The organism is Brucella oryzae, assembly GCF_041929965.1.
Lineage (GTDB): Bacteria > Pseudomonadota > Alphaproteobacteria > Rhizobiales > Rhizobiaceae > Brucella > Brucella oryzae.
The window spans coordinates 169,546-225,261 of sequence record NZ_JBHEEO010000007.1; the positions used below are offsets into that span (position 1 = coordinate 169,546).

Sequence of the window (55,716 nt, forward strand, 5' to 3'; positions counted from 1 at the left end):
TCGAGCGCCTGCTGGTTCATCGGGAACAGCGAGATTTCGCGCAGGTTCTTCGCACCGACCAGAAGCATGATGACGCGGTCGATACCGGCGGCCATACCGCCATGCGGAGGCGCACCGTACTGGAACGCACGGTAGAGGCCGCCGAAACGCTCTTCCACATCCTGTTGGCTCAGGCCAACCTTTTCAAACGCCTTGACCATGACGTCCGGCAATTGGTTACGAATCGAACCGGAAGCGATTTCAAAACCGTTGCAGACGAGATCGTACTGGTAGGCCTTGATTTCCAGCGGGTCCTGGTTTTCCAGCGCGTCCATACCGCCCTGCGGCATGGAGAACGGATTGTGCGCGAAGTCGAGCTTCTTGTTGTCCTCGTCCCATTCGTAGAACGGGAAGTCGATGATCCAGGCGAGTTCAAAACGGTCGCGATCAACGAGGTTCAGTTCTTCACCAGCACGCGTGCGGGCATCGCCTGCGAACTTGTAGAACTTGGACGGCAGGCCGGCCACGAAGAAGCAGGCATCGCCGTCTTCCAGACCCATCTGCGTGCGGATCGCTTCAGTGCGCTCTTCGCCGATGTTCTTGGCAATCGGGCCAGCGCCTTCGAGCTTGTCGCCTTCCTTTCGCCAGAAGATATAGCCGAGGCCCGGCTGGCCTTCGCTCTGCGCCCAGGAATTCATACGGTCGCAGAATGCGCGCGAACCGCCGGTCTTGGCCGGGATTGCCCAGACCTCGACCTTTGGATCGTTGGCGATCATGTTTGCGAAGACCTTGAAGCCGGAACCCGCAAAATGGTCGGTCACGGCCTGCATCTCGATCGGGTTACGCAGGTCCGGCTTGTCCGAACCATAGGTGCGGATCGCGTCGTCATAGGCGATGCGACGGAAGGTCTGCGTTACCGGCTTGCCTTCGGCAAACTCTTCAAAGATGCCGCGCATAACCGGTTCCATCGTTTCCCAGACTTCTTCCTGGGTCACGAAGCTCATTTCAAGGTCGAGCTGGTAGAACTCGCCCGGCAGGCGGTCGGCACGCGGGTCTTCGTCGCGGAAGCAAGGCGCGATCTGGAAGTAGCGGTCGAAACCGGCAACCATCAGAAGCTGCTTGTATTGCTGCGGCGCCTGCGGCAGCGCGTAAAACTTGCCTTCATGAATACGGCTCGGTACGAGGAAGTCGCGCGCGCCTTCGGGCGAGGAAGCCGTCAGGATTGGCGTGGTGAACTCGTTGAAGCCGATTTCGGTCATGCGGCGACGCATCGCGGCGATGATCTTCGTGCGGCTCATGATGTTCTTGTGCAGCGTTTCGCGGCGCAGATCGAGGAAGCGATACTTCAGGCGGATATCTTCCGGATAATCCGGCTCGCCGAAGACAGGCAGCGGCAATTCCTTGGCAGCGGCCAGCACTTCGATTTCGGTTGCGAAGATTTCCACCTCGCCAGTCGGCAGATTCGTATTGACCGCATCGTCTGCGCGGGCCTTCACTTCACCATCGACACGGATAACCCATTCGCCGCGAACGGTTTCGGCAACCTTGAAGGCGAGCGAATCGGGATCGGCCACGATCTGGGTAATGCCGTAATGATCGCGAAGATCGATGAAGAGAATGCCGCCATGGTCACGGACGCGGTGAACCCATCCGGAAAGGCGAACGTTCGAACCAACGTCCGTCTTGCGAAGGGCTGCGCAGGTATGGCTGCGGTAACGGTGCATGATTTCTGCCTTTGGAATAATAAGTCAGTACTAACTGACGGAAACGCTTTAAATTCTCGCGGAAAAGCGCATTTTGACCGGGTTTTGTCAAGTCTGCACTCCCTACGGGTTTTGGTGTTAAACCACCTTGACGTAACGTGTCGACAAAAAACACTATGAGCACGCTCTGCGGAACGCTACTTACTGATTATTTAGCGACAAGCGGCAAAGCTTTGTCTCTTTGTTTTGTCGCATTATCCGACGCAAAACCGCTTCGCACTTTTGCTGGAAATGCTCTAAAAGGTTGACATGCATCTGATTACGACCACTGAGGCCCTTGAAGAGGCCGTATCCGCCCTCGCCAAATCCGACTTCGTTACGGTTGATACGGAATTCATCCGTGAAACGACGTTCTGGCCGGAATTGTGCCTTATCCAAATGGCTTCGCCGGACCATACGGCGCTTGTGGACGCGCTTGCGCCGGGTCTCGACCTTGCGCCCTTCTTCCGCCTGATGGCGGACGAGAAGATCGTCAAGGTTTTCCACGCCGCACGGCAGGATATCGAAATCGTCTTCCATCTCGGCAATCTTATCCCCTCGCCAGTCTTCGACAGTCAGGTCGCGGCGATGGTCTGCGGTTTCGGTGATGCGATTTCCTACGACCAGCTTGTCCAGAAGGTCACCGGCAAGCACATCGACAAGTCGTCGCGATTCACCGACTGGCGTCGGCGGCCGCTTTCGGAAAAGCAGCTCGACTATGCTCTCGCGGACGTTACCTATCTGCGCGATATCTACCTCTATCTGAAGGAAGAACTTCGCAAAGAAGGCCGCAGCGAGTGGGTAAACGAGGAAATGGCGGTGTTGACTTCCCGCGAAACCTACGACCTGCATCCGGATGATGCGTGGCGGCGCGTGAAAGCCCGCGTGCGAAAGCCGCTTGAACTTGCCATCGTGCAGGCTGTGGCCGCCTGGCGTGAACGCGAAGCACGCGAGCGCAATGTGCCGCGCGGACGCATCATCAAGGACGACACCATAGCTGAAATCGCACTGCAGCAGCCGCGTGACTCGGAAGCGCTGGGCCGTTTGCGCTCGATTCCCAAAGGATGGGAGCGGTCGGCGCAGGCTGCAGGTCTTGTTACCGCGATCCAGTCCGCGCTTGAAATCCCCAAGGAAGATTTGCCGAAATTGCCGAAGCCGTCGCATTCGCCGGAAGGCAGCGCCGCTGCTGCAGATATTCTCAAGGTGTTGCTCAAGCTTGTAACGGAAGAATACGGCGTTGCAGCAAAGATCGTGGCCAGTTCGGACGACATCGACAAGATTGCCACAGAAGGCGGCAAGGCCAATGTGCCTGCCCTGCACGGCTGGCGTCGCGAGGTGTTCGGTCAGAAGGCGCTCGATCTCATCGAGGGGAAGATCGGCATCAAGTTCGAGAACCGGCGGATCACGGCGGTTGAGTTAGGGCAGTAGGGCAATAGGGCAGTAAGGCAGTAAGGCAGTAAGGCAGTATGTTTAACACAGACGTTCACATACTGCCTTACTGCCCTACTCACTTACTGCCTTATTCCCGTGTCCCCTCAATGGCCGCATCGCCAACCGCGAAATAGATGTTCTTTCCGGTCAGTTTGGAAAGCTGCTGCAAGCGGCCTTCGGGGCGATCCGAAATCAGATCTGCAAGATCGCCGGGAACAACCAGTGCAATGCCGGTTTCCTCCTCGCGCCAGACAAGACGCGGGATAACGCCCGGCATCGACGCCGACAGAAGATACACCACGCGCAGCAAGGCTCCGAGCAGCTTCGCTCTTTCACGCAGACGCGGCGTGGCAAGCTGCATGATTTCCGGTGCAATCTCGTCCTCGATCAGCCCTTCGTGGCGATAATAGTTGGCAAGCGCCATGAAGGAGCGTCCGGCATGGTCGATACCGCCGAACGAGCCATGGGCAATGATGTTCAGCGCCTGCGAGCCGCGATAGTCGGGGTGCGCGCGCCAGCTTATATCGGCCACAAGGCATGCAGCTTGCCTGTAGCGCGCCTCGTCCTCGGTTTCATCAAAACCGAGAACAGGCAAGGATAAGGTCGTCCAGCTTGCCAGTTCGCGGGCATGGCGCGGTGAGCGTGAGCGCAGGATGGACAGTTCATCTGCCGACGCCAGCAGCGGATCGAGCCGCTGTTCGTTCTTGGGCAGAAGGGAATAAAGATAACCTTCACGCACGCCGAGGGCGGAGAAAACGATCTTCGAAGGCTTCATCAGGCGGATCGTTTCGAGCAGCACCGTAGCACCGTAAGACAAAAGCTGGCGGCGGTTTTTCGAAACCGCCTCGATGCCGCGCATCGTATCCAGATTGCCCTTGGCAACACGCTTGAGGAAGCTTTGCGCTTCCACCGGGTTTATCTCATAGCCGTGCATGACATGCAGCGGATAGTTCTTCGCCGTCATATGCAGCTTGGCAAGGTTACGCCAGGTACCGCCGACCGCATAGAAAACCTGGCCCTGATGGGCTTGCAGCAGCTTTGCCTTTGCCAGTTCCGTACGTGCAATCTTGACCGCTTCCGGCAATCGCCCGTCAGACATATCCTGCAGACGCAGGCCACCCAGCGGCAGGGTGATCCCCTCGCCCACCTCATGGTCGTCCACGGCTATCAGTTCCAGACTGCCGCCGCCAAGGTCGCCCGTTATGCCCTTCGGCTTGTAGAAACCGGAGATGATGCCAAATGCTGAATAATAGGCTTCTTCCTTGCCGGACAGGACTTCGATATGGCGGCCGAGAATGGCCTCCGCCTGTGCGATGAAGTCTGGCCCGTTTTTCGCCTCTCGTGCCGCCGCGGTTGCCAGCGCGTGGATGGAAACCGCTCCGGCCTGTTCGGCCAGAGCGCGAAACCGTTTCAGCGCACGAAGCGCCGCCTCGACGGATTTCTCGTTGAGCTTGCCGGTCTTCGCGAGGCCTTTTCCGAGGCCGCAGAGAATCTTTTCATTGAAAAGCACCGTCGGCGAACGGACGATGCCTTCATAGATGACGACACGGATCGAGTTCGAGCCAATGTCGATGACCGCGACGGGCTTGAGCCCTTTAAGGCGGCCTTGTGCTACAGCTGGACTCATGCAGTCGTTTTTCTTTCCGCCTGCGCGCGCTTGCGATGCGCGATAAGGCGGGGGGCCGAAGACTTCAGCGACTTTCCGCGACCCGACAGGCTAGGATTGGTCATGAAATATTCCTGCGCGTTGAAAGCTTCCTCTCCTTCTTCTTTTTCTATCCGGCGAGAGGTGCCGTCCGCAAGTAGCTGATAGCTCTGCTGGTTATCAATTATGTTGGCAAACATGATTTGCGACAGGATTTGCTGGTGCACTGTGGCATTTGTGATCGGAACGAGGGTCTCCACACGGCGATCGAGATTGCGCGGCATCATGTCGGCGGAACCGATATAGACGATCGCCTTGTCGGAAGGCAGGTCATTACCGTTTCCGAAGCAGAAAATACGGCTATGCTCCAGAAAACGCCCGACAATCGACTTGGCGCGAATATTGTCCGATAGCCCCGGAACGCCCGGACGCAGGCAGCAGATGCCACGCACGACGAGATCGATCTGCACGCCCGCCTGGCTTGCCATATAGAGCGCGTCAATAATCTGTGGATCGACCAGCGCATTCATCTTCATCCAGATCGCTGCCGGTTTTCCGGCCTTCGCATGGGCGATCTCATCCTCGATGTGCTTGAGGATGCGCGCGCGCAGCGTAAAGGGTGAAATCGCGATCTTCATCTCCTCGGCGGGCTGCGCATAGCCGGTGATGAAATTGAAGATATGCGCTACGTCGCGGGCAATATCCGCATCCGACGTGAAGAAGGACAGATCGGTATAGATGCGCGCGGTAATCGGGTGATAATTGCCGGTGCCAAGATGCACATAGGAACGCAGCTTCTGGTCTTCACGGCGCACCACCAGCGACATTTTTGCGTGCGTTTTCAACTCGATAAAGCCAAACACCACCTGAACGCCCGCGCGTTCCAGATCGCGAGCCCAGCGAATGTTCGCTTCCTCGTCGAAACGCGCCTTGAGTTCGACCAGAGCCGTCACGGATTTTCCGGCTTCGGCGGCATCGACCAGCGCGCGCACGATCGGGCTGTCATTGGAGGTGCGGTAGAGGGTCTGCTTGATTGCCAGCACGTCCGGATCGGCTGCTGCCTGCCGCAGGAACTGCACCACCACATCGAAGGATTCGTACGGATGATGGACCACGATGTCCTTTTCGCGAATCGCTGCAAAGCAATCGCCGCCATGCTCGCGAATACGTTCCGGGAAACGCGGATTGTAGGATACGAATTTCAGGTCATCGCGCGGGATTGAAACGATCTCCGAAATCATGTTGAGCGCCAGAAGGCCCTCATGCACGCTGATACGGTTTTCCGAAACGCCAAGTTCCGTCGCCACGAAGACGCGCAGCGCTTCCGGCATTTCTCCGTCAAACTCGATGCGGATCACCTGACCGCGGCGGCGTCGTTTCAGCGCCGTCTCAAACAGGCGAACGAGGTCTTCCGCCTCTTCTTCCACTTCGATATCGCTGTCGCGGATGATGCGGAACGTTCCGGCGCCGCGCACTTCATAACCGGGGAACAGCCGTCCGATGAACAGGCTCACTGCGTCCTCGATGGTGATGAAGCGGTAAACGTTCTGCTGGTCCGTCGGCAGTTGGATAAAGCGCTTCAACGCAACCGGAATGCGCAGCAGCGCCGTCATCGGATGATTATCGGCACGCCGCGCAAGCTGCAAGGCAATGGAGAATCCGAGGTTCGGAATGAACGGGAACGGATGCGCCGGATCGATGGAGAGTGGCGTCAGAACCGGGAAAATCGTTTCGAGAAAATGGTTTTCAAGCCATTCCTTTTCCGGTTTTGAAAGCGCGGACGGACGAACAATCTCGATGCTTTCCTGTTCCAGTTCCTCGCGCAGTGCACGCAGGCGCTGCTGCTGTTCTTCCTGCAGGCGCCCTACTTCATCGAGAACGAAATCCAGCTGTTCCTGCGGTGTGCGTCCATCGGCACTGCGCAGTGCCACACCGGCGCGCACCTGGGCGGCGAGACCGGCAATGCGGACCATAAAGAATTCATCGAGATTGGCGGCGGAGATGGACAGGAAACGCAGGCGTTCGAGCAAGGGCTGGCGCATATTCGCGGCCTCCTCGAGAACGCGCCGGTTGAATTGCAGCCAGGAAAATTCGCGATTGACGAAGCGGCCGGCGCTTTGCATCAGCTCGCCGTTCAAAGCTTTGTGAACGTCAGGGGCTATGTCCATGTCGGGAACGACGGTTGGGTTAGGGGCTAGTCCGGCTGTCATCTCGTGTGTTCCGCCTTGGAGTGCGCTGGGGGTTTCGCTCGCCATAACGCTGTTTTCGCTCATTTTTCCTGTCCCGACTTCCGCCGGAACATTCCGGCTCCATCTATTTCTTTTCCGCGCATCTGATTCCGAAAACCGCTTCGCACTTTTCGGGATACGCTATAAGCCTATGGCTGCCATATGACAGTTTGATAGCAATTAGCTTGAAATGTCCTCAGAATTGATGAAAACGCTTCCGGAAACAAGACTTTCGCGGTACAGGCATGCCAATGTCTATGCATGATCTTGCCCGGCATACGGTTCAGGATCATGCTCATACCGCCATCGACCAGAACCGGAGCATGTTATGTCCGATCACATCATTCCTCACTTTCAGAACGACGCCGGCCATGCTGCCATCGAAATCGGCGTGAAGGAATTCATGTGCGTTGGTGCAAACCCGCCCTTCGATCATCCGCATGTGTTTCTCGACATGGGCGATGAAAATGAAGTCGTTTGCCCGTATTGCTCGACCCTCTATCGCTACAACGCCAAGCTTCATGCCGACGAAACCGTTCCGGCTGGCTGCGTTTACGAAGCACCTGCTGATAAGGCCGCTTAATCCGGGCAGTCTCACGACGGGGCTGAATGCCGGATGATCTCATCGACATGAGCAAAGGGCGCATATTGATTGCCGGGGCCGGAGTTGCCGGCCTGTCGGCAGCACTGGAGCTGGCAGCACGCGGCTGGAATGTCCGGCTTGTCGAAAAGGCCGAGACCCTTTCGGAAGTCGGCGCAGGGTTGCAACTTGCTCCCAATGCAATGCGCCATCTGGAACGGCTCGGCGTTGCCGACCGTCTTTCTTCCCAAGCCGTAACACCGGAAGCGCTCTACCTCATGGATGGGCGTAAAGCGCGTCCGCTGATGGAAATGAAGCTCGGTGACAAGGCTCGTCAGCGCTGGCACCATGCTTACGTCGTTTGCCATCGCGCCGACCTGCAATCCGCCCTGCTTGATGCCTGCCGTGAAGAGCCCGGCATCGACATCAGCCTCGGCGCTGAAATCACAAATCATCGCGTCGAAAACGGGACCGTTGCGGCCACTATCCGCCACGGCAATTTTGAAGAATCTGTCGAAGGAGCCTATCTGATCGCCTGCGATGGCGTCTGGTCGGCGGAACGGTCAAAGGCAGGCATCAGCAACGCCCGGTTCAGCGGCCATATTGCCTGGCGGACAACCCTTGGCGCCGATGCCCTGCCCTCCTCTTTCCTGAACGCGATGCCGGAGCGCAAAGCTGTCTCCGCCTGGCTCGGCAACAAGGCGCATTTCATCGCCTATCCGGTCAAGGGCGGCAATTTCTTCAATTTCGTCGCCATCACGACGGGCGAGAATCCCGGCGAAGTATGGTCCAGAACCGGCGATCCGGCACATTTGCGCTCCATCTATGCGGATTGGGGCGCTCCGGTTCGTGATCTTCTGGCAGCGACCGATGCATGGACCTATTGGCCGCTTTTCGAAATGGCAGACGCCCAATTCGCAGGGCCGGATCGGATGATCTTTCTGGGCGACGCATCGCACGCGGTCACACCTTTTGCGGCGCAGGGCGCTGCCATGGCAATCGAGGACGCGGCGGCCCTTGCCGAAGCGTTGGACAACAACGACCCCGAAGCAGGGTTGAGGCGCTTCGATACCGTCCGCAAGGCGCGGCTCGCGGCGGTCGCCAAGCGCGGTCAGTTGAACAGGTTCGCCTATCATGCCACCGGCATTTTCGCGCTTGGCCGCAACACGCTCTTCGCCATACGCAGCCCGGAAAGTTTCCTGAAGGATCTGGACTGGCTTTACGGCTATGACGCCATTGCGGCCATGCAGGATTAAGCTGCGTCACGCGCTGCTTCGAGCGTCGCCACGTCGAGCTTGACCATCTTCATAACGGCATCGGCTACGCGCTGGCGCTGTTCGGCGGAGCCGTTCTGCAGGATATCCAGCACCATTTGCGGGACCACCTGCCACGAAAAGCCATATTTGTCCGTCAGCCAGCCGCATTCCATCGGCGCACCGCCCTCCATCAGCTTTTCCCAGAACATATCCAGTTCCGCCTGATCCCTGCATTGGACGAAGAGCGAGACCGCCGGGGAAAACTTGAAGGTCGGTCCGCCATTCAGACCGGATATCGCCTGCCCATCGAGCGTGAAGTTCACGACGACCGGCTGATCCTCGTTCTGCCCGTGGCCGTGCTTGAAACGGATAGCGCCGTCAATTGAAGCCGGTCTTCCGCAGGCGCGGAAGATCGAGACATAGTGGTTCGCGGCTTCTTCAGCCTGTCCGTCGAACCAGAGACAGATTGTCAGTCCTGACATTTTCTTCTCCTTTGTCTTACCTCGCCACTAGCCCATGACCTTTTTGGCTTCTTCCATATCCATCCACATAATCTCCCAAATATGGCCGTCGAGATCTTCAAAGCTGCGTCCATACATGAAGCCGTAATCCTGTTTCGGACCTGGATCGGCCTTGCCGCCAGCGTTTACCGCCTTCTCCACAGTGGTATCGACTTCAGCCTTGCTTTCCGCAGACAGACAGATCAGCACTTCGCTGACCGTGTTGGCATCGGCAATCTTCTTTGGCGTGAACTGGCTGAACTTGTCGTGGTCAAGGATCATCACGTGGATCGTATCCGAAATGACCATGCCGGAAGCCGTTTCATCCGAGAACATGGGGTTTTTGGTCGCGCCGATGGCTTCATAGAAGCTGGTCGACTTCTCAACATTCTTCACTGGCAGGTTCACGAAAATCATTTTCGGCATAGGATTTCCTCCGTTGGCGGGCCAAGTGACCCGATCTTACTTTACGATTATCCATCGCCTGCCCGGCTCCCCCGGCGATAAGGTCGAGCCATGTGTCTCAGGCCCGTCATGTGTTCGATGATCGAGCCTTCCGACGCGAAACAATTCACGCAATTGGCATCGGAAGAACTCAAAGTTCGCTTGTACATAATGGCATATAAGTTATAATTAGCAACTATGACGTTAGAAAAAATAACCAAACCGGGAAAATCGGCTGCCAAACGCAGTTATGACGACGCCTGCGCTGCGGCTCATGCCCTTGATTTGATTGGGGAACGCTGGTCTCTTCTGGTCATGCGCGAATTGATGTTCGGCCCCAAACGCTTCAGCGATCTGCGGGCTGATCTGCCGGGTGTGAGTGCAAATGTTCTCACACAGAGGCTCGAAGGACTGGAAGAAGCTGGCATTCTTCGCAAGACAAAACTTCCCCCTCCGGCATCGGTGCAGGTCTATGAACTGACCGAATGGGGCTATGAGAGCGAACCCATCCTTCAGGCGCTCGGCCGCTGGGCGGCACGTTCGCCAAAACACGATCCCAACCTGCCGATTTCAACCACTTCCTTCCTGCTTTCACTGCGAACCATGATGGATCATGACAGGGCTCTCGGTATGCAGGCCGTGATCGGTCTCCGTCTGGACGGAGAAGATTTCACCGCGCGGCTGGACGATGACGGGATCCAGATAGAACGCGGCACAGCGCAGCAATACGATCTCCATTTTGAAAGTTCGCCGCGCATGCTGGCCGCAGCCATCTATGGTGGGCAACCCCTTTCAGTGCTGGAAAACGCCAATGTTCTCAAGGTCATAGGCGACCGTGCCCTGGCGGAAAAATTCGTGACATTGTTCCCGCTTCCCGACAAGGCTCCGCTGCCCGAGTAAATTATGCAACTTTTTAGTTGCGTATTTTTGCAGCTGCTCTATATTGGCAACCATTAAGTTGCCAATTACGGAGGATGCATATCATGACCGTTGCAAGCAATACTGACCGCATCGTGAAGACGGTCGACATTCGTGCAGGGATTGACCGCGTATGGCGCGCCCTTACCGATCATGAAGAATTTGGAAGCTGGTTTCAGGTGAAGCTCGACGGACCATTCATTGTTGGCACCCGTTCGACCGGCCACATCACCTATCCCGGTTTCGAGCACGAGCCGTGGGAATCCTTCATCAAGGAAATGAAGGCGCCGAGCTATTTTGCCTTTACATGGCATCCCTATGCCATAGACCGAAGCATCGACTATTCCAAGGAACCGCCGACACTGGTGGAATTCAAACTGGAAACGGTCGAGACCGGAACGCGGCTGACGGTGATCGAAAGCGGTTTCGATGCCTTGCCTGCCGAACGCCGCCCGCTGGCGTTGCGAATGAATGACGGCGGCTGGGAGGAGCAGGTCGGCAACATCAAAAGACACGTCGAAAATGAACGATAGGCCAGCGATGACCGGCACGGATATGTCCATGGTTTTTGCAGCGCTGGCCGACCCGACCCGACTGGCGCTCATCGAAACCTTGAGCGATGGCGAAAGCCGTTCGATTGTGGTGCTGTCGCAAAATGGCAGCATCACCCGGCAGGCAGTCACCAAGCATCTGTCCGTGCTGGAACAGGCAAAACTGGTCGAACGCGAAAAGGTCGGACGGGAGAGCAGGTTTCGCCTGCACCCTGCCCCCCTTGTCGATGCCCGCGCCTATCTCACAACTGTTTCCAGCCAGTGGGAGGATGCTCTCCAGCGCCTGCGCCGGTTTGTGGAAGATTAAGGCTGGTTGAAAAGCAGCGAGGATGTGCCCTTCACGAAGCCCAGCTTTTCGTAGAAGGGCACAAGCCGTTCCGGGCAATAAAGCTCGAAGCTTTTCACGCGCTTCAGCTTTTCATGACTGAGAATGCGTTCGACAAGGGCTTGCCCCAGCCCCTGCCCCCGATGCTGTTCCGATACAATCACATCGAAAATCAGCGCCTTGAAGGTGAAGTCGCTCAGGACACGAGCGAAGCCTGCAATCTGGCCTTTTGCGTCGAGGCAGAAGAGAAGCAAATCGCAATGGCCGAGCATATGCGTAACGTCATCAAGCGTACGTTCTTTCGTCCACCATTCGTTGCAATAGAACGCATGGAATTCGCGATACCGTTCGGCTGGAAGCTCTTCGATCCATTGAAAATTCGTCACAATGCCCCTCGCCTCACAAAAACACCCGCCGGAAAATACCGAGCGGGTGTTTTGATTTCAGGTTTAAAGCGGATCAGTGGAGAATCTGGCTGAGGAACAGCTTGGTGCGCTCGTGCTGCGGATTGTCGAAGAACTGATCCGGCGAGTTCTGCTCTACAATCTGGCCCTGATCCATGAAGATCACACGATTGGCAACCTGACGGGCAAAGCCCATTTCGTGCGTCACGCAGATCATGGTCATGCCTTCGGCAGCAAGGCTCACCATCGTGTCCAGAACTTCCTTCACCATTTCCGGATCGAGAGCCGAGGTCGGCTCGTCGAACAGCATGACCTTCGGGTTCATGCACAGTGCACGGGCAATCGCCACACGCTGCTGCTGACCACCCGAAAGCTGGCCCGGATATTTGTTGGCCTGTTCCGGAATCTTCACGCGGTCCAGATAATGCATGGCGATTTCTTCTGCCTTCTTCTTCGGCATCTTGCGAACCCATATCGGCGCAAGTGTGCAGTTTTCCAGAATGGTCAGATGCGGGAAAAGGTTGAAGTGCTGGAACACCATGCCGACTTCACGGCGCACTTCGTCAATCTTCTTGAGGTCATTGGTCAGTTCGATGTTGTCGACAACAATCTTGCCCTTCTGGTGTTCTTCCAGACGGTTGATGCAGCGGATCATGGTCGATTTGCCCGAGCCCGACGGCCCGGCCACAACGATGCGCTCGCCGCGCATAACCTTCAGATTAATGTCCCGCAGGACGTGAAACTCACCATACCACTTATGCATATTGGTGATTTCGATGGCGACATCGGTTTTGGAAACCTGCATCTTCGAACGGTCGACATCCACTCCGAGCTCGGATTGCGGGAGGGCGCTTTGTGCACTCATTTCCATTATTCCCTTTATTCTTATCGTTTATGACCCGTGTCGAGCCGTCGTTCCATGAATATAGAGTATCGCGACATAGCGAAACAGAAAATCCAGAAAACGAAGCCAGCAAAGATCAGACCGGTGGCAGGCGTCTGTGGAGAAGCCCAATTGGCATCGGAAAAGTTCTGACGGACGATGCCCAGCAGATCGAACATGCCGATGATGTAGACAAGGCTCGTATCCTTGAAGAGCCCGATGAAAGTATTGACTATACCCGGGATGACGAGCTTCAGCGCTTGCGGCAGAATGATGAGGCCCGTCTTCTGCCAGTAGCTGAGGCCGAGTGCATCCGCACCCTCATATTGCCCGCGAGGAATGGCCTGAAGACCGCCGCGCACCACTTCCGCCATATAGGCCGAAGCAAAAAGCGCCACGCCGATGAGCGCACGCAACAGCTTGTCGAATGTTACGCCCGGCGGCAGGAACAGCGGCAGCATCACGCTGGCCATGAACAGCACCGTCACCAGCGGAACCCCACGCACCATCTCGATGAAGATGATCGAGAAGGTCTTGATGACAGGCAGCTTCGAACGGCGCCCGAGTGCCAGCACGATACCAAGCGGCAGCGACACGGCGATACCGACAAAGGACAGAACAAGCGTGACCAGCAGCCCACCCCAGAGCGGCGTTTCCACAAAGGGAAGACCGAACCAGCCGCCGACCAGCAGGAAGAAGGCGACAATCGGGAACACGAAGAAGAACAGGATCGCATTGAGAGCCTTGTTCGGAACCTTCGGGATCATAAGCGGCACGAGCAGGACGACGAAGATAAGCGCCGTCAGATTGACACGCCAGCGTTCGGAAATCGGATAGCGGCCATAGAGGAACTGCTCATATTTCGCGTTCACGAATGCCCAGCAGGCACCCGACCAGCCTTCCGGTTGCGCACCGCCCTGTGCGACGGTCAGGCAGGCCGTGCGATCCGCACCGGTCCACACGGCCTTGAAGAACAGCCACTCGATGATCGGCGGAAGGAACCATGCCACGGCCAACAGGCCGAGAATGGTCAGTGCCGCGTCAACAGGCGTTGCGAACAGGTTGACGCGCAGCCAGTGCGAAATGCCCTGCACGGAGCGCGGTGGCGCTTCGCCTTCCACCATCTGCGCGCGGACATATTGGAGCTCTGCGTTTTCCATTGTCACCTCTCCACCAGCGCCATCTTGGCGTTGAACCAGTTCATCAGGCCGGAAACGATCAGGCTGATACCCAGGTAGATCACCATCCAGATCGCCACGACTTCGACCGATTGACCGGTCTGGTTGAGGATCGTGCCGCCGACGGCGACAAGATCAGGATAGCCGATGGCAATGGCGAGCGACGAGTTCTTGATAAGGTTGAGATACTGGCTCGAGAGCGGCGGAATGATGATGCGCAGCGCCTGCGGCACGATGATGAGACGCATCGTCTGGCCGGGACGCAGACCAACCGCATAAGCCGCTTCGGTCTGCCCTTTGTTGACACCGAGAACACCGGCGCGAACCGTTTCGGCGATGAAGGAAGCCGTATAGAAAGACAGTGCCAGAAACAGCGCCAGAAATTCCGGCTTGATCTGTGTCCCGCCCGCCAGATTGAAGGTTCCGAGCTTCGGCGAGTCAAACGAAATCGGAAAGCCGGTCGCGATCAGCGCCAGTATCGGCAGGCCGATAATCAGGGCGGCGGACACGCGTATCGTGTGAAAAGACTGGCCGGTTGCCATCTGGCGGCGTTTTGCCCAGCGCGCGACAACGACGGAGGCCACGATGCCGACGAGAAGCGCCACCGGCAGAAGCCAAGCCCCCTCGCCCCAGATAGGGGATGGCATGAAGAAGCCGCGATTGTTGAGATAGGTGCCAAGCGGAAGGGCGAAACTGTCGCGTGCCTGCGGCAGGACCGACAGAACGCCGAAATACCAGAAGAAGATGACGAGCAGCGGCGGAATGTTGCGAAAGATTTCCACATAGACCGTGCAGATCTTGCGGATCAGCCAGTTGCGCGAAAGACGCCCGATACCGACAAGAAATCCGATGATTGAAGCCGTCACGACACCGAGTGCAGCCACGTAAAGCGTATTCACCAGGCCGACCAGAAAGGCCCGGCCATAGTTCGAATCGCTGTTGTACTGAATAAGCGTCTGGCTGATATCAAACCCGGCGCGCCCGTTGAGGAAACCGAAGCCGGACGCAATATTTGCGCGTTGCAGATTGGTGATCGTGTTGCCGACGACCCAGTAGATTGCTCCAATGACCACGCCAAAGACAAGGACCTGATAGAAGATGCCGCGAATCCGCGGATCGTACAGGAGCGAAGTTCCGCCGCTGTCCTGGCGACGTTCAGTTGCAGAATAGGAAGCCATATGTTTCCTGTGCCTCTCGGCTGGCTGCATCGATGTCGATCGGGAAAGGCCGACCCGCGCTTGCGGAGCAATTCCTGAAATCGAGGCATCGAATGCCGAACCGTTCGGTCCTGCAGTCCTCTGTTCAGGCTCATATCGAGCTTGCGGGCCTGCACGACGCGGTTGAATTCCAAAAACAGCTTGTCAGCATTCAAATACCCGCACGATGCGGGACCAACAGCAAACGGACAAACTGCAGAGCCGACAAATCCGGCGGGTGCTGTGCTGCACCCGCCTGACGATCAGTCTCGAGAGTAAGGCCCGTTAGCGCACAGGGATGCCATATTGCAGGCCGCCCTTGTTCCACTGGGCATTGATGCCACGTGCAATCTTGAGTGGGCTGCCGGCGCCGATATTGCGCTCGAAGATTTCACCGTAATTGCCGACACCCTTGATGATCTTCACCACCCAGTCATTGTCGAGTCCGAGATCAGTGCCGATCTTGGTGTCTGCTTCCACACCGAGGAGGCGCTTGATGTCCGGGTTGTCGGACTTCTTCATCTCTTCGACATTGGCCTGCGTAATGCCGTATTCCTCGGCGTTGAGCAGCGCATTATGCGTCCAGCGAACGACGTCTGTCCACTTGGAGTCGCCCTGACGGACGGTCAGGCCGAACGGCTCCTTGGAGATGATTTCCGGCAGGATGACGTGATCGTCCGGATTGGCAAGCGCCAGACGAACCCCGTAGAGGCTGGACTGGTCGGTCGTATAGGCGTCGCAACGGCCGGAATCGTAAGCGGCATTCGCCTCTTCGATCTTCTCGAAGACAACCGGATTATATTCCATCTTATTGGCGCGGAAATAGTCGGCCATGTTCAGCTCGGTCGTCGTACCGGCCTGAACGCAGATAGAAGCGCCGGAAAGCTGCAATGCGGAATTGATGCCCGACAGCTTCTTCGAATTGATCATGAAGCCCTGGCCGTCATAATAATTGACGCCGGCAAAATCGAGACCGAGCGCAGTGTCGCGGCTGATGGTCCAGGTCGTGTTACGGATCAGGACGTCCACCTCACCCGACTGAAGGGCCGTGAAACGCTCCTTGGCGTTCAGCGGCGTGAACTTCACCTTGGTCGGATCGCCGAAAATGGCAGAAGCCACTGCGCGGCAATAATCAACGTCGAAACCGGACCATTCACCCTTGTCGTTGGGCGAAGAAAAGCCCAGCAGGCCCGTGTTAACACCGCATTGGAGAAAACCTTTCGCTTTCACATCGGAAAGCGTGTCCGCGGATGCTCCCGAAGCGACGCCAAACAGCGCCGCCGCACCCAATACACCCGTCATAAGAGTTTTTTTCATCTGGCCTGCAACCTTTTTGTTCCCTGGAGAACGCTGGACCGTCGGCTCGCAGCGCCTCTTGTTGCTTTATTTTTGCATAAACCCGTTGGAAAATCCGCGTGACCTCCCAAGCCCATGCCCTACAACAGATTGTCCCCGCCCGAGACCGATTCCGGTCTTCGATTTTTATTTTTGAGCACAGTGACAAACCTGTCGCCTTCACGGATCTTATCGAAGGCGAAAATTTGCCGTTGGTCAAGGCAATAACGCAGTCTGGTGAACAGGCTTTCAAAAAAGATGAGGGAGAAATATTTGAAAATTTACACGGTTTCCCGATTTCTGGGTAGCGACTATCCTATGCGACTCCAGTGAAGCTACTGAACAAAAAATATGAATATAACCCAATAAATACAATTATCTATAGATTATAGCCATTCCAGATGCGCATGCCTGAAGACAACCTGTGATGGAAATCAGATATGCGGCATCGTGCTTTCTTCATCCAAAGAAAAAATAATATTTCGCGTCGCCATGTAGCGGGCAACCCACCAGGTCGCGACGAAACCGATCGTCAGCCCCGCGACAACGTCGGTCGGATAATGCGCGCCGGCGGCAAGCCTGCTGATCCCGAAGAGAATGCAGATGAGGACTGTCAGGATGCGCCAGCGCGGCAGGAATATCCAAAGCGACACCATCATGATGCCAGCCATCATGGAATGGCCGGATGGGAAGCTTTCATAGAGGAATTGCCCCTTGAAAGGCGAGAAATAAGCCGCTCCCACGTCATCGAGAAGAAACGGGCGCGCGCGGCCTATGGCGAGTTTGCCGATTTCGACCGGAATGCTTGCGACAACGATCGAGGCCAGCACGAGCGTTGCCCAGCTGTGAAGCTTCACGAGCCATGACGCGGCGCTGCCACGCAATTTTGGAGAGAGCAATATCGCTGTGACGAGCCACACGACAATGCCGATTGCCAGCCAGACGACAGTGCGAATCGCGTCCGTGACCGCACGCAGAAATTCCATGATGAAACTGGTGCTCGGCACGGTGATGCGGATAATGTCGGCATCCCACAGATGCAGCACGAGAATGATGAAAGGCATAAGCACGACGATTGCGGTCATTTCTAGCGTCCATGAGGACGGCGCGCCCTTATAAGCCGGTCGTATAAGAGCTTGAAGAAGTTCCAGCGCAGCGCGAATGGGATAAAGAAAAATGCTACCCGTATCTGGCGCCGTCATAACAGAGATATCCTTTCAAACGCATCTTACACAATGAATTGCACGCGAGGTTGCATCCGAAACGCGCACATCCTATCCAAGTATTCAAAGTTTCCGCCGCAAACGGAATCGCAGATCTTTTTGCCGCAGCCGATCTTGATGCGACCCGGCAGAATCCTCTCTTTCGAGAAGCGGCGGGCGAGAATCGGCGGACGAGAATCAGTGGGATAGCATGCAACATGGTCTGGAGGCATTTTCGTGACTAAGCAGCAGGGCAAGACGCAGCAGGACAAGGCGGGGAAGCTGGGCATAAACACACGGCTCGCTCACGACGGTTATCAGCCGCGCGATTATCATGGTTTCGTCAATCCGCCGGTTGTCCGCGCCTCGACCGTGCTTTTCCCCGATGCGGAAACGATGGCGACCGGCAACCAGAAATACACCTATGGCACGCGCGGCACGCCAACCAGCGATGCGCTGTGCGCAGCCATCGATGCGCTGGAAGGTTCGGCGGGCACGGTTTGCGTGCCGTCAGGACTAGCAGCGGTTACTGTTCCGCTTCTCGCCTTCCTGTCGCCCGGCGATCATGTGCTGTTTGTTGATTCGATCTACAATCCGACCCGGCATTTTGCCGATACGATCCTCAAGCGCATGGGCGTGGAGGTCGAGTATTATGATCCCGAAATCGGTGCCGGCATCGCGACGCTGATGCGCCCGAATACCAAGGTCGTGTTCACGGAATCACCGGCGTCAAATACATTCGAGATGCAGGACATTCCGGCCATCGTTGAAGAAGCGCATAAGGGCGGCGCCATCGTCATGATGGACAATACCTGGGCGACGCCGCTTTACTTCAAGGCGCTCGATTTCGGCGTGGACATCAGCATCCATGCCTCCACCAAATATCCGTCCGGCCATTCGGATATCCTGTTCGGCACGGTTTCGGCCAATGAGAAATGCTGGCCGCAGCTTCTGGAAACGCATGGAACGCTCGGCCTGTGCACCTCGGCTGACGACACCTACCAGATCCTGCGCGGCATGCGCACCATGGGCGTGCGGCTGGAACATCACCGCAAAAGTGCGCTGGAAATCGCCCGCTGGCTTGAAAGCCATCCGGCTGTTGACCGCGTTCTGCATCCCGCACTGGAAAGCCATCCCGGCCATGAAATCTGGAAGCGGGATTTTTCCGGCTCGTCGGGCATTTTCTCCATCGTGCTTGCAGGCGGCGGGCAAAAGGAAGCCCATGCCTTCCTCGATGCGCTGGAGATTTTCGGCCTTGGCTATTCCTGGGGCGGCTATGAAAGCCTCGCGGTTCATGTCCGCCTCAATGACCGGACCGTTGCCAAGGGCGACTATCCGGGGCCGGTGATCCGGCTCCAGATTGGTCTGGAAGACGTGGCGGACCTGATTGCCGATCTCGAAAAAGGCTTCGCAGCGATCTAAGCCGGTTTTGCAGCGGTCATCTTGCGTGACCGCGCTCGAACCGTCTTTTTTGCCGTTTTCAGGGGTTTCGGTTCTCTTTCGGAAAGTCCTTCCACAACGGCCTCTATCATGGTGCAGGCGACGAAATCCGCCTGCATTTCTTCCCGCAGCGCTTCCCGGTCGACAGATCTCGCTTCGTTCGGATCATGCCATAGCACCACCCCGATGCGCAGGGAGGACCTTAGCCGCCGTAGCCGACGCACGGCAAACCGGGCGTGACGCGCTGCCTGCTGGTCCAGAAAGCAGATCATCAGCGTATCCCTGCCGGAAAGATCCAGCGTCCTGAGATTGGCAGGATTGAGCGCATCATGCGCGACAGCTTCTGCTGAAGCTCCCTGCACGGCCAGCACCTGTGCCAGCATATTGGCCGCCGTGTCATCAAGCCCTTTTCGGCCACCAAACGTCAGAAGCGACCGGCCTTCTCCAGATGGAAGTTCCAGATCGGACGCATCCTCATCGCCGTCCGGATTTTCAATCGCTATATCTTCACCATCGCCCTCTTCCTCGCTCGCAATCTGCTCCAGATTGGCCACCAGCGTCTTCGTGCTTTCTGCAACGATCTGCAATTGCGGCTGGGTCAGCACGCCACGGAGGCGATCCTGCTCCGCCATCAAAAGCGCCGGAATGGCGACCGAACCATAGAATTCGACCAGATATTTTTGTTCCAGCATTTCCTCGGCATTGTCGGTGGCTTCGTCCGGGTCGCCAGCCAGCAGACGCTGATAAAGGCGTTCCTTGGGATCAAGCACAGGCTCGTTGCCGAACAGAATTTCCAGAAATTCGAACTGCGGCACATGACGCCCCAGCACCACGAGGCAGACCGTCAAGGGCGTCGACAGAACAAGGCCCACCGGTCCCCAGAGCCATGTCCAGAAAATAGCCGAGACGATGATCGCAAGCGGTGAAAGCCCGGTACGTGATCCATAAAGCCATGGCTCGATCACATTGTTTATAAGAAGCTCGATGATGATGAAGAGCCCGATCGTCCATAGGAGCAGATCCCAGCCGGGAGCAACCGCAAAGGCGAGAAACAGCGGCAGGATCGCCGCGATGACCGGGCCGATATAGGGGACGAACCGCAGGACAATCGCCAGCATTCCCCATAGGGCCGCATTGGGAATACCCAAAATCCAGAGTCCCAGGGCGAGAGGCACGCCATAGGTGATATTCACCACAAGCTGCGTCAGCAGATATTGGCCAACCCGTTTTCCTGCGTCCTGCAGGGCTTCGGTCGTGCGGTGAAGATCGCCATAGCCGACAAGCCTTATGAAGCGATCCCGCAACTCCTCCCGTTCAAGCAGCATGAAAATCACGACGACGACCACAAGCCCCGTCGTCGCCAGCGGACCGATGAGTGGCTCGATGATGCTCCTGAGCGTTTCAACCGGATGGCGCGGCGAGAATATCTGAACGAGAAGCGGTTTTTCTTCCGGTTGCTCCGAGGGTAAGGCCTGCGTCTTCTGTTCCGGCCGGTTTATTTCGGTGCCGATGCGCTCGACAAAACTGTTGAGCCGATCAAAGAAGCTGTTATCGGAGCCGGCTTCCTTGAGCGTCCTGATCTTCTCGATGATGTTGTACTGATAGATCGATATATTCTGCCCAACTTCGGATACCTGAAAGGCAACCACGGCGCTGAAGACCGCCATGATCAGAAAGCCGCCAGCGACACTTGTAATCACCGCGACCAAACGCGGAAGGCCGGCCCTGCGGAAAAAGGCGACAATGGGCGCCAGCGCGAATGTCAGCAACACCGCTATGGCAAGCGGCAGGAAAACGTCTTTTGCAAAATAAAGAATGGCAACGGCCACAGCCATTGCCGCCAAAGTCGGCAGGCGTGGCGGTGCCATCGTGACAGAACGTACCGCAGAATCCGGCTTGTCGATACTCTCCATGAACCCCTCTTCAGCCGTCTTGGAATATTCGGCCTGTTAGCCGCAATAACTGAAAAGGCAGGCATTCGGTTCCAAGTCTACATTAGCATTTACTAATAATAATATTCCTCACCATGACTTGGTATTTTTGGAAGTAAATTTTAATATAAATAAATATAGGATATACACTCAATGTATTGAGTGCTGGAAATATGCGGGGACATGCTTTGTCGTTAATATCAGTGGAAAAACTTATCAATCAAAACTTACGTAGACATCTCCTAACTCTACTTTTGGTAGTAGTTTCGTCGGTCTCATATGCTCAGCAAACACCGGGATCCGTACAGGTCGGCGTCTATGTCAGCGAACCATTCGTCAACAAACAAGGCAGTTCTTACTCCGGCATGGCAATCGATATCTGGCAGGATATCGCCACGCGCATGAACCTGGTGTCGCAATATGTGGAATATCCGAACTATACCGAGCTGGTAAAAGCCGTCTCCGAAGGCAAGGTCGAAGTCGCCGTTACAAATATGACGATCACGGAACAGCGCGCCGAGATCGTCGATTTCACTCATCCATGGTTTGACGCAGGCTTGCGCATCATGGTGCATACCGAAGCAGGCAACGGCTGGGACGACCTTATCACTCGCCTTGATGATGCCGGGCATCTTGCGACTTATGCCTGGATTCTGGCTATCCTCGTTGCCGCCACTTTACTGCTGACAATCTTCGACAGGCGTTTTGATGAAGGTTTTCCAAAGCGCTGGCGCGAGGGATTGGCAGAGAGCTTCTACCATGTGGTCTCGGTTGCGACCTCAGGCAAAACTTCGCGAAAGAATCTGTTCGGCTGGGTGGGGCGCATCTGGCAGACGTTCTGGATGGTGTTCGGCATTGCGATCATCGCCTATGTGACCTCATCGATTACAAGCGTCATGACCATTGCGCATATCGACAACAACATTTCGAACCTTTCCGACCTGCAGGGGAAATCCGTTGGCGTACGTGCGGGCAGCGTCTCGGAGCAATTTCTGAAGTCCCGCTCCATCGCGACAGTTCCTTTCGACCATATGCCCGAAGCCGTAAGCGCGCTCCTCAACGATGAAATTGCGGCAATCGTCGGCGACGGACCCGTTCTGGAATATTACGCCCATCAAAATGCCGACCAGCCCGTCGATCTGGTCGGCAATATATTCAGCCCCGACAAATATGGTTTTGCCTTTCCGCGTCATAGCGAACTGGTCAAACCCGCGACAGTCGCGATCATCAGCGCCCATGAAAGTGAGACAATCGCCAAGCTGAAAGCCAAATATTTCGGCCCCCAGAACTGAACTGCACACAAAAAGGCGGCCAGTGGCCGCCTCAGACTGCTGACAAACCTCCGGCAGGGTCAAAATGACCTCAGATTCACGGAACGTCCCAGATTCAGAACGTGAACAAATCGGAATCAAAGCCCCTCGTTTTTGACTGCTTCCAAAAATCGAGGGGTTTGTAATCAATCTGAGGCGGCCAGTGGCCGCCTTTTCATTGTTCCCATGAATGGCTTACCGGCCCGCCACGATGGACGAAATGATGCCGGTCGCAATGCCGATCAACATGTAATCATTGTTGACCTTGACCCAGTGATAGCCCCGCGGCGGCTTGCGCAGCCTGTAGCTCGAATAATTTTTTACGACATGACCGCGATAGTTCGGCGGCAGGCGATTGCCCTTCTTCCAGCTTTGGTGACGGCGATTATCATACTTGCGCGCATCATATTTCGGGCCTCCCTTGTGCATCTGGCTGTAAGACGGCTTACCGTGATGCGACGGATAGGGTTGGGCCATTGCAGCTGGTGCTGCGAGAAAGGAAAAGGCAGTAAGAGCAATAACGATCGGCTTCATATCGGCTTCCTCTGTTTTGTTCGATGTGAGGACAATGCGCCCGCCAATGTGAACGCCAAGTGAATGCTGTCATTAAATAAATTTAATCATTTCATAGGCCTAGCCCTAATCTGACGAGATGCATTTCCCATCGGATCAAAATGCGCTAGGTAAAGCCAAAATCGTACGCCCCCCTCAACGGGGGTAAGTGCCAGAGGACGACATTATGATGAACTGGGTATTCATTCTGCAAGGCGTTATCGCATTTGGACTGGCTGGCCTGGCCATTGCAGTCATCCTGCGCCATCGTCGCCACTGACGCAGTTTCTGCCTGTGATCTTTTTCGCACGCGGCGGCTGGCTGCAACGCAACCGAACGCGAAATCAACCGTTTAAGCTTAATGTGATTTTTCTCAGGAGGAGACAGGGATGCGGAAAGTAGCACTTGGGTTGGTTGCTTTGCTCGCGATAACGGGCTGCACGACCACGGAAAAGGATATTTCCATCGGCACCGGCGCAGGTGCCATCATCGGCGGTATTGCCGGCGGTGGACGCGGAGCGCTTATCGGTGCGGGTGCGGGTGCGCTGGGTGGCCTGCTGGTGCGCGAACTGCGCAACGGTAATTGCCAGTATCGCGACCGTCACGGACGCATGTATGTTGCTCGCTGCAGACGATAGTCCCGGCACTCTGCAAGGATCATCGAAAGCGTCGGTTTTTCCGGCGCTTTTTACTTTTGGATACCTTCGGCCTGCCTGCCCTGATTGGAACTTTCGCTCATCGAGATCGTTTCATGTGCAATAAAGACAGTTCAGGGAGAACTCCGATGAAGCTTGCTCTCAAAGCCGCCCTTGTAGCCCTGGGCGTATTTGCGGCGGGCGCAGCACAGGCGGCGAACGCCATATCCACCACCAACCTCAATATCCGCACAGGCCCCGGAACACGCTATGCGACGCTGGGGTCGATCCCCAGTGGCGCGCCCGTAACCGTACGCGGCTGCACATCCGGCTATGGCTGGTGTCAGGTCAGCTACGGCCCGACCTATGGTTGGGCATCGTCGCGCTATCTGGCATTTCGCGAGGGAACCTCCGGCGGTTATTCCGATGATTTCGGCCGAACGGCTGCGCTGATCGGAATTCCGCTGATCGCCGGTGTCGCCATAGGTTCTGCACTCAATGATCGTGACGACTATTGGCATCGCGATCGCCGGTACTATCGGGACAGACATTGGGACCGCCGCGGATGGCGCGACCGTCCGGGCTGGTATGGGCGCCACGGCAATCACGGGCCGCGTGTTTACATGAGACGGCGTGGACCGGACGGCCCGCACGGACAGTAACCGATTTTGGAACTGAAACTGAAAACGCCGTGAAGCGGAAGACTTCGCGGCGTTCGCACATTCGATTCCATGCCGCTCATCAGAAGAAATTTGTCGAATGACACGATAAATTACCTTTGCAATTGGCATAACCTATTGAAAATAAATAGATAACAACACTCCTGTTGCAGTAAAACAGCCTTTTTTGCCAAGGTACTTTGCCCTTGCCTGAGCGGCAAAGCGACATTCAACTTTGACCTAACGTCCGGGATTATCGCGATAAAGGTCGTGTCGGCTTTCGACCTCATGTCGGCCGTTCCGCTCCCAATGCTGCCGCCCAAAACCGGCCGGTCATCTGACGACCCACGTCACAACGAAAGGCGATCTCTGTGGTGCAGCTTTCTGCTAGAGAGAATGTGAAAACTGCGTTGCGATCGGTAAGTCTGTCGCGGGTTGCATTGCAAGGTCAGCCCGCCAATCACCTCAGCAGCGCAAGCACATCGTCGAAGATGTCCTCCCACTCGCTTTCATCCATTTCGCGCAGACCCATGAACCGAAGCATGAAGGCGCCTTCAGCAGCTAAAAAGGCCACACGTGCCCTACGACCCTCTTTCGTCGTCATGTCTATGCCGCTGAGGCGGCTTTGATACCAATTCCTCACCCGAGTCATGTGTTCAGGCGATTGCAAAAGTGCCGCAATGATGCTGGCTGCCTTCTTCTTCGCGACAATACTCTGCTTGAAGTCAAATACGATATCCCGCCGTACTTCATCGAGAGCATCGATTGGCTCAGGGTACAGAGAGGCTATATCGGCTTCGTATTCGCGACCCCATCTGTCGAACATCGCGGCGATCAGGGCGTCTTTTGAGCGGAAGGAATACTGCAGTCCACCAACTGACACCCCGGCTCTGCGCGCGACGGCCTCGATGGTCAAGCCGCCTGCGCCATTTTTTCGAATGACCTCCTCTGCGGCGTCGAGGATCGTGTTCTCGTCAATTCTCTTGGCGCGGCTCACGCTTGCTCCATTTAAATAAATATGTTCATATTGATAATCGTAGCAAATCCTCACCAGAATCTCCAGCAGGCTTTCTCATGACAATACAATCAGAGCCCCATCCAAGGTTCAGGACAGTCGACCGCCGTTCACCGGCCCGCGCCGAAATCGCGACGATGGCCGCCGAGAAATTACCGCTACGTTTCCTGAATTGCGATCTTGAAGAGGCCGACCTTTCCAACATCGACATGACCGGCTGGCGATTTGAAGATTGCATTTTGAAGCATACCAATTTCACCGGCGCCACTCTTGATGAGGCGGCGTTCGTCAGCTGCCGTGGAGCCTTCATCAATTTCACGGCAGCGAGGCTTGTCGACGCGACCGTCGAGAAATGCGACTTCAACAACGGGAAATTCGGCGGGGCGACCATTACTCTCGCAACCTTCACCGGCTGCAAGCTCACCGGCGCCGACTTCACCAGAGCGCGCACCAATTCCGTCGCTTTCAAGGAGACCATCCTGTCGGCGGCCGTTCTTCCCGGTGTTTCCTTCCGCAAGGTCGAGATCGAAGAGGTGGATTTCAGCATGGCAGACCTCGCCGGGTGCGATTTTCGGGAGACGTTCTTTTCTGGCTCGAGTCTCAGGGATGCACATCTCGTCGATGCCCGTTTCGAGGGAGCTGATTTGCGCGGCGCGGATCTTGGAGGCATTCGTCTCAATGACGCCAGGAGATTCAAAGGGGCAACAATCTCGCGTGAACAAGCTGGCGCTCTTCTCGCCGAAATGGGTTTGAAGGTCCACTGACCATGGATTTCGAAGAGGCGATACGGCGAATTGAGCCGACAGAAGATGTCACGTTCAACCGTGTCGACATATCCGAATACCATCTCCATGAAGTGAGGTTTCGCAACTGTATATTCGTCGATTGCAATTTCGACGTCGCCCGCATCTCGAATTCGAGTTTCATCGCTTGCGATTTCCGTGAATGCAGCTTTCAGGGCACCGTATTCACCGACTGCACATTTGGCGACGAGGCTCAGGATGGTGGTAGCCGATGGCGGCGTGCAAACTTGGTGGATTCCGAATTCAGGAAGTGCAATCTCAGTTACAACACAATGATCGGCGGAAGTGCTTTTCGGGCCCTATTCGTTGATTGCAAAGCCATTGGGATCAAATTCTCGGTCGAAGCCTACCGCCCGGCCAAGAGGCGCATCGGAACCGCAACATTCTCTCATTGCGCCATGATGTTCGGGGCATTCGGTCCCGGCGATTACCGGGACTGCGTGTTCGAGCACTGCGATCTGCGCGATTGCGATTTCTCGGAGAGCAACTGCGCGAATGCTAGCTTCTTTTCCTCCAATCTCAACAATGCGCGGTTTCTCCACTCCAACCTGGATGGGGCTAATATCGCCAGAGCGCAGATCGAAGGTTTCCAACTGACCGATCTTTCCTCCTACACCGATATCATGCTCAGCAGGGACCAGCACGAGCAGGTGCTGAAATCCCTTTTCATTCAGACGTTTGACTGAGAGCGGTGCTTGTAAGTGTTGATACACCTGGATGAAACGCCAATTCGTAGGCTTGGATGCAGGCACAGCATTTGCGGTAGCGGCAACAGAAGTCTGCAGCGGGCAATTGGCGGTGTTTCGCTGACTGTCCAGAGTTCGAACGCATATGTTGGACGTATCCGGTGGCGCATGTATGGGCAATGGACGATGTCCGCTGTTGTAAATTGATCAGCTTAGCGTCCGCTTGCATTGCACTGTCGCGCAGAAGCAGAAGGACCGAAATCCACCCCGTCTCCGATGCGCGAGCCACCCGCCCCCGAAATCCTGTGCTACCGCCTCGGACACATGCGGCTGAAATCGCTGGGAAAGGTCAGTGCTTCTGACCCAAAAGGCTAATTAGCGCGGCGATCGACAAAATTAAAGAAAGTGGCGATCCCGACAGGATTCGAACCTGTGACATTCAGCTTAGAAGGCTGACGCTCTATCCAACTGAGCTACGGGACCTCGCCTTTCGAAAAAGATCGAAGATATTTCAATGAACGCAGGGCTTTGCCAGAAAAGCCCTGCCGAATTATCCCAACATCAGGCCCGAAGCAAGTGTCAGGCTAAACAGTCAATCAATGCGTCTCAATGAGTCCAGGGCATTGTCCGGTCGAAGCGGAAATTATCCGAATAGGAAACCTTGCGACGCTTCGGCTCGTTCGGCTCGATAATGCGATAGGCGATGCTGTTGCGCTTTGCATAATCTACCGCTTCTTCCTGTGTCGCGAAGAACAGACGAATCTGGCTCTTCATATCGCCGGAAGATGTATAGCCCATCAAAGGGTCGATCATACGCGGGCTTTCCGGCTCATATTCCAGAAGCCACTGGTCTGTTTTAGCCTGACCGGACTGCATTGCAGTCTTAGCTGGACGGTAAATACGTGCAACCATTTGAAGAACCCTGAACTACTCTCTTGCCCGCTGGGGAGCTGAAAATCCACCAAGCCAATAGTTTACACGTGAATGCATGTCAACGCGATAAAGACGCACGCCACAGCCTGTGCCGGGGCGTTCATATATCGACCAATTCAAATCTTGAGGAAAATGGTCGGAGCGAGAGGATTCGAACCTCCGACCCCCTGATCCCAAATCAGGTGCGCTACCAGGCTGCGCTACGCTCCGTCGCTTTCAAGCGGTGCGGCTTCACTAGATAATCAAACGAGATAAAGCAAGAGGCAAATTCGCCAGATCGTGTTTTTTCTCTTCAATACAAACAGGATGACGCATTTTAGTGGCCGCCAGGTTTCCCGGAACCAAATCATACAGGTGCGCGTTCTCTCCTCAATATCAACCAGCTGGAGACTGAATGTGAATAGAAACGGGCTTTATCTGATTATTGGCGCGCTGATTGTCGTGGCTGCGGGTCTTGCGGTTTATGTCTATCGTGAAGAAACCAAACCCGCCGGGATCGAGATGAAAATCGGAGAAGACGGTGTTTCCATTCAGGAAAATTGAAACGCAATACAGGTTATAAACATATAAATCGATTAAGATTTCAAGCGCTTACGCTTTGTGATGCAACGTTTCGATCATCGCTATGTTATTTGGGTCACCAGATAAAACGGAGGACCGAAATGGGTATCCAGACTGTTTCCGACGAGCTTTATCGTCGTCATGAACGCGAATGGGCAGAGCTGCGCAACGCAGTTGAGGCAAGCGAAGCCAACCAACGGCAGCAGGAGAAGGCATCGGGCCAGACCTCTTGCGATGACAAGACGTCTGGACACCAGTAAGTCTTTACCAATCGACCTCGAAACGCCGCGAAAGCGGCGTTTTTTGTTTACGCTTCATCGGTCTGACCCTGTGCAGCGGACCGTTCCGGTAACCAAATGCGAAGGAACAATTGGTAGCGTCTCCCCATCGCGATTCGAACAGGAGACTGACGATGGCTGCACGCAAACGCACCACCCGCTCGCCCAAGCGCTCCACAAAGCGCTCGGCCAAGTCATCGGGCTCGTCCACTCCCCTGCTCGCTCTTGTCGCAATCCTCGGCCTCGGCGCTTTCAGCCTGTGGGCAACCACCCAGCACAAGAGCCCGCAAGCCGCGATAACAGCCCTGTTCCAGCGCCCCGCGTCCAAGCCGAACACGCAGCCAGCTGCGCGAACCGAACCAAAAGCAACCGTCACCAGCAAAGCGCCTGAAAACAAGGCACAGCCGAAGGATTACGGCGCAGCCGTCGGCCCTGTGCCGCGTCCATCGGCGCCCGTTGTGGCACCCGCACCGCAAAAGCCGGTGCAGCAGGCGGCAATCCAGCCCGCCACCCCGCCGCGCCCCACAAATCAGGTCGCCGCCTCCGCAGCCAGCGCCACACCGCACGCAATGCCTCCGCGTGGCGTCAACACTCCCGCAAGCTCCCCGTCGGTGATTTATGCCAAGGCGCGACTCACCATCCATAAGAATGCCTGGGACAAATCACCGTCCATCGGCGTCGTGGAAAAAGGCCGCGAAATGCGTTCCTATGGGAAGACCGGACGCTGGCATCGCGTGATCGTCCCGAAGACAAACATGATCGGCTGGGTGCATGAAGATCAGCTCGTCGGTGGACGCAACAAGCCGGATAGTGCCAGCCTGATAACCGGCTCTATTGCCAAGAAGCCGCAGGCTACGACGACGAAGGCACCGAAGCACGCTTCAGCTCCTGTGCATTCACGCATGGTGCCGCCCAAGGCTGTGGGCCAGAAAAACTAGAGCGGTTCCGGTTAAAACGGAGTCGCTGGAACCGCTCTATCTCTTTGTTTTTACGCATGTCTTTATCCCAAAACCGGTTCCCACTTTTGGGAGACATGCTCTAATCCCGCCCCAGCGCCATTGCTTCGAGCTGCCGGTCGCCCGGCAGATAATCGAATCCTGCATCGATAAGCGATGAACTGTCTGCGACCAGATCGCCATAAAGCTGGTCGTAAAAGCCACTTTTACCCGCCACTGAAAGCAAGATTCGCATGAAGATCGGCGGAACAGGGACAAGGCGTGAAGGCTTTCCCAAGGCTGCACGCAGCTTCGTCACGAGTTCTTTTGTGGAGCGCGGTTGCGGTTCGGCAAGGTGAAACACCCGCCCGGCAACCTTTTGCGCAGGTGCTACGCTCAAAAATGTCAGCGCACGCGCAACGTTCTCAAGCGATACGAAGCTGCGCCTGTTGTTTGCCAGACCGAAAGGCAGCGGCAATCCGCTATTGCAGAGCTTTATCAAAGCTTTGAGGTTCGCCCGCGCCCCGGGACCGTAAACGAGAACCGGGCGCGCGATGACGATCTCGATCCCGTTGATTTCGCGCAGATCGGCTTCCGCCCTTGCCTTGGCGCGCCCGTAGTCGTCACGCGGTTTCAGCGGCATGTCCGGCGTCAGCGGCGACGGGTTTCCCACAATCGTATAGATCGTGGATACAAACACGAAGCGCTTTACGCCGGCAGCCTTTGCCCTGGCGGCAAGGTCCACCGCCAGCCGATGATTGACCGCATCGAATGTAGCGGCATCCGGTCGTTCCGTTCCGGTGCGGTGAGCAAGTGCTGCACAATGGACAACGGTTTCCACACTGGAAAAGTCGGGATCAGACAGTTTATTGCGAGATAGAGGCAGGACGTCATGCCCCTCCCCGGCCAGCATTTGCGTGAGAGCGCTTCCGACAAAGCCACCCGCCCCGGTAACGGCGATCTTCATCCTCAGCGATCCGGCTGTTCGCTGCCCGCCAGAACCTGTGCGGCAAGCGTGCGCGTGATGCGGCTTTTCTGCTCAAGTGCCGCCCGGTCGAGCTTGTCGACGATCTGGATTGCGGACAGAAGCGAGCGCTCGATCCGGCTGACCAGATAGGCGACGACATGCGGCTCGACGCTCACCTGCCGGTCCGCGAAGAGCTTGTGAATGACGCCGGAAAGCAGCAGATCGTCCGGTTCTGAAATTTCCACGACGGTTGCGGCCTTGAGGCGTGAGGCAAGATCGGGAAGCTTTACGTTCCAGTTGGCGGGCCACAGGCGGGACGTCATGAGCAGGGACGGCCCCAGCCCCTGCGCCGCATTCTGCCGAACACTGTTGATAAGATGGAAAAGCCCGGTTTCATCAAAAGGTGCAGCACCGATATCATCGATCAGCACCGGATATTCGGCAGCGCCGTTCACGACTTCCTCGGTAATATTCGTGGGGTCTACCAGAAGCGCGCCCGTCCCTGCGCGCCAGATTTCTGCCAGATGCGTCTTGCCCGATCCTGTCGGCCCAGCAAGGATCGTAACAGGCGACAGCCAGTTCGGCCAGCGATCGATAAGATCGACGGCGGCACGGTTGGAGTCCGTGACGATCATGTCTTCCCGATGATAACCGGGCTGATGCTCGAGATTCAACGGAATCTGGCGCGGTGCCTCACGCATCGCGGCCTCCTGCAAATCCCGTTCCAAATCCTGCCCGGTTACGACCCAGTCTCATTTCTCTTTGTCCGCATTCTCGCCCGCCTCAATCAGCGGCCCGGCATCGGGGTTCGGCTGATGGTAGGCAGGATCATACATCGGTGAGTGGAGATAGCTATTCAATGCGAACCGCACAAGCACCCCGACGGCGGCTGCGGCGGGCACTGCAACCAGCATTCCGGTGAAGCCGAACAGCGAACCGAAGGCGAAAAGAGCGAACATAAGCCAGACCGGATGCAGACCCACGGACGAACCGACGAGCTTCGGCTGGAGGATGTTGCCTTCCACGAACTGGCCAAGGAAAAACACACCTGCAACGGCACAGATCATGATCCAGTCAGGCCAGAACTGGACCAGCGCCACACCGATGGCGAGCGCCAGACCGACAAAGGAACCGATATAGGGAATAAAGCTGATGAGACCGGCGAAAAAGCCGATCAACAGGCCGAAATTGAGCCCGGTCAAAGTGAGGCCGATGGCGTAATAGGTTCCCAGAATGAGGCAGAGCGTTCCCTGCCCGCGAATGAAACCGGCAACGGCGGCATTCATCTCAGCGGCGATGCGGCGGACAGTGTGAAGCTGGCGGCGCGGCACCCATGAATCGATGCTCGAGACCATGCGGTCCCAGTCCAGAAGCATGTAGAACGCAACCACCGGAGTGACGACGAAAAGCCCCGCAATATCGATCAGCGATTTCCCCGAATTCCACAGGGACTGGAGCAAGGTCGACAGGAAACCGGCGCCCTGCTGGAGCAGCGAACTCAGATTTTGCTGAATGACGGAACTGTCAATGCCGATATATTTCTTCAACCATTGCGAATCCTCATTCGCCAGCAGCGACTGCAATTGGGTAATGTATTCGGGAATTTTGGAAATGAAATCCGCGAGCTGCGTTGCCAGAATCGGCACGACGATCATCAGACCGAGGATCAGCGCCATCAGGAAGATGAGCAGAATGACGATCGTGGCAGCAAGCCGTGAGAGGCCGAGACGTTCCAGCCTGTCGGCGACAGGGTCGAGGAAATAGGCCAGCGCCATGCCAGCAACAAACGGCAGCAGGACCGAACTGAAGACGATCAGGAACAGGACAAAGACCGCGACGGTCCCCGTCCAGAACATCGCCTGACGGCGGACCGAGGAACCGGTCAGCCCACCGACTTCCACATTGACGTGAATGTCGCCATCGCGAACCTTCGCGTCCGATTGACGGATCGTTCGGCTGGCGGTGGTGCGCGCGGGTGTCGGTTTCTTGGCCATGGGCGTCCGTTTTAAAGAAAAACTATTGGATAAGCCTGTCCTGATAGCAGAACGGCGTTACGGATATCTTATTGCAGTCGGGAACAAGTTAGAACGGTTGCCAAGGATTGCAATGTCTGTGCGAGAAGCCTGACGAAACACAACCTTCTATCGCAAGAAGAATGATCCATCATGTTTCCAGGTGGAATCCTGCGCTATTTTACGCTTTTCGGGCCTTCTGGCCTTGCGGGCAGCGCCGTCTCGTGTCATTGCGCGCACATTCTCTGTTTATCGCATTTTCTCAAGCAAAACCGTTACACGCTTTTGCCGAAAATGCATTAGACAGCTGCGTGGATAAGCGCCCAGTTTCAGGAGCAGGCCATGACCATGGAAAACAAGCCCGCCAATAAGCCCGCCGACAAGTCTGCTGCCCATAATGGCCTGACCTATGCGCAGGCTGGTGTCGACATCGATGCCGGTAACCTGATGGTCGAGAAGATCAAGCCGCTCGTGCGCTCCACGCGCCGCCCCGGAGCTGACGGGGAAATCGGCGGCTTTGGCGGCCTGTTCGACCTCAAGGCTGCCGGCTTCAAGGACCCGGTGCTCGTTGCCGCCAATGACGGTGTCGGCACCAAGTTGAAGATCGCCATCGATGCCGACAAGCACGATACGGTGGGCATCGATCTGGTTGCCATGTGCGTCAATGATCTCGTCGTTCAGGGTGCTGAACCGCTTTTCTTCCTCGACTATTTTGCGACCGGCAAGCTTTCGCCGGATCAGGGTGTCGATATCGTTGCGGGCATTGCCGAAGGATGCAGGCAGGCCGGTTGCGCGCTGATCGGCGGTGAAACCGCTGAAATGCCCGGCATGTATCGCGACGGTGATTACGATCTTGCCGGTTTCGCGGTTGGTGCTGCCGAACGCGACCGTCTGCTGCCGCGTGGCGACGTTGCCGAAGGTGATGTCATACTCGGCCTTGCCTCCTCCGGCGTCCATTCCAACGGATTTTCTCTGGTGCGCCGCATCGTCGAACTCTCCGGCCTCAGCTGGAAGTCCGATGCACCGTTCCAGCCGGGCGCGACGCTCGGTGAAGCGCTGCTCACCCCGACACGTATTTATGTGAAGCCTCTTCTTGCCGCGATCCGCGCTTCGGACGGTATCAAGGCGCTGGCGCACATTACCGGTGGCGGTTTTCCCGACAATATTCCGCGCGTCCTGCCGGAAGGTCTTGCCGCCGAAATCGACCTCGCGTCGATTGCCGTTCCGCCGGTCTTTTCCTGGCTTGCCAAGACGGGCGGCGTCGAGCCAACCGAAATGCTGCGCACCTTCAATTGCGGCATCGGCATGATTGCCGTCGTGAAGCCTGAAAAAGTGGAGGAAGTTCTGGCTGCCCTTGCCGCTGAAGGCGAAAAGGTTGTCACGCTCGGCCGGATGGTGAAGCGCGAAAAAGACGGCGTCGTCTACAAGGGCGCGCTTTCGCTATGAGCCGCAAGCGGGTCGTCATCTTCATCTCCGGCGGCGGCTCCAATATGGAGGCGCTGATCCGCGCCGCTGAAGTCGCCGATTTTCCGGCGGAAGTGGTGGCGGTCTTTTCCGACAAGGCGGAAGCTGGCGGCCTTGCCAAGGCGAAGGCTGCCGGTATTGCGACACAGGTTTTCAAGCGCAAGGACTTTGCCTCGAAGGATGAGCATGAAGATGCCATTCTGGAGGCGCTCGCCGCCTTGAAGCCGGATATCATCTGCCTTGCCGGTTACATGCGCCTTCTGTCGGGCCGCTTCATTCTTCCCTATGAAGGCCGCATTCTCAACATTCACCCTTCCCTGCTGCCGCTTTTCCCCGGACTGCATACCCATCAGCGGGCACTGGATGCAGGCATGAAAGTCGCAGGCTGCACCGTTCATCTTGTAACGGAAGGGATGGATGAAGGCCCCATTCTGGCACAGGCGGCAGTGCCCGTACTCGCTGGCGATGATGCGGAAGCGCTTGCGGCCCGCGTTCTGAAAGCCGAGCATCGGCTCTATGCCTTGGCGCTCGCCAGATTTGCCCGCGAACAAAGCGGTCCCGCGGATGTCACCGATGTAATGGTTCTGAGCGCCTGACAGCGCGCGACAAATTCATCACACCCCAAGTTTTTTGTTAATAAAACTTTAATTTCCCGCAAAAAGCTCTAATTGCCCATCGTAACGGAACTTGCTTCGGCAAATCTCGTTAAGAGACGTATTAGCGTCTCTTTCAATATGTTTTTAGAAGAGGACAAGGACATGTCTCTCCGTTTTTCGACTTCCTTCCTTTCGGCAATGGCCGTGGTTTCCGGCATTGCGGTCACGGCTCCAGCCGTCGCCGCTGACTTCGTAGCTCCTCCCGCTTCAGGTCGCACCCAGCCGCGTTCGGAAGTCGGTATGCTGTCCTGCGATATTTCTCCTGCCATCGGCGTCATCATCGGTAGCCAGCAGGATGTGGATTGCGTATTCAGACCCGCCCGTGGACGTGGTCCGCTTGAACATTATACCGGGACGATTACCAAACTCGGAGTCGATGTCGGCTTCATCAATGGCGGTCGTGTTGCCTGGGCCGTGTGGGCTCCGTCCGTTCGCCCCGAGGGCGCTCTTCAAGGCGGCTATGTCGGCGCATCCGCCAATGCAGCCATCGGCGTCGGCTTCGGCACCAACATCCTGACCGGCGGTTCGTGGAAGACGATTTCGTTGCAGCCGATTTCCCTTCAGGGCCAGCGCGGCCTGAATGCAGCTGTCGGCGTTTCCAAGCTGAAACTGCGTTACGCTGGCTAACGAGCCCAAAATCAACAACGCCCGGCGCATATATAGTTTATATATGCGCCGGGCGTTGTTGGATAAATATTTATGCGCTCAATTTGCGAATCCAGATCTTGGTGTCATGCACGGCCAGTCCGCCATAAGGAGCGGCAGGTTCGGCGCCGATCAGGATGTTGATCCCCTCGCCGCGCTCGAATGCGGAATTCGGGAAAATGCCCTCCGACACGACGACCCCGCGTTTTTGACCGGCGCGCAGAACCGCATGAAGCACCAGTTCGCCACGATGATTGCCGATCTCGATCCGCTCGCCATCCTCGATGCCAAGCTCTGCCGCATCGTCGGGATGGATAAGCAATTCGGGCCGGATTTCCTTGGCAAGCGATGTCGGCGTTTCGGCAAAGGTGGAGTTCAGGAAGTTATGCGCCGGTGAGGTGGTCATGCGGAAGGGATGCTCGGCATCCGCCGTTTCGATCACGTCCCAATAATCCGGAAACTCGGGGATCGACTGGAAAGCACCTTGAAGGCCCATGACTTCCGGCGGCTTGTTCGGCGACGGGCTCCCCGTCCAGTCGGGACGGAAGCGGAATTTGCCGTCCGGCCATTTGAAGCCATTGATATAATGCGCCTCTTCAAACGGCGGCTGCAGATCGACAAACCGCCTTTCCTTCAATTCATCGAATTGCGGCAGATCGCTGTTGGCGTTCATATTGTCGATCAGCGTGCGCTCGTCCAGATCAAAGCCCGGCAGATGGCCGACACCGAGACGTTTGGCCAGTTCGTTGATGACGAAGATATTGGGACGCGCATCGGCCAAAGGCTCGATCAACTTCGGTCCTAGAACCACATGCTGCTGTCCACCGGCGCGATAGATATCGTCATGCTCAAGAAATGTCGTCGCGGGCAGGACGACATCGGCCATCCTGGCTGTATCGGTCATGAACTGTTCGTGCACGGCGACGAACAGATCCTCGCGCGCGAAACCTTTGCGCACCAGCCGCTGTTCCGGCGTGACATTCGCCGGATTGGTGTTCTGGATCAGCATGGCCATGACGGGCGGCCCGCCATAAAGCGCTTGCCGGTCGCCAGTCAGGATGCGTCCGATCTTCGACTGATCGAGAAAGCGCAGACCGACATCCTGCATGACGCGGCCTTCGATCTCGCGCTTGTCCATCTTGAAGATGCCGGAATTGGAATGGAACGCCCCGCCGCCTTCATAGAGGAAAGCGCCGGTGACACAGGCAATCGAAGCGGCTGCGTGCATGTTGACCGCGCCGTTGCGCTGACGGGTGAAACCGTAGCCGAGGCGGAAATAGGTCCGCCTGGTCTTGCCGACGAGATGGGCGAATGCCTCGATCTCTTCGACCGACAGGCCGGTGATTGCAGCGGCCCATTGCGGCGTGCGGGTCTGAAGATGCGCTTCAAGCCCCTTCGGATCGTCGGTATAGCGCTCCAGATAATCCCAGTCGGCCAAACCGTCACGGAACAGCACATGCATGACGGCACAGGCAAAGGCGCCATCGGTGCCCGGTTTCAGCACGATGCCCATATCCGCCTGGCGGACGGTCGCATTGGCATAAACATCGATCACGACGATCTTCGCGCCGCGTTCCTTGCGCGCGCGGACGGCATGGGTCATGACATTGACCTGCGTTGCGGCGGCGTTGGTGCCCCAGATCACCACGACATCGGCTTTCGCCATTTCGCGCGGATCGGGACCGGTCAGGCTTCCCGTTCCGGCAAAATAGCCGGTCCAGGCCATATTGGTGCAGAAACTGTCGAACTGGTTGGAATAGCGCTTGGCAAAGCGCAGGCGATTGATCGAATCGCGCTGCACCAGTCCCATCGTGCCCGCATAGTAATACGGCCAGACGCTCTCGCTGCCATAGTCCTGCTCGGCTTTCAGAAAGCGTTCGGCAATGAGGTCGAGGGCCGCTTCCCATGAAGCCTGCTTCCATTGCCCCTCGCCTTTCGCACCGGCGCGCACCAGCGGATGCTTCAGGCGGTCGGGATGATACACACGCTCGGCATAGCGCGCAACCTTGGCGCAGATGACGCCAGCCGTATAGCTGTTGTCCTTCGCGCCGCGCACGCGCCCGATGGTGCGCTCGTCGAGAATTTCGACATCGAGCGCGCAAGTTGACGGACAGTCGTGCGGGCAGGCCGAATGGCCGATCCTGATATTTGAAATAGGAGCGTGCTGGTTCATATCGCCGTTTTACTCCAAGCCACTTCTCACAGAAACGAATTTCTACCGGAAGATTATCGCTGTGACGAAATAAATTTTTACGCCAGACGGAGCGAAATCGCGCCCAAGACGATCAGTCCTGCAGCGAGGAAACGCGGCAGACCCACTTTTTCTTTCAAGACCAATGCGGAAATGAGAACACCAAACAGGATCGCTGTTTCCCGCAATGCTGCAACCACGGCAATCGGCGCCATGGTCATGGCCCACAGCGCCAGACCGTAGGACCCAAGCGTCCCAACCCCGCCGATCAATGCCGGGCGCCAGCGATTGCGCAGATAATGGAGGAACCGGTCAGGTTCGCGATAGAACGCCCAACCGGCGAGCGGTATTGCGTTCATGAGAAAAAGCCATAGCGTGTAGGACAATGGCTCGCCGGAAACACGGACGCCAAGACCATCAATGATCGTATAACTTGCGATGAAACCTGCATTTGCAAGTGCAAGCAAGGCGGTACGGCTTGAAGCGCCGTGATTTCTGCGTCGCGCATCAACTGCCATAGCAAGAACGCCGGAGCAGATCAGCACGATCCCGAGCCAGCTTTGCCAGCCCATGATTTCTCCCACCAGCGGCGCGCTTACCAGCGCCACGATCAAAGGCGGTGTACCGCGCATGATCGGATAGGCTTCACTCATATCGCCGGACTTATAGGCGGCGGCCACGAGCGACATATAGAAGGTCTGCGTGACCGTCGACAACAGCATGTAAACCCAGCTTTGCGGGTTGGGCAGCGGCAGAAAGGGTACGATGAAAAGAGCAATCAGCCCGGCGGCGCCCGTGACGCTGGCCGCACCGAAGAACTTGTCTCCACTCCCCTTTACAATTGCGTTCCAGCTCGCGTGCAGGAACGCGCCGAAGAGGACGATCAGTAGGACGCCACCAGACATTTCGGGACTCGACTCAAAGGTAGGAGCGGATATTAAAGGTTGTATGTCACATTTGTGACAGCAGGGATACCGGGGTATTTTTGCCTTTCGCTATCGCCCCTCTTGCCGAAAACAGACCGGCATGAAACAAGCGCAGCCATGAATTATCGTCACGCCTATCACGCCGGAAATTTTGCGGATGTCGTCAAGCACGTCATCCTGACGCGCCTTGTCGAATATCTGAAACGCAAGGAGCAGGCCTTTCGCGTCATCGACACCCATGCAGGCATTGGCCTCTATGACCTGAAAGGTATCGAGGCAGGCAAGACCGGCGAATGGACCGGCGGCATCGACCGCATCATGGACGCGGTGAAGAAAGACCAGATCGAGCAGCCCGTATTGGATTTGCTGGAGCCTTATCTCGCTGCCGTTCGCGCCGTCAATGACGAAGACAGGCTTCGCCATTATCCGGGATCGCCCCTGCTTATCCGGCATTTGCTGCGCAAGCAGGACCGTCTGTCTGCGTTGGAACTGCACCCGCAGGACTCCACCAAACTGGCGAAACTATTCGACGGTGATTATCAGGTTCGGGTGACCGAGCTGGACGGCTGGCTGGCGCTTGGCGCTCATCTTCCGCCGAAGGAAAAACGCGGCATGGTGCTTGTCGACCCGCCTTTTGAAAAGGAAGGCGAATTTGATCGCCTTGTCGACGGCCTGGCCAAGGCACACAAACGCTTCGGCGGCGGTATTTATGCGCTGTGGTATCCGGTGAAGGACCGCAAGGAAACGGAGCGATTCACCCGGCAGCTGCGAGAAACCGGCATTCCGAAGATCATGCAGATCGAGCTTGCGATTCGTGCGCCGTCCACCGAGCCGCGCCTCGACGGCACCGGCATGATTGTGGTCAATCCGCCCTATACACTTGAAAGTGAGATGCAAACCCTGCTTCCCTGCCTTACCAAGCTTCTGGCAGAGGAAAAAGGGAGCAATTTCAGCATCAAGTGGGTACGCAGCGAGACGGATCGGACTTGACCCGCGTGAATTGCTGACAGAAACTGCGCCTCAACGCTTCGACTATCATAGATTTGAGCGGGTGCCAGCCCGCAATTTGGGACAGGACAGAGATATGCAACGAACCCTGGAACGTATCGGACAGTATTCACGCGCAGCCCTGTTTGCAGCGTCTGTCCTCCCCCTGACGCTTGTCTCCGTACCGGCCAGTGCCGCCGACTATCTTGTTCCGGCTCCTGCGGGTGTTGCCGACGCAGGCGCGTGCAGCCAGCAGAGCGTTTTGCGTTCGGTGGTTTCCGATTTCGGCTATCAGGTACGTCATGTCCCGAACCTGCCGCAGGTCGGCATTTCGGCCATGAGCGATGTTCAGCTGACGCGCTATGAGCCGAAGACCAATCCGGCCCAGATCGAGCGCACCTATTGCAAGGCAACCGCCGTTCTGACCGACGGCCAGTATCGTTCAGTCTGGTATATGGTCGAAGAAGGTCAGGGCTTTGCCTCGATGGGCCGCAATGTCGAATTCTGCGTCGACGGTTTCGACCGCTGGTATGTGTATGACGCGAGCTGCCGCGTTCTTCGCTAGTGTCTGCTCCAAAAGTCGCCATGCCGGTCTGCAAATGGCAATTTGTCTGCGTTCCGGTGCTCACGTACCTTTAAGTACGCTCCGCTCCGGTACTCGAAAATCACCATTTTCGCCTCGGCCTGTCGCTTTTTGATTCAGACACTGAAGCCTTGAGCAACGATTGAGTGGAGGGCATATGCTGCGGAAGTTTGGTGCGGCTGCGGTTACGTTGCTCGCAGCGGCGGTTGTGAGTGTTCTGGCAGTTGCGCCAGGACAGGCTAAGGATATTCCGGGCGAGTTCGACTTTTACGTTCTCGCCCTCTCCTGGTCGCCCAGCTATTGCGCATCGGAAGGCCCGCGCGCCAACAAGCAGCAATGTGCAACCAACCGTCCCTTCGGTTTCGTGGTGCATGGTCTGTGGCCGCAAAACGAATGGGGCTATCCAGCCAACTGTCAGTTCGATAATGTCCGTAGCCGGGGCAATTATGTGCCTCGCCCGATTATCTCCCGCCTGTCGGACATCATGCCCTCTGCCGGTCTTGTCGCTTATCAGTGGCGCAAGCATGGCAGTTGCTCAGGCCTGTCGCAGGACGACTATTTTTCGACGCTGCGCAACGCCTTCGATCAGGTTCGCATTCCGCCCAGCCTGCGCAATCTTGCGAGTGGGCGGCGCGTGGATCCTCTTCTCGTCGAGAAAGCTTTCATCGCGGCCAATCCCGGCATGAAGCCGGATGGAATTTCGATCAGCTGCAAGCGGAACTATCTTCAGGAGGTTCGCATCTGCATGACGAAGGATCTGCAATATCGCGCCTGCGGTCAGGTCGATGCCAATGCCTGCCGAAGCCGCTCCGTCATGATGCCCGCCACGCAATGATTTATCAGGCCCTAATCAGGAATTTACGATGACACAGATTCTCTATTCGCCCGCTTCGCCCTACAGCGCGAAAGTCCGCATGGCTGCTCACTATGCCGGCGTTCCGTTTGAAAGCGTCGTCGTCAACACATCGGCGGAACCGGAGAACCTGATCCATGCCAATCCGCTCGGAAAAATTCCGACGCTTGTGACCGATGACGGCAAATCGGTTTTCGACAGCCGTGCCATCACGCAGTATCTGAACCGGGTTTCGGGCAACAAGATTTTCCCGCGCAATGCCGAAAAGCGCACCGATGCAGAGCGCTATGAAGCCATCGCCGACGGTCTTTGCGACGTGCTTCTGGTGCATGTCTATGAACGGCGCATGCGCCCGGAAGAAAAAATCCACCAGCCCTGGCTCGACCTGCAATGGCGCAAGGCCGAACGCGCGCTCGATCTTCTGAACGAAGCGCCGCCACGTCTGGCTGGCAAGCTGCATGGCGGTCATATCGCCGTTGCTGCCGCGCTTGGCTATCTGGCGCTGCGCTTTGAAGGCAAGTGGGAGCGTAACCGTCCCAAGCTCAAGCGCTGGATGAAGCGTTTTCAGGAACTGCACCCGGAACTGACGGAACTGCTGCCGCGCGGCTGATCGGTCTGGAAAGAATGAAACCCCGGATTTTCCGGGGTTTCTTTTTGAGGATTATTGTTTCTTGTCGAGCGCTTGCAATATCCGATAGGCGGCTTTTATGCGCTCATCGATCGGATAATTCCGGTTGGCAAGCAGAACGATTCCTGTCTTCTTCGCAGGCACAAAGGCAGCATAAGCGCCAAACCCGTTGGATGAGCCCGTCTTGTTGAAGAATGTATCCGCCGAGGGTTGCAGGGGCTGATCGAATTTCTCGATTTTATGCGATTTCAGCGCCATGTCGGACGAATTACCCGCAAGAAGCGTTTCGAGCGACGTCGGATAGCTGTAGAACTCCCAGCCAAGCCCCTGATTGGTCGCGCCGACGCGGTAATGGCCCTCATGGGTTGTCGCCACGGCCTTCCGGAAATCGGGGTCCAGCGGTGAACTGTCCATATGCAGCTCGACAAAGCGGATGAGGTCAAGCGCCGTGGTCTTGATGCCATAGGCCTGTGCGTCCAGCGCGCCGCGCGATACGCGGACCGGCTTGTCGGCTTTGGAATAGCCGTAAGCGTAGTTCTTCATCCGGCTTTCCGGCACATTGACGAAAGTGTTCTTCAGACCAAATGCAGGCAGAAGCTTTTGCTCCATCAGGACATCGAACGGTTTGTCCATGCTTCGCGCTGCCAGATAGCCGAACAGGCCAATGCTGGGGTTGGAATATCGGCGCTGCGTGCCTGCCGGATAGTCCGGCTTCCAGTTCTTGAAATAGTCAATCATCGAACTGTCGTCGGTGACAGAATCGGGAAATTGCAGCGGCAACCCGCCCGCCGTGTAGGTCGCAAGGTCGAGCATGGTGATCTTGTCGAAGCTGCTGCCCGCCAGCGCGGGAGCCCATTTGGTCCCCTTGTCGGACAGGGAGAAAGCACTTGTCACGAGGCCATAGCCGCCAAGCGTCGCGGTGAAGGTCTTGCTCACCGAGCCGATCTCGAAAAGCGTTTCTTCATCGACTTTCTGGCCGCTTTCCTTCGAGGCCACACCATAGCCGAAGAAATGGCTCTTGCCGTCGATGGTGATGGCAACCGCCATGCCGGGGATATTCTGCTCGGCCATGAGCGGACGCACGGTTTCATCGACGATGCGGCGCAGGTCACTATGGTCTGCAGCAAACGCGCCGCTATTAGCGGCAGTGGCGAGGAAGCCGATCAAAAATGTCGTAGATTTTCTCATGACAGACAAATAAACCTCATGATTATGCGTTCGGCCACATCTTTATCAAGACATAGCCGTCAATGCGCGATCCGTTATTGAAGCCCGTTTTCTACGGGATATATGCCGCTCAGGCCCTGTCGATATACGACGCTTGCGCAATCGCGACAAACGACGTTATCTAGCATTTGGCATTAGAAAAATTAGGGTCAACATGGTCCGACCGCATCTCCCGCTCAATTCGCTGCGCGCCTTCGAGGCTTCGGCGCGCCACCTGAGCTTTACGAAGGCCGCGATTGAACTTTGCGTCACGCAGGCAGCCGTCAGCCATCAGGTGAAGAGCCTGGAAACCCGGCTGAACGTGACGCTGTTCGAGCGTCTGCCCCGCGGACTGATGCTGACGAGCGAAGGCGAAACGCTGCTTCCCACATTGAAGGATGCCTTCGACCGCATAGCCGGAACGCTTGAGCGTTTCGAGGCGGGGCATTATCGGGAAATATTGCGGGTTGGCGCTGTCGGCACGGTGGCCGTCGGCTGGCTTCTGCCGCGTCTGCGCGATTTTCAGAATCGCTATCCGTTCATCGATCTGCGGCTTTCGACCAACAACAACCGGGTGGATATCGCGGCGGAGGGTCTCGATTACGCCATCCGTTTCGGCAGCGGTGCCTGGCACGGCATCGATGCAACCCGATTGCTGGAAGCGCCCTTGTCGCCGCTATGTATTCCGGAGCTGGCGCGTGAATTGCGTACACCGGCCGATCTCGCGCGACATACTTTATTGCGCTCCTATCGTGCGGATGAATGGGCGCAATGGTTTCTGGCAGCAGGTGTAACGGGTGACATGCCCCTGCCCCGAAGCATCATGTTCGATTCGTCGCTTGCGATGATGGAGGCAGCCATGCAGGGAGCGGGGATAGCGCTTGCGCCGCCGCTCATGTTCGTCCGTCAATTACTGTCGGAAACCATCGTCCAGCCCTTCGAAACGACGGTGACGATGGGCAGTTACTGGCTGACCAGACTGCAGTCGCGGACGGAAACCGAGACGATGGCAGCTTTTCGCGACTGGCTGACGGATGCCGCGAACAACTGAGTAAAAAAACGCAACAAAAAACCGGGCAGTTGCCTGCCCGGTTTTCCGTGTTCAATTATCAGATAATTAGAACTTGTAGCCAACGCCGACGCGGATGTCGTGGGTGTCGAGCTTGTTACGGACCGACTCGGTACCAAGATCATAGGTCTTGTTGCCGAACTGGGTGTAACGATATTCAACACGGCCCAGGATGTTCTCCGTGAGCTTGGCTTCCAGACCGGCACCAGCAGTCCAACCAACGCGGAACTTGCTTTCGTCGTCAAAGCCATTGTCGAGCTTGACCTGCTTGCCAGCAACACCGGCGGTGATGTACGGCATGACCGGGTTCAGGTCGTAGCCGAGACGGCCACGCAGCGAGCCTTCAAAGCCTTCCTTGACTTCCAGGCCATTCTTGGACTTCTTGGCCCAGGAGTAACCGGCGTCGCCTTCAACACCGTATAGGAACTGATCCTGCTGGAAGTTCCAGCCAGCGTAAGCGCCAGCCTTCATGTCGTCCGGCTTGATGCTGCCGTCGGTATTGGTCTTGACCTTGTTCCAGCCGTAGCCGAGGTACAGACCGGTGTAGCCGCCAGCCCAGCTGTACTGCGGAGCCATTTCAACCGGAGCCGGAACAGGAGGCTGTTCCTGAATAGCGTCAGCAGCGAAAGCAGTCGCAGAGAACGGCAGCAGCGCAGCCGAGGCGATTACGAGAGACTTAAGAGTGCGCATAGCATTCTCCTTACACAAATTACCTTTAGCGCGGTCCCTTATCGGGCGGACGATGTTGGGAGCAAATCGTCCATGCCGCGCTGACAGGACCGACATATCGACGGTAATTGCGGCACGAAATGCCCCCTTCTGTGGAGAGAACCTGACGAGAACATGGCAAAAATGCGATGTTGCATTATCGCAACGCCGGATTCAGCTACCTATATAGTGGGAGAGAGTCGATTACGGGGACGATAGCCCCCGGCAGACAAAAACGAAGTCGCTGAAATCTCTACCAATTTGTCAGTTATGAATATTGCAGAGGCTGTTTTTAGCTGTAATCTTCCGGCCGAAATGGCATGAAAAAGATCGAAGAATCTCGATAAGAAAGTGTTTACCGTGTTGAACGATCACGAGCCCCGCCTGCTTGCCAAATGTCCGGTTCTGATAACCGGCGGCGCACGGCGTATCGGAAAGGCAATTGTCGAAGACCTTGCCGCTCATGGCTTCCCGGTCGCCATACATTGCAACCATTCCATCGATGAAGGCGCGGCTCTGGCAACAGCCATCACGGAACGAGGCGGAACAGCCTGCATCGTGCGTGCGGACCTTTCGTCCGAATCCGATGTTCGCCATCTTGTGAAAGATGCGTCGCGCCAGATCGGACCGATTCAGCTTCTCGTCAATAATGCGTCCCTCTTTGAAGATGACCGCATCGGCCAACTGGATATGGCGCTGTGGGACAAGCACTTTGCCATCCATCTCAAGGCGCCGGTCCTGCTGGCCGAAGAAATGGCGAAAGCCCTGCCCGACGGCAAAGAAGCACTGGTGGTGAATGTGATCGACCAGCGTGTCTGGAAGCTCAATCCGAACTTCTTTTCCTATACGCTTTCGAAGACTGCTCTCTGGAATGCCACCCGAACCATGGCGCAGGCACTGGCACCACAGATTCGGGTCAATGCAATCGCACCTGGCCCGACATTGCCGAGCGAACGGCAGAAGCCGGGCGATTTCGAACAGCAGGTCGAAAAACTTCTTTTGCAGCGTGCGCCGGAATTGTCGGAATTCGGGCGTACTGTTCGCTATTTCTGGGAAAACCGTTCCGTCACCGGCCAGATGATCGCGCTTGATGGCGGACAGCATCTGGCATGGGAAACCCCGGATATCGCAGGAATTACCGAATGACTGGAAACCGCAAGAACAATGAGGATACCGTCGCAAACCTGCCGTCGGATGACGAGCAGGATGTAGCCGGTATTATCATTGGCGACGCGGAAACCGAGGAGGAGGATGAGAGCGAGGACATAATTGAAGCCCCCGCATCGCCATCGGCTGCCGATTCCATCCAGTGGGATTCCTCGGATGGCCTGCCGGATATCGAGGGCCTGAGCGGTCAGGATATCATCAATGCTTTTGTGAAGCGTCTGCCGAACAATCCGGGCGTCTATCGCATGTTCAACAGCGATGGCGATGTGCTCTATGTCGGCAAGGCGCGCAATCTCAAGAAACGCGTTTCCAATTATGCGCGCGGCATAGCCCATTCGAATCGTATCGTGCGCATGATCCGTGAGACGGCGATGATGGAATTCGTCGTCACCCGGACGGAAACCGAAGCTCTGCTGCTCGAAGCCAATCTCATCAAGAGATTGCGCCCGCGCTTCAACGTGCTGATGCGCGACGACAAGTCATTTCCCTATATTCTTCTGACCGGCGATCACCGGGCACCTGGCATCTTCAAGCACCGCGGCGCACGGTCCCGCAAGGGCGAATATTTCGGCCCCTTCGCCTCTGCCGGAGCCGTGGGGCGCACGATCAATGCCCTCCAGCGCGCCTTCCTGTTGCGAACCTGTACCGATTCGGTCTTTGAAACGCGCACGCGTCCCTGCCTTCTCTATCAGATCAAGCGCTGTTCCGGCCCCTGTACGCATGAAATCAGCGACGCGGACTATGCCGAGCTTGTCAGCGAAGCCAAGGCGTTCCTGTCCGGAAAGAGCCAGTCGGTAAAGGACCATCTGGCAACGGCAATGCAGGCGGCATCGGCTGACCTCGACTTTGAACACGCAGCGGTTTACCGGGACCGTCTGGCCGCACTTTCCCATGTCCAGTCACATCAAGGCATCAATCCGCAGACCGTTGAAGAGGCAGACGTTTTCGCCATTCATCAGGAAGGCGGCATGACCTGCATCCAGGTCTTCTTCTTCCGCACCGGTCAGAACTGGGGCAATCGCGCCTATTTCCCGAAAGCCGACAGTTCGCTTGGCGCGGCAGAAGTTCTGGGAGCTTTCCTGTCCCAGTTCTACGACGACAAGCCATGTCCGCGTCTCGTTCTGTTGTCCGAGACTGTCGAGGAACAATCGCTTATCGCCGAAGCGCTCTCGACGCGCGCGGGACATAAGGTACAGGTCAACGTTCCCCAGCGCGGTGAGAAGAAAGACCTTGTGGATCACGCGCTCACCAATGCCCGCGAAGCGCTTGGACGGCGGCTTGCCGAAACATCGTCGCAGGCACGCCTGTTGCAGGGCATGGCAGAGACTTTCGGCCTGTCTCAGCCGCCGCGCCGGATCGAAGTCTACGACAACTCCCATATCATGGGCACGAATGCTGTCGGCGGGATGATCGTCGCCGGACCGGAAGGTTTTGTCAAAAACCAGTATCGCAAGTTCAACATCCGCTCGACTGATATTACACCGGGCGACGACTTCGGCATGATGCGCGAGGTAATCGAGCGGCGCTTCTCGCGGCTGGTCAAGGAACATGGCACGCCGGAAGAACCAGCCGATGCGGAAGCAACCGATACGTTTCCTGCCTGGCCCGACGTCATTCTGATCGACGGCGGGCAAGGTCAGGTCGGTGTGGTCAGGCAGATTCTGGGCGAGCTTGGCATCAGCCATCTCGTCAATGCAATCGGCATTGCCAAGGGCATCGATCGTGAAGCGGGACGCGAACGTTTCTTCGTGGAAGGCAAGCAGCCCTTCACGCTGCCGCCGCGCGATCCCGTGCTCTATTTCATCCAGCGTCTGCGCGATGAAGCACACAGGTTTGCCATCGGCACGCACCGCGCCCGGCGCAAGAAAGAGATGGTCAAAAATCCCCTCGATGAGATTGCGGGAATCGGTCCATCGAGAAAGCGTGCGCTTCTGCATCATTTCGGGACCGCAAAAGCGGTTTCCAGAGCCGCTGTCGCCGATTTGATGCAGATCGAAGGCATCTCGGAGGCGATGGCCAAGACGATTCACGACCATTTTCGTGACAGATGACGTAATTTTGTCCGGGATTCGTGCACAAGCGTCATTAGGTCCCGGCACAACATATTCGCAGGTGTTGATTTTATCGGTCATCCCTGATGATGTGCGCCAGAGCAATATCGAGCCAACAGTGTAAAACGGTTTGCGTTCGGAAATGCATAAAAACAGATGGTTAGAGCAGTTCGAATGATCCTGTTGAAAACAGGAACCGCTCTAACAACGACGCGGCGGAACAATGCAGAAGAAACATACCCTCTCCTTGCCCAATATTCTCACTTACGGACGGATCATTGCCGTTCCCCTTGTGGTATTGTGCTTCTTTGTCGAGGGGCGGCTGGAATCAAGCGATTTCGCCCGGTGGACGGCTCTCGGATTGTTTGCCGTCGCCAGCATCACAGACTTTTTCGACGGCTACCTTGCCCGCATCTGGAAGCAGACTTCGACCATCGGTCGCATGCTTGACCCGATTGCTGACAAGCTTCTCGTCTCTGCCATTCTGCTGCTTCTCGCAGCTGACGGTACCATTGCCGGCTGGACGCTTTGGGCCGCAATCATCATCCTGTGCCGTGAAATCCTGGTTTCGGGCCTGCGTGAATATCTCGCCGAGTTGAAGGTCAGCGTTCCCGTTTCCCGTCTGGCCAAGTGGAAGACGACCGCGCAAATGATTGCGCTGGCATTTCTGCTCGCGGGTCCTGCCGGTGACAAAATCATGCCTTATGTAACGGAAATTGGCATTGTCCTGCTTTGGGCCTCGGCGCTTCTGACGCTTTATACTGGCTGGGATTACTTCAAGGCAGGCCTCAAACACGTAATGGATTGATCCAGTGACGGTAAAACTCGTTTATTTCGCATGGGTGCGCGAGAAAATCGGCAAGGGTGAAGAGATCATCGAACTCCCCTCACCCAAAACAACCGTGGGCGATCTGATCAGCCACCTGAAATCGCGCGGCGATGAATATGAAGCCGCCTTCGAGCATGAGCATGTCATTCGTGCCGCGATCAATCAGGAACATGCCGAGCATATCGAACTTGTAAATGACGGCGATGAGGTTGCGCTCTTTCCGCCCATGACGGGAGGGTGAAATGAGCGGGCAGACTACGTGCCCACTTTTCGTCGGCATAAGAAGCGAGAACTTCGATACGGCAGCGGAACTGCGCAAGCTTGAGCATGGGCGCACGGATATCGGCGCAATCGTCACTTTTACCGGCCTTTGCCGCGATGAAAGCGGCACGCTTTCCGCTCTGGAACTGGAACATTATCCGGGCATGGCCGAAGCGGAAATCACCCGCATCGCGCGGCAGGCCATCGAACGCTGGCCGATAACGGCTCTCACGATCATTCACCGTTATGGGCTTATAAAACCGGGCGAAAACATCGTTCTGGTCGCAGCAGCGTCGTCGCATCGACATGCGGCGTTCGAGGCCGCCTCATTCCTGATGGATTACATGAAAACCGACGCTCCGTTCTGGAAGCGGGAGCACCTCGCGGACGGTTCGGTCGGCGGTTGGGTGTCGTCCAGGGAGGAAGATGAGAAAATTCGTGAACGCTGGCAGCAATCATAATTTTCCGATTACAGGTTATTCTGTTGATCGCTATTTCCCATTTTAATTGCGAATTAACTATTTAACCCCCTAAATTAATGAATAATTTGGTCGGTGTGTTCTTGCGCCGCCACAATTTTCACATGAAGATTTCGCTAATGTCAGCCTTATGAATCAGACGCTGACAAGCGACGATGACGGACAGATTGGAATCCCCATTAGCGCCATCTGTCTGGCAACAAACAACGCGTGCGGGAACGGAAGTTTCGGGCTTTAACGATGCGAAATGGACTGGCAAAAACCCTTTCAATTGCGGCGGCGCTTGTGGTCGGCATTGGCGCGCTTGGCGGCGCTGCCTTGTTCCTGACCACGTCGATGCCGACAAGCAGTCTGGCGGCCGAAAAAACGGTCAGCGGCAAGGTCACGTATCGCGAACGTATCGCGCTGCCGCCGGAAGCGAGCCTCACCGTTCAGCTATCCGACGTCTCGCTGGCTGACGCCCCCTCCAAAGTCATTGGAGAAACAAGGATCGAATCCGTTCAGGGTTCGCCGATCCCGTTCGCCATCAATTTTGATACGGATCAGATCCAACCCGGCCACACCTATGCCCTGCAGGCGCGGATTTCGGCAGGCGATACGCTGTGGTTCGTCAATGACGAACGCTATGCCATCGATCCGGAAAATCCCGGCGCACCGGCAGAAATCAAGGTCGTGATGGTCCGCAAGAGCGGTGACGAAGGCGTGGCCATCGGCATTGAGGGCAAGGACTGGCTCGCAGAAGATATTCAAGGCGGCGGCGTGATCGACAATGCGCAGACGACATTGACGGTTTCGACCGACGGCACCGTCAGCGGCTCGGGCGGCTGCAATCGCTATTTCAGCAAGGCAACCGTCACCGGGGAAAATATTTCCTTCGCCGATATCGGATCGACCTATGTCCAGTGCCCACCTGCTCTCATGAACCAGGAGCGCAAGTTCATGGACGTCCTGGGAAGAACACGGTCCTACAAGATCGATATGGGTAAGCTTGTTCTCTTCGATGACGACGGGAAAGAAATGGCAAGGCTCGCGCAAAGCCTTTGAAACGAAAAAAGCCCGGAATGATCCGGGCTTTTTCCTTGAATATTCAATGGGATCAGCCGACGATTTCGGTGCCCGAGAACCAGTATGCGATTTCTTCTGCAGCGGTTTCCGGAGCGTCCGAACCGTGTACGGAGTTTTCGCCGATCGAGAGGGCGAATTCCTTGCGGATGGTGCCTTCGTCAGCGTTAGCCGGGTTGGTCGCACCCATGACTTCGCGGTTCTTGGCGATGGCGTTTTCGCCTTCCAGAACCTGAACGATCGTCGGGCCGGAAGACATGAATTCGGTCAGTTCGCCGAAGAACGGACGATCCTTGTGAACAGCATAAAAGCCTTCAGCTTCACGCAGGCTCATCCAGACGCGCTTCGAAGCGACGACGCGCAGGCCAGCTGCTTCGAGCTTGGCGGTGATAGCGCCGGTCAGGTTGCGGCGGGTCGCATCGGGCTTGATCATGGAGAAGGTACGTTCGATTGCCATTATGACACCTTGTTTGCTGGGAAATTTTAGAAAAGTGAGGCTCTATACCGTCGATAGGCCGAATTGCCAAGAGGCCGCGCTATTTAGAACACATCGCGTACCGCCTGGCACCTTGAGACAACGGAAATTTGAAGGCATAGATAATGCCATTCTGATTCAGGCTATCGAGTAGCGGGGGCTTTCATGGAACAGTATTTTCAGATGTTCGCCTATTATAACCGGTGGGCGAATGAACTGGTCTATGCCGCGGCTGCCGAATTGAGCGACGAGGAATACAGGCTCGACCTCGGCCTGTTCTTCGGCTCCATTCATCGCACGCTCAACCATTTGCTGGTTGCCGACCGCATCTGGATGAAACGCTTCACTACGGAAGGCGACCATCCAAAGCAACTCGACACCATTATTTCCGACAATTTCATCATGCTGCGTGATCTGCGTCAGGCGGAAGACGCGCGCATTTGCCGCTATGCCGACAGCCTCGATGCTCAACAGCTTGGCGGTCGCTATACCTACACGCCTACGCGCGAAATGCGCACGATAAGCCAGCGGCTCGCCCCCTCGATTGCCCATATGTTCAACCATCAGACGCACCATCGCGGGCAGATCCACGCCGCCTTCACAAGGCTGGGGACCGAAGCGCCGTCGCTCGATCTCATGCATTTCCTGCGAACGGAAGGCGGACGCCGCTTCGCCTGACTATTGTTGAAGCTTGCGGAAACGCTTCAAGCCGTGCAAAAGCGCTTTCATCATGCTTATTCTTGACGACATCTCCGTACGAATTGCCGGACGCCTCTTGATCGACCACGCCAGCGTAACGCTGCCTGCGGGATCGAAGACGGGTTTTGTTGGCCGCAACGGCACCGGCAAATCAACTCTGTTTCGCGTGATTACGGGAGATCTTGCGCCGGAAACCGGCAGCATCTCGCTTCCGAAGAATACACGTATCGGTCAGGTGGCGCAGGAAGCACCCGGCACCGACGAAGCGCTGATCGAAATCGTCATGAAGGCGGACAAGGAGCGCACAGCACTTCTTGAAGAGGCCGACACGGCAACCGACCCGCATCGTATTGCTGAAATTCACACCCGCCTCGCCGATATCGACGCCCATTCGGCGGAAGCGCGCGCAGGCGCCATTCTCTCCGGTCTCGGTTTCAACGCCGAAGCACAACGCCAGCCGGCCTCCGCGTTTTCAGGTGGTTGGCGCATGCGCGTCGCACTCGCCGCCGTTCTCTTTGCCGAACCAGACCTGCTGCTCCTCGACGAACCGACCAACTATCTCGACCTTGAAGGCGTGCTGTGGCTGGTCGACTATGTGAAGCGCTATCCGCACACAGTCATCATCATCAGCCACGACCGCGATCTTTTGAACTCGGCGACCAGCTCGATCATGCATCTCGACCAGAAGAAGATCAGCTTCTGGCGAGGCAACTACGATCAGTTCGAGCGCCAGCGCCACGAAATGCTGGAATTGCAGCAAAAGGCCCATGCCAAGCAGGAAGCCCACCGCAAGCATATGGAAAGCTTTGTGGAGCGATTTCGCGCCAAGGCGACCAAGGCGCGGCAGGCACAGTCGCGCCTGAAGGCTTTGGAAAAGCTCAAGCCCATTGAGCTTTATGTTGAAAGCCATGTGCAGCCCTTCCGCTTTCCGGATGCGGAGAAGAAAGCCGCCTCCCCGATCATAGCTCTCGACAATGCGGATGTGGGCTACGTGCCGGGCAAGCCGGTGCTGCGCAATGTGACGCTGCGCATCGACAATGACGACCGCATCGCGCTTCTCGGCTCGAACGGCAACGGCAAGTCGACGCTGGCCAAGCTGATTGCCGGTCGCCTGACGCCCGAAAAGGGCACACTGACGGTTTCGCCCAACCTGAAGGTTGCCTTCTTCGCGCAGCATCAGCTGGATGACCTCATACCGGAAGACAATGCCATCGAGCATGTGCGCAAGCTGATGCCGACGGAACCGGAGGCGAAAGTGCGCGCCCGCGTTGCGCAGATGGGGCTTTCAACCGAGAAAATGCTGACACCGGCCAAAGACCTGTCCGGCGGCGAGAAAGCACGCCTTTTGATGGGGCTTGCAACCTTCCATGGTCCGAACCTGCTGATCCTCGACGAGCCGACCAACCATCTGGATATCGACAGCCGCGAAGAGCTTGTGCATGCGCTCAATGCTTTCAACGGCGCGGTTATCCTGATCGCCCACGACCGCCATCTGATCGAAGCCACGATGGAACGGCTCTGGCTGGTCCGCGAAGGCGGCGTGAAGGCATTTGAAGGCGATCTCGATGAATACCGTCAGATCGTTCTGGCCGACGCCAAGGGAGAACCGGCCGCCGACCGCGACGATAGCGCCAGGGTCAACAAGGCAGAACAGCGAAAGCTCGCCGCCCAGAAGCGCGAATCCATGGCCCCCTTGCAGAAAAAGATCAAGGAAACCGAAGCCTTGATTCAAAAACTGCAGAAACAGATTCAAGGCTTCACCGCGCAGCTTGAAGACCCTGCCCTTTACGAGAAGGAGCCGCAGAAGGCGATCCGGATCAACAAGGACATGAGCGATGCCCGCTCCGCCCTTGCAGATGCTGAAGACAAGTGGCTGGAGCTTTCCACCGAATATGAAGAAGCAATGGCCGAATGAGCGCTTATTTCTGCCGTCTGACATCAACTCTCATTATGGGTTGATGTCAGCCTATTAACGGCAATCGGATTTGACGGCAAAATCCCCTCTATTTTTGTTGTCAAACTGTTTTGACGTCATTACTCTGTCAGCAACCCGAGTTGATGACAGAATCGACAATAAAATGATCACCAAAGCCTACGACCTATCGGCAGCGGTCCACTATCATGCCGGAGCGTTTCCTCCCGCTTCTCTCGATTACGAGGCTCTGCTTGGCCCTCTTGAGGAGGCTGCAGCATCTCTAGCGCGTTACGATGCCAAAATGTCGAGCATGGTGAACAGCGAACTGTTTCTTGCCCCGCTGCGTCGTCAGGATGCAGTCAGTTCATCAAGAATGGAAGGTACGATCTCCACCATTGAGGAACTTTATCGCCTCGAAGCTGAAGAGGATGCGGGCGTTTCCGATCCCTACAGGGAAGCGCGCAACGACGATATAGAAACCTTCCTGTATTCCCGCGCGCTGCGCAACGCGCAACAGGCGCTGGCCGAAGGAGCGCCGTTGAGCGAACATCTGATCCGAACCGCCCACCAGCAATTGCTGTTTGCCGGGCGCGGTGCCCGCAAACGTCCAGGTTCCTACAAGAACGAGCAAAACTATATAGGCGAGCAGCGGCGGGAAAAAATCTACTATGTCCCGATCTCCCCAGAGCAGTTGGAACCTGCCATGGGCGAATTGCTTCGTTTCATGAACGGAAATGCGATGCGCCCGCTCATTCGCACGGCTCTTGCGCATGTGGAGTTTGAAGCGCTCCACCCGTTCGAGGATGGCAACGGTCGGATTGGGCGTATGCTCATCACCCTGATGCTCTGGAAACTGGGAATCATCAGCCAGCCGAACTTCTTCGTTTCAGGATATTTTGAACAGCATAAGGATGAATATATAGAGAGAATGCGCCGTGTTTCCTCCGATGGCGACTGGACCGGCTGGAGCGTCTTCTTTCTGCAAGCCATGCACGCACAGGCCACGGTCAATATTCAGACTGCGGACAGAATTTTTGCTCTGCATGGCGAAATGCGCGAACGGTTTCGCGAGGTCCTGAACTCCCAGTTCCACGATCAGGCGCTGGATTTTGTTTTCGCAAGTCCGGTCTTTCGTAATGACCGCTTCGTGGATCGTTCCGGCATTCCAGCCTCGTCGGCCCGTTTGCTATCGCGTCGGCTTGTCGAGGCCGGGCTGCTACGCACCATTGAGCCGTCATCAGGGCGACGGGCAGCACTCTATGCTTTTAGCCCCTTGCTCGAATTGCTGGATATCTGACGAACGGCGGAACCGTGTCCATGAACATTCCGTCTGAAGGAGAAACCGGCCTTCAGGGGCCTTTCGATCCGACTGGATCAGATCGGCGCTTTAAGTTCTTCTATTTCAAGCATAATCTTATCGATCCTCGTTTAACTCCGATCGGATTATGCTCTATTCAAACCTACGTCTGCGCAGGCGCGTGCGCATCAGGGCATAAAGACCGGTTGCACCGAGGATCAGACCGATCGTCGTATAGACCTCATCGGGTGTTTCCGCTCCGCGGCGCAGCACCAGATCGGCTTTTGAAAGTTGCAGCCCGTCCGTGTTTCCCTGCACCAGACGAAACGCGTAAAGCCCCGGAATGACCGGATCGATGTCACCCGCACTCTGACGCAGAACGCTGCCATCCTGCGGTCGGTCCGCATTGATGGAACCGCTGGTCGAAGCGAAATCAAGCCCCTGCGAAAGAACAGGCATCCCGTCGCGGCTGACGGCAAGCGTCACCGCCGAACGCCGTTCCGCAGGCACATAGCCCGGCAAGGGCGTCGCATCGATGAACACGCGCACCGGACCATCATCCGCCGACAGCCTGACTTCCTGTATCTTGAAGCCGCTCTGGCGGTTTTCCAGCATGGTCCAGCGGCCGATTTCGCTGCCGGTGAAATGACGCATATACCAAGGATAGCCAATGCCAAGGCCAAAACCCGCGACGATCATCAAAATGAATAGCGCCCGCATCACGCCTTTCGCTCCCAGCGTCGATCCGGTGCTTGCTGCCAGTAGGTCAAATCGTGGTTTCCAGCCTTGAAGCTTTTCCATTGCCCCCGGGCAATATCGAGCTGTTCCTGATCGTGCCCGTCAAACATCACGACCAGGCGTTCATAGGCATCCGCCTGTTCCAGCCCTGCCCCCTCAACGAGAAAGCGCACCGTCGCACCGTTGGGATTGGCTTCACTGGTGGTGAGCAGGACCGGCTGGTGTTCGGGATGAGGCTCCTTATCGGTGCCATGCGCCACGAAAGACGTATCGGAGAAGGTCCAGAGCAGGCCATCCAGCGCATCGCGTCTTT

The 55,716-nt window shown here is 56.5% G+C and carries 58 protein-coding genes, 2 tRNA genes and 1 pseudogene (2 of these 61 cut by a window edge); 34 read left to right on the forward strand and 27 right to left on the reverse strand.

Going from position 1 to position 55,716, the window contains the following annotated elements; all coding sequences use genetic code 11:
• Window positions 1–1,703, reverse strand: the 5' portion of a protein-coding gene (aspS, locus tag JNC70_RS09810; protein WP_104753947.1) for an aspartate--tRNA ligase. Its footprint begins 85 nt before the window's first position; 1,703 of the gene's 1,788 nt are visible here — the first part of the coding sequence; its start codon is at window positions 1,701–1,703; the stop codon falls past the left edge of the window.
• Window positions 1,704–1,991: 288 nt separating this feature from the next.
• On the opposite strand from aspS, the gene rnd reads away from it, so the two are divergent.
• Entirely contained in the window at window positions 1,992–3,149 is a 1,158-nt protein-coding gene (rnd, locus tag JNC70_RS09815; protein ID WP_104753946.1) for a ribonuclease D, read from the forward strand.
• Between the two features lie 91 nt (window positions 3,150–3,240).
• Here rnd and ppx read toward each other — a convergent pair whose 3' ends face one another.
• Together ppx and JNC70_RS09825 are read right to left on the reverse strand one after the other, a co-directional pair.
• Complete coding sequence (ppx, locus tag JNC70_RS09820; protein WP_104753945.1) at window positions 3,241–4,779, reverse strand: exopolyphosphatase; 1,539 nt, start codon at window positions 4,777–4,779, stop codon at window positions 3,241–3,243.
• Entirely contained in the window at window positions 4,776–7,007 is a 2,232-nt protein-coding gene (locus tag JNC70_RS09825) for an RNA degradosome polyphosphate kinase (protein ID WP_245414696.1), read from the reverse strand. Before JNC70_RS09825 ends, ppx begins: the two co-directional genes overlap by 4 nt.
• Window positions 7,008–7,353: 346 nt before the next feature.
• On the opposite strand from JNC70_RS09825, the gene JNC70_RS09830 reads away from it, so the two are divergent.
• Window positions 7,354–7,608 (forward strand): zinc-finger domain-containing protein, encoded by a 255-nt coding sequence (locus tag JNC70_RS09830; protein ID WP_104753943.1) that lies wholly within the window; start codon window positions 7,354–7,356, stop codon window positions 7,606–7,608.
• 47 nt (window positions 7,609–7,655) lie between these two features.
• On the forward strand, window positions 7,656–8,861 hold the full coding sequence (locus JNC70_RS09835) for an FAD-binding protein (RefSeq protein WP_104754105.1): 1,206 nt from the start codon (window positions 7,656–7,658) through the stop codon (window positions 8,859–8,861).
• Here the strand turns inward: JNC70_RS09835 and JNC70_RS09840 are convergent.
• Window positions 8,858–9,343 carry a VOC family protein gene (locus JNC70_RS09840; protein ID WP_104753942.1) on the reverse strand — a complete coding sequence of 162 codons (486 nt, stop codon included), beginning with the start codon at window positions 9,341–9,343 and terminating at the stop codon, window positions 8,858–8,860. The two genes, JNC70_RS09835 and JNC70_RS09840, sit on opposite strands and share 4 nt — an antisense overlap.
• A 27-nt stretch (window positions 9,344–9,370) precedes the next feature.
• The gene (locus JNC70_RS09845; RefSeq protein ID WP_104753941.1) at window positions 9,371–9,787 is read right to left on the reverse strand and encodes a VOC family protein; all 417 of its coding nucleotides are present in this window, start codon (window positions 9,785–9,787) and stop codon (window positions 9,371–9,373) included.
• A 216-nt stretch (window positions 9,788–10,003) separates the two neighbouring features.
• Between JNC70_RS09845 and JNC70_RS09850 the strand changes: the two genes are divergently transcribed.
• The 3 genes from JNC70_RS09850 to JNC70_RS09860 all read left to right on the forward strand — a co-directional run bounded on the left by JNC70_RS09850 (window position 10,004) and on the right by JNC70_RS09860 (window position 11,581).
• Window positions 10,004–10,705, forward strand: a complete 702-nt coding sequence (locus JNC70_RS09850) for a winged helix-turn-helix transcriptional regulator (protein ID WP_104753940.1) — start codon at window positions 10,004–10,006, stop codon at window positions 10,703–10,705.
• 83 nt (window positions 10,706–10,788) lie between these two features.
• Complete coding sequence (locus tag JNC70_RS09855; RefSeq protein ID WP_104753939.1) at window positions 10,789–11,256, forward strand: SRPBCC family protein; 468 nt, start codon at window positions 10,789–10,791, stop codon at window positions 11,254–11,256.
• A 7-nt stretch (window positions 11,257–11,263) separates the two neighbouring features.
• Entirely contained in the window at window positions 11,264–11,581 is a 318-nt protein-coding gene (locus JNC70_RS09860) for an ArsR/SmtB family transcription factor (RefSeq protein ID WP_104754104.1), read from the forward strand.
• Here the strand turns inward: JNC70_RS09860 and JNC70_RS09865 are convergent.
• The 5 genes from JNC70_RS09865 to JNC70_RS09885 form a co-directional block, all read right to left on the reverse strand.
• Complete coding sequence (locus JNC70_RS09865) at window positions 11,578–11,985, reverse strand: GNAT family N-acetyltransferase (protein ID WP_104753938.1); 408 nt, start codon at window positions 11,983–11,985, stop codon at window positions 11,578–11,580. The genes JNC70_RS09860 and JNC70_RS09865 overlap by 4 nt on opposite strands.
• Before the next feature lie 73 nt (window positions 11,986–12,058).
• Window positions 12,059–12,868, reverse strand: coding sequence for an amino acid ABC transporter ATP-binding protein (locus JNC70_RS09870; protein WP_104753937.1), 810 nt, complete (start codon window positions 12,866–12,868; stop codon window positions 12,059–12,061).
• A 20-nt stretch (window positions 12,869–12,888) separates the two neighbouring features.
• Window positions 12,889–14,046, reverse strand: coding sequence for an amino acid ABC transporter permease (locus tag JNC70_RS09875; RefSeq protein ID WP_104753936.1), 1,158 nt, complete (start codon window positions 14,044–14,046; stop codon window positions 12,889–12,891).
• A gap of 2 nt (window positions 14,047–14,048) precedes the next feature.
• Complete coding sequence (locus tag JNC70_RS09880) at window positions 14,049–15,242, reverse strand: amino acid ABC transporter permease (protein ID WP_104753935.1); 1,194 nt, start codon at window positions 15,240–15,242, stop codon at window positions 14,049–14,051.
• A gap of 303 nt (window positions 15,243–15,545) precedes the next feature.
• On the reverse strand, window positions 15,546–16,577 hold the full coding sequence (locus tag JNC70_RS09885) for an amino acid ABC transporter substrate-binding protein (RefSeq protein WP_104753934.1): 1,032 nt from the start codon (window positions 16,575–16,577) through the stop codon (window positions 15,546–15,548).
• Between the two features lie 98 nt (window positions 16,578–16,675).
• Here JNC70_RS09885 and JNC70_RS09890 point away from each other — a divergent pair, with 98 nt between their 5' ends.
• Window positions 16,676–16,903: a hypothetical protein gene (locus JNC70_RS09890; protein WP_104753933.1), complete on the forward strand. Its 228-nt coding sequence runs from the start codon at window positions 16,676–16,678 to the stop codon at window positions 16,901–16,903.
• 126 nt (window positions 16,904–17,029) lie between these two features.
• Here the strand turns inward: JNC70_RS09890 and lpxE are convergent, their stop codons facing one another.
• Window positions 17,030–17,797, reverse strand: a complete 768-nt coding sequence (gene lpxE / locus JNC70_RS09895; RefSeq protein WP_104753932.1) for a lipid A 1-phosphatase LpxE — start codon at window positions 17,795–17,797, stop codon at window positions 17,030–17,032.
• Between the two features lie 237 nt (window positions 17,798–18,034).
• Here lpxE and JNC70_RS09900 point away from each other — a divergent pair, with 237 nt between their 5' ends.
• Window positions 18,035–19,219: a cystathionine beta-lyase gene (locus tag JNC70_RS09900; RefSeq protein WP_104753931.1), complete on the forward strand. Its 1,185-nt coding sequence runs from the start codon at window positions 18,035–18,037 to the stop codon at window positions 19,217–19,219.
• Here the strand turns inward: JNC70_RS09900 and JNC70_RS09905 are convergent.
• Complete coding sequence (locus JNC70_RS09905) at window positions 19,216–21,150, reverse strand: AI-2E family transporter (RefSeq protein ID WP_104753930.1); 1,935 nt, start codon at window positions 21,148–21,150, stop codon at window positions 19,216–19,218. The two genes, JNC70_RS09900 and JNC70_RS09905, sit on opposite strands and share 4 nt — an antisense overlap.
• A 383-nt stretch (window positions 21,151–21,533) precedes the next feature.
• Between JNC70_RS09905 and JNC70_RS09910 the strand changes: the two genes are divergently transcribed.
• Window positions 21,534–22,460, forward strand: a complete 927-nt coding sequence (locus tag JNC70_RS09910; RefSeq protein WP_342587822.1) for a transporter substrate-binding domain-containing protein — start codon at window positions 21,534–21,536, stop codon at window positions 22,458–22,460.
• Between the two features lie 213 nt (window positions 22,461–22,673).
• Here the strand turns inward: JNC70_RS09910 and JNC70_RS09915 are convergent, their stop codons facing one another.
• Window positions 22,674–23,012: an RcnB family protein gene (locus tag JNC70_RS09915; RefSeq protein ID WP_104753928.1), complete on the reverse strand. Its 339-nt coding sequence runs from the start codon at window positions 23,010–23,012 to the stop codon at window positions 22,674–22,676.
• 407 nt (window positions 23,013–23,419) lie between these two features.
• On the opposite strand from JNC70_RS09915, the gene JNC70_RS09920 reads away from it, so the two are divergent.
• A complete protein-coding gene (locus tag JNC70_RS09920) occupies window positions 23,420–23,668 on the forward strand; it encodes a YMGG-like glycine zipper-containing protein (protein WP_012092366.1) in 249 nt (82 codons plus the stop codon).
• Window positions 23,669–23,814: 146 nt separating this feature from the next.
• Window positions 23,815–24,327 (forward strand): SH3 domain-containing protein, encoded by a 513-nt coding sequence (locus JNC70_RS09925; protein ID WP_104753927.1) that lies wholly within the window; start codon window positions 23,815–23,817, stop codon window positions 24,325–24,327.
• 457 nt (window positions 24,328–24,784) lie between these two features.
• Here the strand turns inward: JNC70_RS09925 and JNC70_RS09930 are convergent, their stop codons facing one another.
• The gene (locus tag JNC70_RS09930; protein WP_374788585.1) at window positions 24,785–25,375 is read right to left on the reverse strand and encodes a TetR/AcrR family transcriptional regulator; all 591 of its coding nucleotides are present in this window, start codon (window positions 25,373–25,375) and stop codon (window positions 24,785–24,787) included.
• Window positions 25,376–25,398: 23 nt separating this feature from the next.
• Here JNC70_RS09930 and JNC70_RS09935 point away from each other — a divergent pair, with 23 nt between their 5' ends.
• The 3 genes and pseudogenes from JNC70_RS09935 (at window position 25,399) to JNC70_RS22870 (ending at window position 26,828) form a co-directional block, all read left to right on the forward strand.
• The gene (locus JNC70_RS09935) at window positions 25,399–26,103 is read left to right on the forward strand and encodes a pentapeptide repeat-containing protein (protein WP_104753926.1); all 705 of its coding nucleotides are present in this window, start codon (window positions 25,399–25,401) and stop codon (window positions 26,101–26,103) included.
• A 2-nt stretch (window positions 26,104–26,105) separates the two neighbouring features.
• A pseudogene (locus JNC70_RS22865) lies at window positions 26,106–26,312 on the forward strand (pentapeptide repeat-containing protein); the annotation flags it as partial.
• A gap of 60 nt (window positions 26,313–26,372) precedes the next feature.
• Window positions 26,373–26,828 carry a pentapeptide repeat-containing protein gene (locus JNC70_RS22870; RefSeq protein WP_445433026.1) on the forward strand — a complete coding sequence of 152 codons (456 nt, stop codon included), beginning with the start codon at window positions 26,373–26,375 and terminating at the stop codon, window positions 26,826–26,828.
• A gap of 406 nt (window positions 26,829–27,234) precedes the next feature.
• Here the strand turns inward: JNC70_RS22870 and JNC70_RS09945 are convergent.
• From JNC70_RS09945 to JNC70_RS09955, 3 genes are all read right to left on the reverse strand, one after another.
• Window positions 27,235–27,311, reverse strand: a tRNA-Arg gene (locus tag JNC70_RS09945).
• Between the two features lie 123 nt (window positions 27,312–27,434).
• Entirely contained in the window at window positions 27,435–27,740 is a 306-nt protein-coding gene (locus JNC70_RS09950) for an ETC complex I subunit (RefSeq protein ID WP_104753804.1), read from the reverse strand.
• 154 nt (window positions 27,741–27,894) lie between these two features.
• A tRNA-Pro gene (locus JNC70_RS09955) sits at window positions 27,895–27,971 on the reverse strand.
• A 186-nt stretch (window positions 27,972–28,157) separates the two neighbouring features.
• On the opposite strand from JNC70_RS09955, the gene JNC70_RS09960 reads away from it, so the two are divergent.
• The 3 genes from JNC70_RS09960 to JNC70_RS09970 all read left to right on the forward strand — a co-directional run bounded on the left by JNC70_RS09960 (window position 28,158) and on the right by JNC70_RS09970 (window position 29,538).
• Window positions 28,158–28,304, forward strand: a complete 147-nt coding sequence (locus JNC70_RS09960) for a hypothetical protein (RefSeq protein WP_104753803.1) — start codon at window positions 28,158–28,160, stop codon at window positions 28,302–28,304.
• A 119-nt stretch (window positions 28,305–28,423) separates the two neighbouring features.
• On the forward strand, window positions 28,424–28,582 hold the full coding sequence (locus JNC70_RS09965; RefSeq protein ID WP_010661697.1) for a hypothetical protein: 159 nt from the start codon (window positions 28,424–28,426) through the stop codon (window positions 28,580–28,582).
• 152 nt (window positions 28,583–28,734) lie between these two features.
• Entirely contained in the window at window positions 28,735–29,538 is an 804-nt protein-coding gene (locus JNC70_RS09970) for a hypothetical protein (protein ID WP_104753802.1), read from the forward strand.
• A gap of 100 nt (window positions 29,539–29,638) precedes the next feature.
• Here the strand turns inward: JNC70_RS09970 and JNC70_RS09975 are convergent, their stop codons facing one another.
• Genes JNC70_RS09975 through JNC70_RS09985 form a run of 3 tightly spaced genes read right to left on the reverse strand, consistent with a single transcriptional unit; the run spans window position 29,639 to window position 32,496 of the window.
• Complete coding sequence (locus JNC70_RS09975; protein ID WP_104753801.1) at window positions 29,639–30,502, reverse strand: NAD-dependent epimerase/dehydratase family protein; 864 nt, start codon at window positions 30,500–30,502, stop codon at window positions 29,639–29,641.
• A 2-nt stretch (window positions 30,503–30,504) separates the two neighbouring features.
• Window positions 30,505–31,203, reverse strand: coding sequence for a DnaA regulatory inactivator HdaA (gene hdaA, locus JNC70_RS09980; protein WP_104753800.1), 699 nt, complete (start codon window positions 31,201–31,203; stop codon window positions 30,505–30,507).
• A 51-nt stretch (window positions 31,204–31,254) separates the two neighbouring features.
• A complete protein-coding gene (locus JNC70_RS09985) occupies window positions 31,255–32,496 on the reverse strand; it encodes an AI-2E family transporter (protein WP_208623403.1) in 1,242 nt (413 codons plus the stop codon).
• A gap of 360 nt (window positions 32,497–32,856) precedes the next feature.
• On the opposite strand from JNC70_RS09985, the gene purM reads away from it, so the two are divergent.
• The 3 genes from purM to JNC70_RS10000 all read left to right on the forward strand — a co-directional run bounded on the left by purM (window position 32,857) and on the right by JNC70_RS10000 (window position 35,261).
• Entirely contained in the window at window positions 32,857–33,960 is a 1,104-nt protein-coding gene (purM, locus tag JNC70_RS09990) for a phosphoribosylformylglycinamidine cyclo-ligase (protein ID WP_104753799.1), read from the forward strand.
• Window positions 33,957–34,574: a phosphoribosylglycinamide formyltransferase gene (gene purN, locus JNC70_RS09995; protein ID WP_104753798.1), complete on the forward strand. Its 618-nt coding sequence runs from the start codon at window positions 33,957–33,959 to the stop codon at window positions 34,572–34,574. Before purM ends, purN begins: the two co-directional genes overlap by 4 nt.
• Window positions 34,575–34,736: 162 nt before the next feature.
• Complete coding sequence (locus JNC70_RS10000) at window positions 34,737–35,261, forward strand: DUF992 domain-containing protein (RefSeq protein ID WP_104753811.1); 525 nt, start codon at window positions 34,737–34,739, stop codon at window positions 35,259–35,261.
• Window positions 35,262–35,331: 70 nt separating this feature from the next.
• Here JNC70_RS10000 and JNC70_RS10005 read toward each other — a convergent pair whose 3' ends face one another.
• Window positions 35,332–37,452 carry a molybdopterin oxidoreductase family protein gene (locus JNC70_RS10005; RefSeq protein WP_104753797.1) on the reverse strand — a complete coding sequence of 707 codons (2,121 nt, stop codon included), beginning with the start codon at window positions 37,450–37,452 and terminating at the stop codon, window positions 35,332–35,334.
• Between the two features lie 77 nt (window positions 37,453–37,529).
• Window positions 37,530–38,375, reverse strand: a complete 846-nt coding sequence (locus tag JNC70_RS10010) for a DMT family transporter (protein WP_104753796.1) — start codon at window positions 38,373–38,375, stop codon at window positions 37,530–37,532.
• Window positions 38,376–38,513: 138 nt separating this feature from the next.
• Here JNC70_RS10010 and JNC70_RS10015 point away from each other — a divergent pair, with 138 nt between their 5' ends.
• The 4 genes from JNC70_RS10015 (at window position 38,514) to JNC70_RS10030 (ending at window position 41,429) form a co-directional block, all read left to right on the forward strand.
• A complete protein-coding gene (locus JNC70_RS10015; RefSeq protein WP_104753795.1) occupies window positions 38,514–39,386 on the forward strand; it encodes a 23S rRNA (adenine(2030)-N(6))-methyltransferase RlmJ in 873 nt (290 codons plus the stop codon).
• A 94-nt stretch (window positions 39,387–39,480) separates the two neighbouring features.
• Window positions 39,481–39,948 carry a phage portal protein gene (locus JNC70_RS10020; protein ID WP_104753794.1) on the forward strand — a complete coding sequence of 156 codons (468 nt, stop codon included), beginning with the start codon at window positions 39,481–39,483 and terminating at the stop codon, window positions 39,946–39,948.
• Window positions 39,949–40,123: 175 nt separating this feature from the next.
• Window positions 40,124–40,801, forward strand: coding sequence for a ribonuclease T2 family protein (locus JNC70_RS10025; protein ID WP_104753793.1), 678 nt, complete (start codon window positions 40,124–40,126; stop codon window positions 40,799–40,801).
• A 28-nt stretch (window positions 40,802–40,829) separates the two neighbouring features.
• Window positions 40,830–41,429 (forward strand): glutathione S-transferase, encoded by a 600-nt coding sequence (locus JNC70_RS10030; protein ID WP_104753792.1) that lies wholly within the window; start codon window positions 40,830–40,832, stop codon window positions 41,427–41,429.
• A gap of 51 nt (window positions 41,430–41,480) precedes the next feature.
• Here JNC70_RS10030 and ampC read toward each other — a convergent pair whose 3' ends face one another.
• Window positions 41,481–42,635, reverse strand: coding sequence for a class C beta-lactamase (gene ampC, locus JNC70_RS10035; RefSeq protein ID WP_104753791.1), 1,155 nt, complete (start codon window positions 42,633–42,635; stop codon window positions 41,481–41,483).
• A 193-nt stretch (window positions 42,636–42,828) separates the two neighbouring features.
• On the opposite strand from ampC, the gene JNC70_RS10040 reads away from it, so the two are divergent.
• Window positions 42,829–43,704 carry a LysR family transcriptional regulator gene (locus tag JNC70_RS10040; protein ID WP_104753790.1) on the forward strand — a complete coding sequence of 292 codons (876 nt, stop codon included), beginning with the start codon at window positions 42,829–42,831 and terminating at the stop codon, window positions 43,702–43,704.
• A gap of 66 nt (window positions 43,705–43,770) precedes the next feature.
• Here JNC70_RS10040 and omp25 read toward each other — a convergent pair whose 3' ends face one another.
• Window positions 43,771–44,412, reverse strand: a complete 642-nt coding sequence (gene omp25, locus JNC70_RS10045) for an outer membrane protein Omp25 (RefSeq protein WP_104753789.1) — start codon at window positions 44,410–44,412, stop codon at window positions 43,771–43,773.
• A gap of 378 nt (window positions 44,413–44,790) precedes the next feature.
• Here omp25 and JNC70_RS10050 point away from each other — a divergent pair, with 378 nt between their 5' ends.
• The 6 genes from JNC70_RS10050 (at window position 44,791) to JNC70_RS10075 (ending at window position 50,261) form a co-directional block, all read left to right on the forward strand.
• Window positions 44,791–45,576 (forward strand): SDR family oxidoreductase, encoded by a 786-nt coding sequence (locus JNC70_RS10050; protein ID WP_104753809.1) that lies wholly within the window; start codon window positions 44,791–44,793, stop codon window positions 45,574–45,576.
• Complete coding sequence (uvrC, locus tag JNC70_RS10055; RefSeq protein WP_104753788.1) at window positions 45,573–47,648, forward strand: excinuclease ABC subunit UvrC; 2,076 nt, start codon at window positions 45,573–45,575, stop codon at window positions 47,646–47,648. Before JNC70_RS10050 ends, uvrC begins: the two co-directional genes overlap by 4 nt.
• 223 nt (window positions 47,649–47,871) lie before the next feature.
• Entirely contained in the window at window positions 47,872–48,456 is a 585-nt protein-coding gene (gene pgsA / locus JNC70_RS10060) for a CDP-diacylglycerol--glycerol-3-phosphate 3-phosphatidyltransferase (RefSeq protein ID WP_104753787.1), read from the forward strand.
• A 4-nt stretch (window positions 48,457–48,460) separates the two neighbouring features.
• A complete protein-coding gene (moaD, locus tag JNC70_RS10065) occupies window positions 48,461–48,718 on the forward strand; it encodes a molybdopterin converting factor subunit 1 (protein WP_104753786.1) in 258 nt (85 codons plus the stop codon).
• Window position 48,719: 1 nt separating this feature from the next.
• Window positions 48,720–49,199 (forward strand): molybdenum cofactor biosynthesis protein MoaE, encoded by a 480-nt coding sequence (locus JNC70_RS10070; protein ID WP_104753785.1) that lies wholly within the window; start codon window positions 48,720–48,722, stop codon window positions 49,197–49,199.
• 258 nt (window positions 49,200–49,457) lie between these two features.
• Window positions 49,458–50,261, forward strand: coding sequence for a YbaY family lipoprotein (locus JNC70_RS10075; RefSeq protein WP_104753784.1), 804 nt, complete (start codon window positions 49,458–49,460; stop codon window positions 50,259–50,261).
• A 52-nt stretch (window positions 50,262–50,313) separates the two neighbouring features.
• Here JNC70_RS10075 and ndk read toward each other — a convergent pair whose 3' ends face one another.
• Window positions 50,314–50,736 (reverse strand): nucleoside-diphosphate kinase, encoded by a 423-nt coding sequence (gene ndk, locus JNC70_RS10080; protein WP_010661674.1) that lies wholly within the window; start codon window positions 50,734–50,736, stop codon window positions 50,314–50,316.
• 183 nt (window positions 50,737–50,919) lie between these two features.
• Between ndk and JNC70_RS10085 the strand changes: the two genes are divergently transcribed.
• The 3 genes from JNC70_RS10085 to JNC70_RS10095 all read left to right on the forward strand — a co-directional run bounded on the left by JNC70_RS10085 (window position 50,920) and on the right by JNC70_RS10095 (window position 54,665).
• Window positions 50,920–51,432 carry a DinB family protein gene (locus JNC70_RS10085; RefSeq protein ID WP_104753783.1) on the forward strand — a complete coding sequence of 171 codons (513 nt, stop codon included), beginning with the start codon at window positions 50,920–50,922 and terminating at the stop codon, window positions 51,430–51,432.
• A 52-nt stretch (window positions 51,433–51,484) separates the two neighbouring features.
• Entirely contained in the window at window positions 51,485–53,368 is a 1,884-nt protein-coding gene (locus tag JNC70_RS10090; RefSeq protein WP_104753808.1) for an ABC-F family ATP-binding cassette domain-containing protein, read from the forward strand.
• 163 nt (window positions 53,369–53,531) lie between these two features.
• Complete coding sequence (locus JNC70_RS10095) at window positions 53,532–54,665, forward strand: Fic family protein (protein ID WP_104753782.1); 1,134 nt, start codon at window positions 53,532–53,534, stop codon at window positions 54,663–54,665.
• 153 nt (window positions 54,666–54,818) lie between these two features.
• On the opposite strand, the gene bspB is transcribed toward JNC70_RS10095, so the two are convergent.
• Together bspB and JNC70_RS10105 are read right to left on the reverse strand one after the other, a co-directional pair.
• Complete coding sequence (gene bspB, locus JNC70_RS10100) at window positions 54,819–55,385, reverse strand: type IV secretion system effector BspB (protein ID WP_104753781.1); 567 nt, start codon at window positions 55,383–55,385, stop codon at window positions 54,819–54,821.
• Window positions 55,385–55,716 carry the 3' portion of a DNA polymerase III subunit chi gene (locus JNC70_RS10105; RefSeq protein WP_104753780.1) on the reverse strand. It continues 118 nt past the right edge of the window, so 332 of the gene's 450 nt are visible here — the last part of the coding sequence; its start codon lies off the right edge, out of view; its stop codon occupies window positions 55,385–55,387. Before JNC70_RS10105 ends, bspB begins: the two co-directional genes overlap by 1 nt.

Bases quoted from the DNA above. Each gene is read 5' to 3' on its own strand.
- rnd (WP_104753946.1), top strand. From the start codon at position 1,992: ATGCATCTGATTACGACCACTGAGGCCCTTGAAGAGGCCGTATCCGCC.
- ppx (WP_104753945.1), bottom strand. From the start codon at position 4,779: ATGAGTCCAGCTGTAGCACAAGGCCGCCTTAAAGGGCTCAAGCCCGTC.
- JNC70_RS09825 (WP_245414696.1), bottom strand. From the start codon at position 7,007: ATGACAGCCGGACTAGCCCCTAACCCAACCGTCGTTCCCGACATGGAC.
- JNC70_RS09830 (WP_104753943.1), top strand. From the start codon at position 7,354: ATGTCCGATCACATCATTCCTCACTTTCAGAACGACGCCGGCCATGCT.
- JNC70_RS09835 (WP_104754105.1), top strand. From the start codon at position 7,656: ATGAGCAAAGGGCGCATATTGATTGCCGGGGCCGGAGTTGCCGGCCTG.
- JNC70_RS09840 (WP_104753942.1), bottom strand. From the start codon at position 9,343: ATGTCAGGACTGACAATCTGTCTCTGGTTCGACGGACAGGCTGAAGAA.
- JNC70_RS09845 (WP_104753941.1), bottom strand. From the start codon at position 9,787: ATGCCGAAAATGATTTTCGTGAACCTGCCAGTGAAGAATGTTGAGAAG.
- JNC70_RS09850 (WP_104753940.1), top strand. From the start codon at position 10,004: ATGACGTTAGAAAAAATAACCAAACCGGGAAAATCGGCTGCCAAACGC.
- JNC70_RS09855 (WP_104753939.1), top strand. From the start codon at position 10,789: ATGACCGTTGCAAGCAATACTGACCGCATCGTGAAGACGGTCGACATT.
- JNC70_RS09860 (WP_104754104.1), top strand. From the start codon at position 11,264: ATGACCGGCACGGATATGTCCATGGTTTTTGCAGCGCTGGCCGACCCG.
- JNC70_RS09870 (WP_104753937.1), bottom strand. From the start codon at position 12,868: ATGAGTGCACAAAGCGCCCTCCCGCAATCCGAGCTCGGAGTGGATGTC.
- JNC70_RS09875 (WP_104753936.1), bottom strand. From the start codon at position 14,046: ATGGAAAACGCAGAGCTCCAATATGTCCGCGCGCAGATGGTGGAAGGC.
- JNC70_RS09880 (WP_104753935.1), bottom strand. From the start codon at position 15,242: ATGGCTTCCTATTCTGCAACTGAACGTCGCCAGGACAGCGGCGGAACT.
- JNC70_RS09885 (WP_104753934.1), bottom strand. From the start codon at position 16,577: ATGAAAAAAACTCTTATGACGGGTGTATTGGGTGCGGCGGCGCTGTTT.
- lpxE (WP_104753932.1), bottom strand. From the start codon at position 17,797: ATGACGGCGCCAGATACGGGTAGCATTTTTCTTTATCCCATTCGCGCT.
- JNC70_RS09905 (WP_104753930.1), bottom strand. From the start codon at position 21,150: ATGGAGAGTATCGACAAGCCGGATTCTGCGGTACGTTCTGTCACGATG.
- JNC70_RS09910 (WP_342587822.1), top strand. From the start codon at position 21,534: ATGGCAATCGATATCTGGCAGGATATCGCCACGCGCATGAACCTGGTG.
- JNC70_RS09915 (WP_104753928.1), bottom strand. From the start codon at position 23,012: ATGAAGCCGATCGTTATTGCTCTTACTGCCTTTTCCTTTCTCGCAGCA.
- JNC70_RS09920 (WP_012092366.1), top strand. From the start codon at position 23,420: ATGCGGAAAGTAGCACTTGGGTTGGTTGCTTTGCTCGCGATAACGGGC.
- JNC70_RS09925 (WP_104753927.1), top strand. From the start codon at position 23,815: ATGAAGCTTGCTCTCAAAGCCGCCCTTGTAGCCCTGGGCGTATTTGCG.
- JNC70_RS09935 (WP_104753926.1), top strand. From the start codon at position 25,399: ATGACAATACAATCAGAGCCCCATCCAAGGTTCAGGACAGTCGACCGC.
- JNC70_RS09950 (WP_104753804.1), bottom strand. From the start codon at position 27,740: ATGGTTGCACGTATTTACCGTCCAGCTAAGACTGCAATGCAGTCCGGT.
- JNC70_RS09965 (WP_010661697.1), top strand. From the start codon at position 28,424: ATGGGTATCCAGACTGTTTCCGACGAGCTTTATCGTCGTCATGAACGC.
- JNC70_RS09970 (WP_104753802.1), top strand. From the start codon at position 28,735: ATGGCTGCACGCAAACGCACCACCCGCTCGCCCAAGCGCTCCACAAAG.
- JNC70_RS09975 (WP_104753801.1), bottom strand. From the start codon at position 30,502: ATGAAGATCGCCGTTACCGGGGCGGGTGGCTTTGTCGGAAGCGCTCTC.
- hdaA (WP_104753800.1), bottom strand. From the start codon at position 31,203: ATGCGTGAGGCACCGCGCCAGATTCCGTTGAATCTCGAGCATCAGCCC.
- JNC70_RS09985 (WP_208623403.1), bottom strand. From the start codon at position 32,496: ATGGCCAAGAAACCGACACCCGCGCGCACCACCGCCAGCCGAACGATC.
- purM (WP_104753799.1), top strand. From the start codon at position 32,857: ATGACCATGGAAAACAAGCCCGCCAATAAGCCCGCCGACAAGTCTGCT.
- purN (WP_104753798.1), top strand. From the start codon at position 33,957: ATGAGCCGCAAGCGGGTCGTCATCTTCATCTCCGGCGGCGGCTCCAAT.
- JNC70_RS10000 (WP_104753811.1), top strand. From the start codon at position 34,737: ATGTCTCTCCGTTTTTCGACTTCCTTCCTTTCGGCAATGGCCGTGGTT.
- JNC70_RS10005 (WP_104753797.1), bottom strand. From the start codon at position 37,452: ATGAACCAGCACGCTCCTATTTCAAATATCAGGATCGGCCATTCGGCC.
- JNC70_RS10010 (WP_104753796.1), bottom strand. From the start codon at position 38,375: ATGTCTGGTGGCGTCCTACTGATCGTCCTCTTCGGCGCGTTCCTGCAC.
- JNC70_RS10015 (WP_104753795.1), top strand. From the start codon at position 38,514: ATGAATTATCGTCACGCCTATCACGCCGGAAATTTTGCGGATGTCGTC.
- JNC70_RS10020 (WP_104753794.1), top strand. From the start codon at position 39,481: ATGCAACGAACCCTGGAACGTATCGGACAGTATTCACGCGCAGCCCTG.
- JNC70_RS10025 (WP_104753793.1), top strand. From the start codon at position 40,124: ATGCTGCGGAAGTTTGGTGCGGCTGCGGTTACGTTGCTCGCAGCGGCG.
- JNC70_RS10030 (WP_104753792.1), top strand. From the start codon at position 40,830: ATGACACAGATTCTCTATTCGCCCGCTTCGCCCTACAGCGCGAAAGTC.
- ampC (WP_104753791.1), bottom strand. From the start codon at position 42,635: ATGAGAAAATCTACGACATTTTTGATCGGCTTCCTCGCCACTGCCGCT.
- JNC70_RS10040 (WP_104753790.1), top strand. From the start codon at position 42,829: ATGGTCCGACCGCATCTCCCGCTCAATTCGCTGCGCGCCTTCGAGGCT.
- omp25 (WP_104753789.1), bottom strand. From the start codon at position 44,412: ATGCGCACTCTTAAGTCTCTCGTAATCGCCTCGGCTGCGCTGCTGCCG.
- uvrC (WP_104753788.1), top strand. From the start codon at position 45,573: ATGACTGGAAACCGCAAGAACAATGAGGATACCGTCGCAAACCTGCCG.
- pgsA (WP_104753787.1), top strand. From the start codon at position 47,872: ATGCAGAAGAAACATACCCTCTCCTTGCCCAATATTCTCACTTACGGA.
- JNC70_RS10070 (WP_104753785.1), top strand. From the start codon at position 48,720: ATGAGCGGGCAGACTACGTGCCCACTTTTCGTCGGCATAAGAAGCGAG.
- JNC70_RS10075 (WP_104753784.1), top strand. From the start codon at position 49,458: ATGCGAAATGGACTGGCAAAAACCCTTTCAATTGCGGCGGCGCTTGTG.
- ndk (WP_010661674.1), bottom strand. From the start codon at position 50,736: ATGGCAATCGAACGTACCTTCTCCATGATCAAGCCCGATGCGACCCGC.
- JNC70_RS10085 (WP_104753783.1), top strand. From the start codon at position 50,920: ATGGAACAGTATTTTCAGATGTTCGCCTATTATAACCGGTGGGCGAAT.
- JNC70_RS10090 (WP_104753808.1), top strand. From the start codon at position 51,485: ATGCTTATTCTTGACGACATCTCCGTACGAATTGCCGGACGCCTCTTG.
- JNC70_RS10095 (WP_104753782.1), top strand. From the start codon at position 53,532: ATGATCACCAAAGCCTACGACCTATCGGCAGCGGTCCACTATCATGCC.
- bspB (WP_104753781.1), bottom strand. From the start codon at position 55,385: ATGCGGGCGCTATTCATTTTGATGATCGTCGCGGGTTTTGGCCTTGGC.